The organism is Salmonella sp. 32020114201800008SM (assembly GCF_017572025.1).
Lineage (GTDB): Bacteria > Pseudomonadota > Gammaproteobacteria > Enterobacterales > Enterobacteriaceae > Salmonella > Salmonella enterica.
On sequence record NZ_JAGEQM010000009.1, the window covers coordinates 57672 to 109859 of the forward strand.

Annotated in this window: 53 protein-coding genes and 2 pseudogenes (1 of these 55 cut by a window edge); 25 read left to right on the forward strand and 30 right to left on the reverse strand. The window is 52.1% G+C overall.

What is annotated here, in order from left to right; translation table 11 throughout:
- Both glpX and fpr read left to right on the forward strand, forming a co-directional pair.
- Positions 1 to 287: the 3' end of a class II fructose-bisphosphatase gene (gene glpX / locus J4613_RS20240; protein WP_001250617.1), read on the forward strand. The gene continues 724 nt to the left of window position 1, outside the view; the window shows 287 of its 1011 coding nt (coding positions 725-1011); its start codon lies beyond the left edge, outside the window; the stop codon is at positions 285 to 287.
- A 96-nt stretch (positions 288 to 383) separates the two neighbouring features.
- Positions 384 to 1130: a ferredoxin--NADP(+) reductase gene (gene fpr / locus J4613_RS20245; RefSeq protein WP_000796303.1), complete on the forward strand. Its 747-nt coding sequence runs from the start codon at positions 384 to 386 to the stop codon at positions 1128 to 1130.
- Between the two features lie 106 nt (positions 1131 to 1236).
- Here fpr and J4613_RS20250 read toward each other — a convergent pair whose 3' ends face one another.
- The gene (locus J4613_RS20250) at positions 1237 to 1665 is read right to left on the reverse strand and encodes a DUF805 domain-containing protein (RefSeq protein ID WP_000155239.1); all 429 of its coding nucleotides are present in this window, start codon (positions 1663 to 1665) and stop codon (positions 1237 to 1239) included.
- Between the two features lie 100 nt (positions 1666 to 1765).
- On the opposite strand from J4613_RS20250, the gene J4613_RS20255 reads away from it, so the two are divergent.
- Together J4613_RS20255 and tpiA are read left to right on the forward strand one after the other, a co-directional pair.
- Positions 1766 to 2362: a YiiQ family protein gene (locus J4613_RS20255; protein ID WP_000802241.1), complete on the forward strand. Its 597-nt coding sequence runs from the start codon at positions 1766 to 1768 to the stop codon at positions 2360 to 2362.
- 112 nt (positions 2363 to 2474) lie between these two features.
- Positions 2475 to 3242 (forward strand): triose-phosphate isomerase, encoded by a 768-nt coding sequence (gene tpiA / locus J4613_RS20260; RefSeq protein WP_001216339.1) that lies wholly within the window; start codon positions 2475 to 2477, stop codon positions 3240 to 3242.
- A 91-nt stretch (positions 3243 to 3333) separates the two neighbouring features.
- Here the strand turns inward: tpiA and J4613_RS20265 are convergent, their stop codons facing one another.
- The 7 genes from J4613_RS20265 to lsrA all read right to left on the reverse strand — a co-directional run bounded on the left by J4613_RS20265 (position 3334) and on the right by lsrA (position 10006).
- Complete coding sequence (locus J4613_RS20265; protein ID WP_001088050.1) at positions 3334 to 4098, reverse strand: epimerase; 765 nt, start codon at positions 4096 to 4098, stop codon at positions 3334 to 3336.
- A 9-nt stretch (positions 4099 to 4107) separates the two neighbouring features.
- Positions 4108 to 4398: a (4S)-4-hydroxy-5-phosphonooxypentane-2,3-dione isomerase gene (lsrG, locus tag J4613_RS20270; RefSeq protein ID WP_001543603.1), complete on the reverse strand. Its 291-nt coding sequence runs from the start codon at positions 4396 to 4398 to the stop codon at positions 4108 to 4110.
- An 82-nt stretch (positions 4399 to 4480) separates the two neighbouring features.
- Complete coding sequence (gene lsrF / locus J4613_RS20275; protein WP_000774147.1) at positions 4481 to 5356, reverse strand: 3-hydroxy-5-phosphonooxypentane-2,4-dione thiolase; 876 nt, start codon at positions 5354 to 5356, stop codon at positions 4481 to 4483.
- Positions 5357 to 5384: 28 nt separating this feature from the next.
- Positions 5385 to 6407 carry an autoinducer 2 ABC transporter substrate-binding protein LsrB gene (gene lsrB / locus J4613_RS20280; protein ID WP_000090739.1) on the reverse strand — a complete coding sequence of 341 codons (1023 nt, stop codon included), beginning with the start codon at positions 6405 to 6407 and terminating at the stop codon, positions 5385 to 5387.
- Positions 6408 to 6435: 28 nt separating this feature from the next.
- On the reverse strand, positions 6436 to 7437 hold the full coding sequence (lsrD, locus tag J4613_RS20285; RefSeq protein WP_000981826.1) for an autoinducer 2 ABC transporter permease LsrD: 1002 nt from the start codon (positions 7435 to 7437) through the stop codon (positions 6436 to 6438).
- Positions 7434 to 8477, reverse strand: a complete 1044-nt coding sequence (gene lsrC / locus J4613_RS20290; protein WP_000911133.1) for an autoinducer 2 ABC transporter permease LsrC — start codon at positions 8475 to 8477, stop codon at positions 7434 to 7436. Before lsrC ends, lsrD begins: the two co-directional genes overlap by 4 nt.
- A complete protein-coding gene (gene lsrA / locus J4613_RS20295; RefSeq protein ID WP_001167251.1) occupies positions 8471 to 10006 on the reverse strand; it encodes an autoinducer 2 ABC transporter ATP-binding protein LsrA in 1536 nt (511 codons plus the stop codon). The genes lsrC and lsrA overlap by 7 nt, the downstream gene beginning before the upstream one ends.
- Before the next feature lie 255 nt (positions 10007 to 10261).
- On the opposite strand from lsrA, the gene lsrR reads away from it, so the two are divergent.
- The 3 genes from lsrR to J4613_RS20310 all read left to right on the forward strand — a co-directional run bounded on the left by lsrR (position 10262) and on the right by J4613_RS20310 (position 13264).
- Positions 10262 to 11221, forward strand: a complete 960-nt coding sequence (gene lsrR / locus J4613_RS20300; protein ID WP_001283049.1) for a transcriptional regulator LsrR — start codon at positions 10262 to 10264, stop codon at positions 11219 to 11221.
- A gap of 86 nt (positions 11222 to 11307) precedes the next feature.
- A complete protein-coding gene (gene lsrK, locus J4613_RS20305; protein ID WP_000113085.1) occupies positions 11308 to 12900 on the forward strand; it encodes an autoinducer-2 kinase in 1593 nt (530 codons plus the stop codon).
- A 13-nt stretch (positions 12901 to 12913) separates the two neighbouring features.
- Positions 12914 to 13264 (forward strand): cupin domain-containing protein, encoded by a 351-nt coding sequence (locus J4613_RS20310; RefSeq protein WP_111742524.1) that lies wholly within the window; start codon positions 12914 to 12916, stop codon positions 13262 to 13264.
- An 89-nt stretch (positions 13265 to 13353) separates the two neighbouring features.
- Here the strand turns inward: J4613_RS20310 and J4613_RS20315 are convergent.
- From J4613_RS20315 to cpxP, 11 genes and pseudogenes are all read right to left on the reverse strand, one after another.
- Positions 13354 to 13494, reverse strand: a pseudogene (locus J4613_RS20315) (CDP-diacylglycerol diphosphatase); the annotation flags it as partial.
- A gap of 45 nt (positions 13495 to 13539) precedes the next feature.
- Positions 13540 to 13665 (reverse strand): annotated as a pseudogene (locus J4613_RS22785) (hypothetical protein); the annotation flags it as partial.
- 97 nt (positions 13666 to 13762) lie between these two features.
- Positions 13763 to 14485: a GntR family transcriptional regulator gene (locus tag J4613_RS20320; protein WP_023193107.1), complete on the reverse strand. Its 723-nt coding sequence runs from the start codon at positions 14483 to 14485 to the stop codon at positions 13763 to 13765.
- 62 nt (positions 14486 to 14547) lie between these two features.
- A complete protein-coding gene (locus J4613_RS20325) occupies positions 14548 to 15588 on the reverse strand; it encodes an ADP-ribosylglycohydrolase family protein (protein ID WP_000557881.1) in 1041 nt (346 codons plus the stop codon).
- A 9-nt stretch (positions 15589 to 15597) separates the two neighbouring features.
- Positions 15598 to 16557 (reverse strand): aminoimidazole riboside kinase, encoded by a 960-nt coding sequence (locus J4613_RS20330; protein WP_111742525.1) that lies wholly within the window; start codon positions 16555 to 16557, stop codon positions 15598 to 15600.
- A 10-nt stretch (positions 16558 to 16567) separates the two neighbouring features.
- The gene (locus J4613_RS20335; RefSeq protein ID WP_000777314.1) at positions 16568 to 17902 is read right to left on the reverse strand and encodes an MFS transporter; all 1335 of its coding nucleotides are present in this window, start codon (positions 17900 to 17902) and stop codon (positions 16568 to 16570) included.
- Between the two features lie 263 nt (positions 17903 to 18165).
- Positions 18166 to 18921 (reverse strand): CDP-diacylglycerol diphosphatase, encoded by a 756-nt coding sequence (locus tag J4613_RS20340; RefSeq protein ID WP_000750762.1) that lies wholly within the window; start codon positions 18919 to 18921, stop codon positions 18166 to 18168.
- 100 nt (positions 18922 to 19021) lie between these two features.
- Entirely contained in the window at positions 19022 to 20011 is a 990-nt protein-coding gene (locus tag J4613_RS20345; RefSeq protein ID WP_000758711.1) for a sulfate ABC transporter substrate-binding protein, read from the reverse strand.
- Positions 20012 to 20214: 203 nt separating this feature from the next.
- Positions 20215 to 21177 carry a 6-phosphofructokinase gene (pfkA, locus tag J4613_RS20350; RefSeq protein ID WP_000591793.1) on the reverse strand — a complete coding sequence of 321 codons (963 nt, stop codon included), beginning with the start codon at positions 21175 to 21177 and terminating at the stop codon, positions 20215 to 20217.
- 184 nt (positions 21178 to 21361) lie between these two features.
- Positions 21362 to 22264 (reverse strand): CDF family cation-efflux transporter FieF, encoded by a 903-nt coding sequence (fieF, locus tag J4613_RS20355; protein WP_001077320.1) that lies wholly within the window; start codon positions 22262 to 22264, stop codon positions 21362 to 21364.
- A 147-nt stretch (positions 22265 to 22411) separates the two neighbouring features.
- Positions 22412 to 22912: a cell-envelope stress modulator CpxP gene (gene cpxP, locus J4613_RS20360; protein WP_001233463.1), complete on the reverse strand. Its 501-nt coding sequence runs from the start codon at positions 22910 to 22912 to the stop codon at positions 22412 to 22414.
- Positions 22913 to 23062: 150 nt separating this feature from the next.
- On the opposite strand from cpxP, the gene cpxR reads away from it, so the two are divergent.
- Positions 23063 to 23761, forward strand: a complete 699-nt coding sequence (cpxR, locus tag J4613_RS20365) for an envelope stress response regulator transcription factor CpxR (protein WP_001033731.1) — start codon at positions 23063 to 23065, stop codon at positions 23759 to 23761.
- Positions 23758 to 25131 carry an envelope stress sensor histidine kinase CpxA gene (gene cpxA, locus J4613_RS20370; RefSeq protein ID WP_000580402.1) on the forward strand — a complete coding sequence of 458 codons (1374 nt, stop codon included), beginning with the start codon at positions 23758 to 23760 and terminating at the stop codon, positions 25129 to 25131. Before cpxR ends, cpxA begins: the two co-directional genes overlap by 4 nt.
- Before the next feature lie 50 nt (positions 25132 to 25181).
- Here the strand turns inward: cpxA and J4613_RS20375 are convergent, their stop codons facing one another.
- From J4613_RS20375 to sodA, 3 genes are all read right to left on the reverse strand, one after another.
- Positions 25182 to 25577 carry a nuclear transport factor 2 family protein gene (locus tag J4613_RS20375; RefSeq protein WP_000133442.1) on the reverse strand — a complete coding sequence of 132 codons (396 nt, stop codon included), beginning with the start codon at positions 25575 to 25577 and terminating at the stop codon, positions 25182 to 25184.
- Positions 25578 to 25588: 11 nt separating this feature from the next.
- A complete protein-coding gene (yiiM, locus tag J4613_RS20380; RefSeq protein WP_000559229.1) occupies positions 25589 to 26278 on the reverse strand; it encodes a 6-hydroxyaminopurine reductase in 690 nt (229 codons plus the stop codon).
- A 69-nt stretch (positions 26279 to 26347) separates the two neighbouring features.
- Positions 26348 to 26968, reverse strand: a complete 621-nt coding sequence (gene sodA, locus J4613_RS20385) for a superoxide dismutase [Mn] (RefSeq protein ID WP_000122632.1) — start codon at positions 26966 to 26968, stop codon at positions 26348 to 26350.
- A 328-nt stretch (positions 26969 to 27296) separates the two neighbouring features.
- Here sodA and J4613_RS20390 point away from each other — a divergent pair, with 328 nt between their 5' ends.
- Genes J4613_RS20390 through J4613_RS20400 form a run of 3 tightly spaced genes read left to right on the forward strand, consistent with a single transcriptional unit; the run spans position 27297 to position 30114 of the window.
- On the forward strand, positions 27297 to 28280 hold the full coding sequence (locus tag J4613_RS20390; protein ID WP_000812816.1) for a TRAP transporter substrate-binding protein: 984 nt from the start codon (positions 27297 to 27299) through the stop codon (positions 28278 to 28280).
- Between the two features lie 18 nt (positions 28281 to 28298).
- Entirely contained in the window at positions 28299 to 28814 is a 516-nt protein-coding gene (locus J4613_RS20395) for a TRAP transporter small permease (protein WP_001091413.1), read from the forward strand.
- Complete coding sequence (locus J4613_RS20400; protein WP_111742526.1) at positions 28807 to 30114, forward strand: TRAP transporter large permease; 1308 nt, start codon at positions 28807 to 28809, stop codon at positions 30112 to 30114. Before J4613_RS20395 ends, J4613_RS20400 begins: the two co-directional genes overlap by 8 nt.
- 158 nt (positions 30115 to 30272) lie before the next feature.
- On the opposite strand, the gene J4613_RS20405 is transcribed toward J4613_RS20400, so the two are convergent.
- Positions 30273 to 30956, reverse strand: coding sequence for an oligogalacturonate-specific porin KdgM family protein (locus J4613_RS20405; RefSeq protein WP_000378721.1), 684 nt, complete (start codon positions 30954 to 30956; stop codon positions 30273 to 30275).
- 618 nt (positions 30957 to 31574) lie between these two features.
- On the opposite strand from J4613_RS20405, the gene rhaT reads away from it, so the two are divergent.
- Positions 31575 to 32609: an L-rhamnose/proton symporter RhaT gene (gene rhaT / locus J4613_RS20410; RefSeq protein WP_000063541.1), complete on the forward strand. Its 1035-nt coding sequence runs from the start codon at positions 31575 to 31577 to the stop codon at positions 32607 to 32609.
- Here rhaT and rhaR read toward each other — a convergent pair.
- Positions 32606 to 33454, reverse strand: coding sequence for an HTH-type transcriptional activator RhaR (rhaR, locus tag J4613_RS20415; protein WP_111742527.1), 849 nt, complete (start codon positions 33452 to 33454; stop codon positions 32606 to 32608). The genes rhaT and rhaR overlap by 4 nt on opposite strands.
- A gap of 152 nt (positions 33455 to 33606) precedes the next feature.
- Positions 33607 to 34443, reverse strand: coding sequence for an HTH-type transcriptional activator RhaS (rhaS, locus tag J4613_RS20420; RefSeq protein ID WP_000217112.1), 837 nt, complete (start codon positions 34441 to 34443; stop codon positions 33607 to 33609).
- 287 nt (positions 34444 to 34730) lie between these two features.
- Here rhaS and rhaB point away from each other — a divergent pair, with 287 nt between their 5' ends.
- The 5 genes from rhaB (at position 34731) to rhaM (ending at position 40012) form a co-directional block, all read left to right on the forward strand.
- Positions 34731 to 36200 carry a rhamnulokinase gene (gene rhaB / locus J4613_RS20425; RefSeq protein ID WP_020437536.1) on the forward strand — a complete coding sequence of 490 codons (1470 nt, stop codon included), beginning with the start codon at positions 34731 to 34733 and terminating at the stop codon, positions 36198 to 36200.
- The gene (rhaA, locus tag J4613_RS20430; protein WP_000211471.1) at positions 36197 to 37456 is read left to right on the forward strand and encodes an L-rhamnose isomerase; all 1260 of its coding nucleotides are present in this window, start codon (positions 36197 to 36199) and stop codon (positions 37454 to 37456) included. Before rhaB ends, rhaA begins: the two co-directional genes overlap by 4 nt.
- A 142-nt stretch (positions 37457 to 37598) precedes the next feature.
- Positions 37599 to 38426, forward strand: coding sequence for a rhamnulose-1-phosphate aldolase (gene rhaD, locus J4613_RS20435; protein WP_001179685.1), 828 nt, complete (start codon positions 37599 to 37601; stop codon positions 38424 to 38426).
- 126 nt (positions 38427 to 38552) lie between these two features.
- A complete protein-coding gene (gene fucO, locus J4613_RS20440) occupies positions 38553 to 39701 on the forward strand; it encodes a lactaldehyde reductase (protein WP_045900618.1) in 1149 nt (382 codons plus the stop codon).
- The gene (rhaM, locus tag J4613_RS20445) at positions 39698 to 40012 is read left to right on the forward strand and encodes an L-rhamnose mutarotase (RefSeq protein WP_000619478.1); all 315 of its coding nucleotides are present in this window, start codon (positions 39698 to 39700) and stop codon (positions 40010 to 40012) included. Before fucO ends, rhaM begins: the two co-directional genes overlap by 4 nt.
- Positions 40013 to 40100: 88 nt before the next feature.
- Here the strand turns inward: rhaM and J4613_RS20450 are convergent, their stop codons facing one another.
- Positions 40101 to 40649: an XRE family transcriptional regulator gene (locus tag J4613_RS20450; RefSeq protein ID WP_001517951.1), complete on the reverse strand. Its 549-nt coding sequence runs from the start codon at positions 40647 to 40649 to the stop codon at positions 40101 to 40103.
- A 100-nt stretch (positions 40650 to 40749) separates the two neighbouring features.
- Between J4613_RS20450 and J4613_RS20455 the strand changes: the two genes are divergently transcribed.
- Positions 40750 to 41409, forward strand: coding sequence for an AzlC family ABC transporter permease (locus J4613_RS20455; RefSeq protein WP_000683586.1), 660 nt, complete (start codon positions 40750 to 40752; stop codon positions 41407 to 41409).
- Positions 41409 to 41732, forward strand: coding sequence for an AzlD domain-containing protein (locus tag J4613_RS20460; RefSeq protein WP_000527677.1), 324 nt, complete (start codon positions 41409 to 41411; stop codon positions 41730 to 41732). Before J4613_RS20455 ends, J4613_RS20460 begins: the two co-directional genes overlap by 1 nt.
- A 354-nt stretch (positions 41733 to 42086) precedes the next feature.
- On the opposite strand, the gene J4613_RS20465 is transcribed toward J4613_RS20460, so the two are convergent.
- Positions 42087 to 43187 (reverse strand): YiiG family protein, encoded by a 1101-nt coding sequence (locus tag J4613_RS20465; RefSeq protein ID WP_000828038.1) that lies wholly within the window; start codon positions 43185 to 43187, stop codon positions 42087 to 42089.
- A gap of 182 nt (positions 43188 to 43369) precedes the next feature.
- On the opposite strand from J4613_RS20465, the gene J4613_RS20470 reads away from it, so the two are divergent.
- A complete protein-coding gene (locus J4613_RS20470; protein ID WP_000710966.1) occupies positions 43370 to 44401 on the forward strand; it encodes a YiiG family protein in 1032 nt (343 codons plus the stop codon).
- Positions 44402 to 44668: 267 nt separating this feature from the next.
- Here the strand turns inward: J4613_RS20470 and fdhD are convergent, their stop codons facing one another.
- A complete protein-coding gene (fdhD, locus tag J4613_RS20475) occupies positions 44669 to 45505 on the reverse strand; it encodes a formate dehydrogenase accessory sulfurtransferase FdhD (RefSeq protein WP_001059744.1) in 837 nt (278 codons plus the stop codon).
- A gap of 194 nt (positions 45506 to 45699) precedes the next feature.
- Between fdhD and fdnG the strand changes: the two genes are divergently transcribed.
- The 4 genes from fdnG to fdhE are packed head-to-tail and all read left to right on the forward strand — an operon-like array spanning position 45700 to position 51223.
- Positions 45700 to 48750 (forward strand): formate dehydrogenase-N subunit alpha, encoded by a 3051-nt coding sequence (gene fdnG, locus J4613_RS20480; RefSeq protein WP_077248424.1) that lies wholly within the window; start codon positions 45700 to 45702, stop codon positions 48748 to 48750.
- A 12-nt stretch (positions 48751 to 48762) separates the two neighbouring features.
- Positions 48763 to 49665 (forward strand): formate dehydrogenase subunit beta, encoded by a 903-nt coding sequence (gene fdxH / locus J4613_RS20485; protein WP_000331361.1) that lies wholly within the window; start codon positions 48763 to 48765, stop codon positions 49663 to 49665.
- Positions 49662 to 50297, forward strand: coding sequence for a formate dehydrogenase cytochrome b556 subunit (gene fdoI / locus J4613_RS20490; RefSeq protein ID WP_000829025.1), 636 nt, complete (start codon positions 49662 to 49664; stop codon positions 50295 to 50297). The genes fdxH and fdoI overlap by 4 nt, the downstream gene beginning before the upstream one ends.
- Positions 50294 to 51223 carry a formate dehydrogenase accessory protein FdhE gene (gene fdhE, locus J4613_RS20495; RefSeq protein WP_000027730.1) on the forward strand — a complete coding sequence of 310 codons (930 nt, stop codon included), beginning with the start codon at positions 50294 to 50296 and terminating at the stop codon, positions 51221 to 51223. The genes fdoI and fdhE overlap by 4 nt, the downstream gene beginning before the upstream one ends.
- Before the next feature lie 37 nt (positions 51224 to 51260).
- Here fdhE and J4613_RS20500 read toward each other — a convergent pair whose 3' ends face one another.
- Positions 51261 to 51635 (reverse strand): type II toxin-antitoxin system VapC family toxin, encoded by a 375-nt coding sequence (locus J4613_RS20500; RefSeq protein WP_000238494.1) that lies wholly within the window; start codon positions 51633 to 51635, stop codon positions 51261 to 51263.
- Complete coding sequence (locus tag J4613_RS20505; RefSeq protein ID WP_001523745.1) at positions 51635 to 51877, reverse strand: CopG family transcriptional regulator; 243 nt, start codon at positions 51875 to 51877, stop codon at positions 51635 to 51637. The genes J4613_RS20500 and J4613_RS20505 overlap by 1 nt, the downstream gene beginning before the upstream one ends.
- Positions 51878 to 52188 lie beyond the last annotated feature (311 nt).

The following is a 52188-nucleotide window of genomic DNA, read 5'->3' on the forward strand; positions in this document are numbered from 1 at the left end:
GCGAAGAAAACCGCCGCATTGGCGAACAGGAACTGGCGCGCTGCAAAGCAATGGGCATTGAAGCGGGCAAGGCGTTATGCCTGGGCGACATGGCGCGTAGCGATAACGTTATTTTCTCCGCGACCGGTATCACGAAAGGCGATCTGCTGGAAGGAATTAGCCGAAAAGGCCATATCGCCACGACGGAAACGCTGCTGATCCGCGGCAAATCACGCACCATCCGCCGTATTCAGTCGATCCACTATCTTGATCGTAAAGATCCGGATGTGCAGGCGCATATCCTCTAGCGCATTTGTTAGTTAGAGCCTTCCAGCCTCGCGGGGCTGGAAATCTTTCTCCTGACGAACGAAGATAAGGTTAGCGATTCAGAACAGGAGAAAACCATGGCCGATTGGGTAACAGGTAAAGTCACTAAGGTGCAAAACTGGACTGACGCACTGTTCAGCCTGACCGTTCACGCCCCCATTAATCCTTTTACTGCAGGCCAATTTACCAAACTCGGACTGGAGATCGATGGCGAGCGCGTTCAGCGCGCGTATTCCTATGTCAATGCGCCTGACAATCCGAATTTAGAGTTTTATCTGGTGACGGTGCCGCAAGGAAAGCTCAGCCCGCGGCTGGCGGCGCTAAAACCTGGCGATGAGGTGCAAGTGGTCAGCGACGCGTCGGGTTTCTTTGTACTGGATGAAGTGCCTGACTGCGAGACGCTATGGATGCTGGCGACCGGAACCGCTATTGGCCCGTATTTGTCTATTCTACAATATGGCCAGGATGTCGCACGCTTTAAAAATCTGGTCTTAGTCCACGCCGCACGCTTCGCCGCCGATTTAAGCTATCTGCCGCTAATGCTGGAACTGCAACAGCGTTATGAAGGCAAGCTGCGCATCCAAACGGTGGTCAGCCGGGAGAGCGTGCCAGGCTCGCTCACCGGACGCGTGCCAGCGCTCATTGAAAACGGCGAGCTGGAAAAAGCCGTTGGATTGCCGATGGATAAAGAGACCAGCCACGTTATGCTGTGCGGGAACCCGCAGATGGTGCGCGATACGCAGCAACTGCTGAAAGAGACCCGACAGATGACTAAACATCTGCGCCGCCGACCGGGGCATATGACGGCTGAACATTACTGGTGATGTTTTACCGAATGGCGGCTGGGGCTTATCCGGCCTGCAAATCATCACCAATCTGTAGGCCCGGTAAGCGTCAGCGCCACCGGGCAAATTACGGTTTACCGCCCGTTTACGGTTCTGCTTTAAACTTCACGCCCTGTGTCGCTTTCCCAAACTTATTTTCCCCCTGAACACCGACAAACGCGCCCAGATCGATAAGCATCATCACCAGGATCAGCGTCGGAATAAATCGCCCGACGACCCACTGCCACATCCCCGGCAGCATCACCCAGTTTCCGGCCAGCAGCATCCACGCCAGAATCATCAGCAACGCCCACGCGCCGGAGCGTCCCCGGTCATGCAGACGTTTGACCATGACGGCGGCGGTCGGCCACAGCAGGCACACCAGGCAAAATGCCGCCGTTTGGATATCAAGCAGATTTTTCCCCGCCAGCGAAAATAGCGCCAGCATCCCGGCAAACCAGAGGCCGATCCAAATCCAGAAATCACGGCGTCCGATACGCCCTTTAAATGAGAATAACCATTGCTGTATGGTCATGTAAGTTCCTTATATTTTGCCTTCCGCTACAGTTTACCCTTTTGACAAGCCCGACAGTTATCGTTTTAATCGTGAGCAGTCCTAACGAAAGGTAAGATTGATGAAGCCAGGATGTACTCTGTTTTTACTGTTGTTTTCTGCCCTCACCGCCAGCATAACGGCGCACGCGCAGCTCTCTTCATCGACTACGACAGCGCCCTATCTGCTGGCGGGCTCGCCAACCTTTGATCTTTCTATTAGCCAGTTTCGTGAGAACTTTAACCGCCAGAATCCCGATCTGCCGCTCAATGAATTTCGCGCCATTGAGAATAGCCGCGATAAGGCGAATCTGACCCGCGCCGCCAGTAAGATTAACGAAAATCTGTATGCCTCCACGGCGCTGGAGCGCGGTACGCTCAAAGTGAAAAGTATGCAGATTACCTGGCTGCCCATTCAGGGGCCGGAACAGAAAGCGGCGAAAGCGAAAGCGCTGGAATATATGGCCGCCATTATTCGTACTGTCGCCCCGTTGCTGACAAAAGAGCAAAGCCAGAAAAAACTGCAAAAGATGCTTATCGCCGGTAAAGGTAAACACTATTACGCCGAGACAGAAGGCGCGGTACGTTATGTTGTCGCAGATAACGGCGAAAAGGGGCTGACCTTCGCGGTTGAACCGATTAAGCTGGCGTTATCTGAAAATCTGGAAGGGGCGAATTGATGACAAAAAGCAAAGCCTTTCCGGGGATGAATCTCTATACTGTTTCACAGACCATGCTGCTCTGACGAGCGGCCATCTTCCTTAATTCGCTGACTAAGCGTGGAGAAATGAAATGCGACATCCTTTAGTGATGGGTAACTGGAAACTGAACGGCAGCCGCCACATGGTAAACGAACTGGTGGCTAACCTGCGTAAAGAACTGACGGGCGTAGCAGGCTGCGACGTGGCAATCGCTCCGCCGGAAATGTATATCGATCTGGCGAAACGCGCTGCTGCCGGCAGCCACATCATGCTGGGCGCGCAGAACGTTGATCTGAATCTGTCTGGCGCATTCACCGGTGAAACTTCGGCTGAAATGCTGAAGGATATCGGCGCGCAGTACATTATTATCGGCCACTCCGAGCGTCGTACTTATCACAAAGAATCTGACGAGCTGATCGCCAAAAAATTCGCCGTACTGAAAGAACAAGGTCTGACGCCGGTACTGTGCATCGGTGAAACCGAAGCGGAAAACGAAGCGGGCAAAACAGAAGAAGTGTGCGCACGCCAGATCGACGCGGTACTGAAAACGCAGGGCGCGGCAGCCTTTGAAGGCGCGGTTATCGCTTACGAACCCGTATGGGCGATCGGTACCGGTAAATCTGCAACTCCTGCGCAGGCGCAGGCAGTGCACAAATTCATCCGTGACCACATTGCTAAAGCTGACGCGAAAATCGCTGAACAGGTCATTATCCAGTACGGCGGTTCTGTTAATGCCTCCAACGCAGCCGAACTGTTCGCGCAGCCGGACATCGACGGCGCGCTGGTAGGCGGCGCTTCTCTGAAAGCTGACGCCTTCGCCGTGATCGTGAAAGCAGCAGAAGCTGCTAAACAGGCTTAATTGCCAATCAATGTCTGATGGCGCTGCGCTTATCAGGCCTACCAGCCGAGTGCTTATGTAGGCCTGATAAGGTAAAGCCGCCATCCGGCATTTATGCTGTGGAGGGTAAGAAAGTAGTATCCCCGGCAACCTTAAACATCGCCCTCCAGCTCCGCGTATTCTCAACCAGCCGATCATCACGAAATAACGCACTACCAGAAACAACACGATTGATGCCCTGTGCAATCAGCGAAGGCAATTGATCCTGCGTTAACGACCCATCAATAACGATAATTTTACCTTCGCGTTTATCACCAAGTAGACAGAGAAGCTGTGCCACGCGCTCATGCAAATCACTGGAGCGCATTTTACTGCCGTATCCAGGGTTCACTGCCAGTAGTTGAATAACCTCAACGTCGCTCAGAATAGGGATAATGACATCCAGAGGCGTTGCCGGGCATAAACTAATCCCCCGGATCACCGGCATTTCACCGCCAATAACGGGCACGGTCTGCTGACCAAGCCAGCTTAGCGTATGATGCAGATGAATATCGCCTTCTGCCTGAAGCGTGATGCAGTGTGCGCCCGCCTTCACGCAGGCTTGCGCCGCCGTCCATTGGTCCGCTACCATCAAATGAACATCTTTGATAAAAGTTTGCGGCAGTTGCCCAACTGCCCATGGCCCAACGGTAAACTGCGGGCAAAATTGACCATCCATCAAATCCAAATGCAACAGCGGCTGGTTTAACGCTTCCAACTGTTGCAGATAGCGATGCAACGCAATCCACTGCCCTGCCAGAATACCCACACTAAGCGGATATGACGCTAACAATGCCACACATGCTTCGCGCGTTAATCCGGCAAACTGGCTGTTCATGAGCACTCCTTAAGGCATCAAACCCATAAAAACTTTTTTTGTCCGCGGGCCGGTCATCAACGGTTCAAGCTGCTCCACGCAAGTTTTGTAGTGTGGCGTTGTCTTGTGAAAAGCGACGGCCTGTTCATCAACGTAGGCTTCATAAATATAAAATCGCGTAGGCACCTGCGGATCCTGCAGAACATCAAAACGCAAGTTACCCGGCTCTTTAATTGAGCCCAGATGATTCTGCCGAAAAACATCGATAAATTGTTCAACCTTGTCATCATGAACGTTAATTTCAACCAGCGTAACGTGCATCATTACCCCCCTGATTATTCCAAATAAAATAACAGTCATCCCCATCTCCTCGCATCGGTAAAAGATGGGGAAGCGATCTCATTTAACTTTTCTCACTCAAAAACAGCTCATAAGCACGCTCTGCTGTTTCGTTATGATGAACGACAGCATGTACCGCTTTAATCATGGCTACCGGATCTTCTGACTGGAATATATTACGCCCCATATCTACGCCAGAAGCCCCCTGGTCAATCGCCTGATAGCACATTTCCAATGCTTCACGTTCAGGCAGTTTTTTACCGCCGGCGATGACAATCGGCACCGGACAACCTGCCGCAATACGCTCAAAACCTTTATCGACATAATACGTTTTGATAATTTGCGCCCCCATTTCCGCAGCGATACGCGTTGCCAGTGAAAAATAACGCTGGTCGCGAGCCATATCTTTACCCACCCCGGTCACTGCCATTATTGGCATCCCGACGCGTAACCCGGCATCAATCAGTTGAATAATATTTTTAATCGACTGATGTTCATGCTCACTACCAATATAAACCTGTGCGGCAGCAGCACAGCTATTCAACCGCACAGCGTCATCCATCGCCACCGCAACCGCCTCATTGCTTAATTCAGTGAGAATAGAATTCGCCCCGGACGCGCGTAAAACGACTGGTTTATTGATTGCCGGAGGTACCACACTGCGTAATATGCCGCGAGTACACATTAAGACATCAGCATATTCAAAGAGCGGCGCAATATTGATATCAATACGCTCAAGTCCGGTTGTCGGCCCCTGGAAATATCCATGGTCAAAGGCCAGCATGACCGTTTTTCTGGTTTTGGGGTTAAAAATCCTCGCCAGTCTGGACTGCATTCCCCAATCCAGCGCGCCACAGCCTTTTAATGCGAACAAAGTGTTAGTTTGTGGTTTATCGGTGTGAAAATCTTTGCCATCTTTAATATCATCTAAATCAGCCATTCTTTACTCCGTCGATACATAACAGTTATCAGAAATCATATTTGTCGATATTGTCTTTGTTGAAAATGACACGCTCCGGCAATAACACAATGCCGTTACCTTTTGCCTCATAGTGATATCCCTGCTCACTATTAGGTGAAACGGTGACTTTGCCGATGCCGGGAATATCCAGTGAATCACCGACATTCATTGGCATATTTTTCAGCAACGCATTGGCGACATATACGGAAATTTTTCCCTGTTGGACGACATCCCACAGGCCAAACTCTTTAACAGTGCCGCGCTGAACATAAGGGCGCATTACATTCGGCGTACTAAAACCAACAATCGCGAGATTATTGCGTTTAAGGTTCTCCGCCGCCTGTGCCGCAGCAGGTAAAGCGTTAGCGTCAGGCGCGATGATGGCATCCAGATCGGGATACGCTTTGATGATACCTTCCGCCGTCTGGAGCGATTTCGTGGCATCGTTATAGCCAAACTGGGTAGTGACTATCTCCCACCCCGGATGTTCCTGGCTAATTTTGGCTTTAGCTTCTTTTACCCACTGGTTCTGGTCGGTCACCGTTGGGCTGGAATAGAAGAAAGCGACTTTCGCTTTCTCTTTGTCCACCTGATGAGCGGCCATCTCTACCAGCATGCTGCCGAGCTGTTTTGGCGTCCCTTGATTGATATAGTAAGAACGGCACTCCGGCTTGGTATCGGAATCCCAGGTTAATATTTTCACGCCTCTTTGCATTGCCCGCTTCAACGCCGGGCACAGGCCATCAGGCGAAACGGCAGAAACGATAATGGCGTCATACCCCTGATTGACAAAGTTATTCACCAGTTGAACCTGGCCTGAGACGCTGGGCTCTGTAGGGCCATCGTAAGTTACGTCAATGCCCAGCGCTTTTCCCGCTTCCTGCGCGCCATTGCCGCCGCTGGTAAAAAAGCCCACGCCAACCAGTTTGGGAATAAAAGCAATCCGCTCTGCCGCCTGCACGGTCATTACCGCAGATGCCAGACCAAACGCAGTGAGTAAGGCGATCATTTTAATGCTGTGTCTTGCCATTTTTTTCTCCATAAATTTCAAAAGGAAATCATGCCTGATGCGCATTGCGACGGCGTGAGTACCATTCAAGGATTTGGTGACGATGCAAACTGACGGAACGACCAACGACAACAACAATGAGAAGCGCACCGGACAATGCGCTGGAAATTTGATTCGGCACTCCGGCCATCTGTAGCCCCTGCTGTAAAAATCCCACCAGCAGCGCCGCCAACGCGGACCCCATAATCGACCCGGAGCCGCCATAAATATTGGCGCCTCCCAGCACAACCGCCGTAATGGCCGGCATCAGGAAAGAGGCGCCCAGATCCGAACGTGCGGAGCCAAAGTAAGAAACCAGTAATACGGCGGCGATCGCGGAGGCGCATCCGGTCATGGCATACACGGTATACAACGTGCGATTCACCGGGATCGCGCTGTACTGCGCGACACGGGCGCTCTGGCCAATCAGGAAAACGTTGCGTCCCATATGCGTACGATGCATGAGCAGCCAGAAAAACAGACAGCACACAAGAAAAAAAATAAGCGGCATGGGAATACCAAGAAATGAAATATTGGCAAAGTCAGTGAACGCTGTGGGAAATCCACCAATACCTTCATAACCCGTGGCGCCAGCCATACCAGATAACAATAATGCGCTACCACCAAATAAATACATGGTTCCCAGGGTAATCACCAACGGGTTTACGCCGGTATAAATAATAAGTCCGGCATTTATCAGCCCACATATTGCGCCGAGTAGTAGGGTAATAATAATCGCTAAAGGTAGCGGCATACCGAGCTGAAACAGCACACCCAGGGTAATCGCGCATAGCCCGATTGTAGAACCAAATGAAATATCCATACCACCGCTGACAATAACCATTGTTAGCGGCAAAGCGACAATACCGATACAAATAAAATCGCTAGTGCTAAAAAGTAAGACATTAATATCTAATAAACGTGGATTAATCAGACCGAAAGCCAGAATTTCAAAGATCAATAAGGCTGCCAGCGCAATTTCCCAGCTATAGCGTCGCCATGGATTCATCATGCCACCTCTTTGTTTTTATTCTGTTGTGCGTGCGTTTTTGCTTCCGCCTGTAGTGGAGTGGGTGGTGATATAAAACGGGCATATTTCTGGCGGCGCAGATTGCGTTGTAATGCGCAACGCAGCCGCCCATCGAATACCAGTACGCCCAACAATACCAGGCCAGCAATAAAATCGTTCCACCAGGCGGGGATGCGCAGCAGCACTAACACACTATCGATTTGCGTAAGAAAATAAGCGCCGAGAATAGCGCCGATGACCGTGCCTGACCCGCCTAACAGGCTAATTCCCCCCAATACGCAGGCCGCGATGGCTTTCATTTCCAGCCCCGTGCCGGTTTGATTGGGAATGAAACCAATCTGCGAGGCAAACACGATTCCAGCCAATGCCGCCATACCGCCATTAAGTGAAAATGCCATGATGCGTACCATCTCGGTACGGACACCCAATTGCCGGGCGCCCTGCAGGTTATCGCCGGTGGCGTAAAAATTGCGGCCAAAGGCGGTTTTCGCCAGGAGCCAGGCCATAAGCAGCGCTAACACCAGGGTAAACCAGCCGATTGCGGAAATTCCCAGAAACACCGGAGCAGAGAGTTGCTTTAAGCCTGCGGGTAATCCTTCAATCCATTTCCCCCCTGTCCATAGCAGCATGATCCCACGATACAAGCCCAGCGTTCCCAGCGTGGCGACAATGGCGGGTATCTTCAACCAGGCAACCAGTACGCCATTAAAAAATCCGGCGACAATTCCTAATATTAGTGTGGCCAGGCAGGCGACCGGCAGGCTATAGCCGGCGTTTAACATCACTCCCAGCAATACCGCGCACATGCCTGTCGTCGAGCCCACCGATACATCAATATTGCGGGTGAGCATTACCATCGTCGCGCCAATCGCCAACAGCATCAAAATTTGCGCGCTACTGAAAACCATTGTCAGCGTTTGCACGCTCAAATACTGGCTATCCAGCGCGCCAGGAAACACGAATAAACAGACTATTGCCAGCAGTGCCGTCGCTTCCCGGTTATTTTGGATGAATTTCAACATGTTGCCTCCGACGCACCATGTTCGCCAAACGCAACGTGCATGATGGTATCAACGTTAATTTCCTCGCCGCATAACGCAGGCCCCCCCAGTTCCCCCTGGTGCATGACATATACGCGATCGGCCATCTGCTCTATCTCTTCCAGATCGGAGGAAATAAACAGCACTGCGACATTTTGTTGCGCGATACTGCGCAACAGCTGATAAATATCGCTGCGGGCGGAGACATCGACACCGCGGGTCGGTTCATCGACAATCAGTAATTGCGGAGAGGCCTCCAGGCATTTGGCAATCAATACTTTTTGCTGGTTACCGCCGGATAAAGTACGCGCCGCCTGTTCGGCATTATTGAGTTTGATATTTAACGCGCGGTGGTAACGTTCAAGGGTGGCGTTATCCCGCTGGGGCTTTATCCAAAATCCTTTTTGGTTGTGGGTCAGCGAACAGACATTCCATGCCAGGGAAGCGTCAAGATACAGCCCGGATGACTGCCGATCTTCCGGCAAATAGACCAGGCCGAGCTGCAACCGCTGTTGGGTTGTCAGGGCGTTAATTTCTTCACCATTGAACAGCATCCGCCCCGCATTGACCGGTCTAATACCGTACAGCGTTTCAGCCAATTCTGTGCGTCCCGCGCCGACCAACCCGGCCAGACCAAGGATTTCGCCTGCCCGCACCTCAAGGTTGATATTCATAAAACCTTCGCCCGTCAGTGACTCCAGCGCTAATACCGTCGCGCCGCGTTCGTTCTGCGGGCGGCTGCCAGGCAATTCCAGCCACAACTTTTGACTCGCGGAAAGACTGACGCCCTGCGTTGCCGGGGTGATAGCTTGAATAATCTCGTCGGTAGAAAGGTCATGCGTTTTTCCGAATAATGCGATTTTACCGTCACGCATCACGCTAACGCAGTGAGCTAACTGTCTAATTTCTGGCAGCTTATGAGAAATAAATACAATTCCGACACCCTTTTTCAGCAACTCTTGCAGACGCGTAAATAACCGGTCAGTTTCGGCTGGCGTTAACGACGCCGTGGGCTCATCAAGAATTAAGATTCGCGAGTCGCGCATCAAGCCGCGCATAATTTCAACGATCTGGCGGTCTGCAACATCAAGCGTACCCGCAGCGCTCGCCGGATCGAGTTGGCATCCCATCGCCTTTAATAGCTGCTGCATTTTTTCCGTGGAGGCCTGACGTCCCTGCAAGCCAAACAAGATATTTTCCCGCACAGATAAACTCGGAAATAACAGAGGCTCCTGGGGAACCAGGTAAATGCCATACTGGTGCGCCTTCAGAGGCGTTAAATGACTGCAACGCACACCAGCAATATCGATAGTCCCTCCATCTGGCGGGACTATACCGGCAATAATCTTCATTAATGTTGATTTACCCGCACCATTGCCGCCAAGCAATGCGTGCACCTCTCCCGCATGCAGAGTAAAGTCAATTCCCTTTAGTACTTCGACGCCGGAATAACTTTTATAAATGTTCTGCACACAAATCAGAGGGGATGCAGTATTGTGACTGATTTGCATGTTGCCTCCGCTCCCTCAATGTTGACTGACGGGACTGAACAAATGTTTTTTGAAAAAGAAATTGTTCAAAACGGTAGTAGTTATTTGGTCAAAAAACTCTCATCCAGATCACGTTTTCTGAATAAATGAATTTTTAGATGATAAATGTTCAGATTTGACGCGTTTTTGTGGCGTTAATCACGGTTATTTCGGAGTGATAACTGAACAATTGTGTTAATGATTTAGAAATGTTCAAAGTAAAGCCAGGTTATGACAATGAGCGATAATACGTTGGTATCTGATTATGGAATGTGCGAAGAAGAGCAGGTGGCGCGTATTGCCTGGTTCTACTATCACGATGGATTGACGCAGAGTGAAATCAGCGAGCGTCTGGGGCTAACCCGGCTAAAGGTTTCTCGTCTGCTGGAGAAAGGGCATCAGTCCGGTATTATTCGCGTACAAATCAACTCCCGCTTCGAAGGGTGTCTTGAGTATGAAAATGCCTTGCGCAACCACTTCGCATTGCAGAATATCCGCGTGCTGCCGGCATTACCCGATGCCGATATTGGTCTGCGCTTAGGAATCGGCGCCGCCCATATGTTGATGGAGTCACTGCGGCCACAGCAACTGCTGGCCGTTGGCTTTGGCGAAGCCACGATGACCACATTAAAACGCCTCAGCGGATTTATCTCGGCGCAACAAATCCGACTGGTCACGTTATCCGGCGGCGTGGGGCCGTATATGACCGGAATAGGCCAGCTTGATGCCGCTTGTAGCGTAAGTATTATGCCCGCGCCGCTGCGCGCATCATCGCAGGAAATTGCCTGCACGCTGCGCAATGAAAATAGCGTGCGGGATGTGATGCTCACAGCGCAAGCTGCCGATGCCGCCATCGTGGGGATTGGGGCAATTAACCAGAAAGATCAAGCCAGTATCTTAAAATCCGGCTATATCACTCAGGGTGAACAACTCATGATTGGCCGCAAAGGCGCAGTAGGCGATATTCTGGGCTATTTTTTTGATGCTCATGGCGAAATTATTCCAGACATCAAAATCCATAACGAATTAATTGGCCTGAAGTTAAATTCACTTTCCACGATCCCAACCGTGATTGGCGTCGCCGGCGGCGAACAAAAAGCAGAAGCTATTATTGCCGCTATGCGCGGTAACTATATCAATGCGCTGGTTACCGATCAGAAAACCGCAGGGAAAATAATTCAACTTATTGAAAAATAACAAATAAAATAACACTTACCTCAATTCAATAAACAATAACTGACAGGATTTTATGTAACGATGTAAAAATAGCCGAGGATAAAAAAATGGCTCGACTCTGTACCCATACTGAATCAGGACATTACCTGATGGCTCTTGACGCCGGTACCGGTAGCGTCAGAGCAGTAATTTTTGATCTACAAGGAAAGCAAATAGCTGTCGGTCAAGCGGAATGGCAGCATCTGGCCGTGCCGGATGTGCCTGGTTCGATGGAGTTTGATCTTGCCAAAAACTGGCAACTGGCTTGCCAGTGTATCCGTCAGGCACTACAGAAAGCCGCCATCCCTGCAACGGCTATCGCTGCCGTATCGGCCTGCTCGATGCGTGAAGGCATTGTTATTTATGACAGTAACGGCGAACCCATTTGGGCCTGCGCTAATGTTGACGCCCGCGCGGCGCACGAAGTCAGTGAATTAAAAGAGCTGCACGATAACACCTTTGAGGAGGAAGTTTATCGTTGCTCCGGGCAAACGCTGGCGCTCAGCGCTATTCCGCGTCTGCTCTGGCTTGCCCACCATCGTCCGGATATTTATCATCGCGCGTCAACCGTCACTATGATCAGCGACTGGATGGCCTTTATGCTCAGCGGCGAACTGGCGGTCGATCCCTCCAACGCAGGCACGACGGGGTTATTGGATCTGGTGACCCGCAACTGGAAACGTAGTCTGTTACAGATGGCGGGCCTGCGTTCTGACATTCTCTCGCCGGTAAAAGAAACCGGGACGCTGCTCGGTCACATTTCACAGAAAGCGGCTGAACAGTGCGACCTGCAAGCGGGTACGCCGGTCATCGTTGGCGGCGGCGATGTGCAGTTAGGCTGTCTGGGGCTGGGCGTCGTACGCCCGGCGCAAACGGCCGTGCTGGGCGGAACCTTCTGGCAACAGGTCGTCAATCTTCCCGCGCCGGTCACCGACCCAAACATGAACGTTCGCATCAATCCTCATGTGATCCCCGGTATGGTACAAACCGAGTCTATCAGCTTTTTTACTGGGTTAACGATGCGTTGGTTCCGCGACGCCTTTTGCGCCGAGGAAAAACTAATCGCTGAAAGGTTAGGTATTGATGCGTATTCCCTGCTGGAAGATATGGCCAGCCGGGTGCCTCCCGGCGCGTACGGTGTGATGCCCATCTTCTCTGACGTTATGCGTTTTAAACGCTGGTACCATGCCGCGCCGTCGTTTATCAATCTGTCTATCGATCCTGAAAAGTGTAATAAAGCGACCCTATTTCGCGCGCTGGAAGAGAATGCCGCCATTGTTTCCGCCTGCAATTTACAGCAAATTGCCGCGTTTTCCGGCGTACAGGCCGACTCGCTGGTTTTTGCCGGCGGAGGATCTAAAGGCAAATTATGGAGCCAAATCCTTGCCGACGTTACGGGACTCACCGTTCACGTACCTGTCGTCAAAGAAGCTACCGCGCTAGGGTGCGCTATTGCCGCAGGCGTTGGCGTGGGTGTCTGGCCATCGCTGGCGGAAACGGGAGAAAAGCTAGTGCGCTGGGATCGGGAGCATAAACCTAATCCTGAAAATTTCGCTGTCTATCAGCAGGCCAGAGAAAAATGGCAGGCCGTTTATCAGGATCAACGCGCGCTGGTCGATGGTGGCTTAACGACATCCCTCTGGAAAGCGCCAGGCCTGTAACAGGAGAATAAGCATGCAAAAAACGAATGAGAAGAATCATGAATACCGCTTTGGCGATAATGGCCCTAAATACTTAATCCGTGGGCCGGGCTGCGATATGGGCGTCGTCATACTACAACCAAGGCAGTCATTCCCTAACCATCGCCATAATACCGCTTGTGAGATTTTTTATACCCTAAGCGGTGAAGTGTGCCTGTATCTGGAAGGAACACCTCATATCCTGCAAACTGGAGATGTTTTACAGTGCGAACCTGGGGAGGCGCATTATCTCATTAATAACGGTGATAAACCCTGGAAAGGCGTGTTTATTAAATCGCCGCATCTGGAAAATGACAGCCACCCCGCAGATCCACCGGCCTGGTAACGCCCGAGCCATCGCCAGATTTTGCCGGATAGCGCCACAAGAGCCTTGTCCGGCCTCCAAACGGCATTCGTTAATGCAATATCAAGCTGTCATTTGATGACCTGTTGGTTCAAGATATCACACTGATGATCCTGAATTTCCTCGGCAGAAGCGCGATTGAAGATCAGTAAATTACGCTCGGTCGCCAGCAGGACAAAAGAGCCATCGCTTTGGCGTATCACCGCCAGCGCGATACATAACAGCATCCCCGCCCACGCAGGAACTTTCCCTGGTCCCATCGCCACAGCAAAAAATAGCAGTGCGGTCATAAACTCCGGCAGTAGCGAAGTCGCCCACAGAAGGATAGTAATGCCAACCATGATGGAAGGGAGGAACAGAGGATGGGGCAACCAAAGCGACATATCTGTCTCCTGACGATTTTTTCAGCAAGAATACGACGGACAGTCAGGCAGGTAAACGCCAGATATAGTGGGGTTATCGCAGGATTAAGCGGACAGATCAGTGATAATGAATTTCACCAAAGTATTCAGACAGCACGTAATAGCGGCAATACTCAAAAGGGCTGTCCTTCCCGGCCTGAAACGTCTGTCTGGCGACGGATAACAGCGGTTTATTGGCGGCGATTTGCAATTTTTCGCACAGGTCAGCGGAAGGTAAAATCGCCTCAACTTTTTCTATCGCCGAGTCGCTTGTGACGTTTAATAACGAATAAAGCGACGTATGCTCCAGCGCCTGCGGTGTAAGTTGCAGATCGGGAAAGAAGCTAAGATCGAGATAGATCTTTTCATGGTTAAACGGACGGTTATTCAGGCAACGAATACGCGAAATATAGAGATAGTGATGCTGTGAGGGCAGGCTCAAGCCGTCTGCCTGAGCGTCGCGCGCGCGGCGCGGCGCGATTTCCAGAATACGGTTCTCAATCGCCACGCTGGCGTCCTGGAGATCGCGGGTAATACCGCGAAACGTGTGCCCGTAGCTCACGCCTTCCGGCACCGAGCACACCACAGAACCACTCCCGCGCTGCGACGAAATAATGCCCGCATTGATTAATTCGCTCCAGGCCTGTTTAACCACAATCAGCGAGACGTTGTAGGATCTGGCAATCTCTTTTTGCGTCGGCAGCTGGCTGCCTAAAGGCAGAGATCCATTTTGGATCTGCTGACAGATGATAAAAAATAGTTGCTTATAAAGCGGAGTAAAGCTCGTTTTATCAACCTGCAAGCTGCGCACCTCACGTCTTCGCCAGCAGGGGACGTTTTACCGTCCCCGGCAGGGTGAAGTCGCTACCCTGCGATTTGCCTGGCCAGTTCTGCCAAATCGAAATGATTCATACGATCCAAAGTCGTTAAATAATCGGCGGGAAAAGCCTCCACGCCATGGAATGCGCCGGAAATCGCCCCGACCATGGTGGCGACAGTATCAGTATCATTGCCGATATTAACGCCGGAGATAATAGCATCTACGGCAGAATTCGGACAACACGCGAACAGTCCAAAGGCCGCCGGCACCGCTTCACTCACGTGCAGCCCGGAGCCAATAATATCGGCAATATCCACTATCGCCGTTTCCCAATGGCGATGACGTTTACCGATATCTACGGCCAGCTCAATGCGTCGGGCAACGGAAGGACCTGCCACCATCATCGCCCCTTGCTCCTGCGCCAGCAGATAGCCCCTTTGCGCACCGTAAATACCGGCGGCAATAATGCTGTCTGCATTGGTCTGCGCTCTTAACGCCTCGCTGGTTGCCGCCGCCATCGCCGCTGCGCCGGACATCGCCAGCACGTTATTATGCGTAAAACGGCAAATCTGTAGCGCGCAGTCAATCGCCGCGTCAATATCACCCGGATGCAGCACCGCCGCTGGCCAAATCTTCATGGCGGCGCCGTTCGTTGCCTCCGCGTTACCCTTATTAATAATCTGTACCGACTGTTTTTCGCCTTCCAGCTCACCCTGTAAAGAGGCGCGGTTATCATTGAATATTGCCTTCATTGCCGCACGCGTCGTCGGGCCGGTAAAGTTGGCGTAGTACGGGTAATCCAGCCACTGCTGAAAAGCCTCGCGCATCGCCTCGTCGCTGACCTGGCGTTGATGGCGCAGCAGCGCGTCCATAATGTACTTCGCCTGAATAAAATCATCCGTGCACATCCCCGCTTCGTTGCAGCGGCCAAACGTGTCCGCTGGCGGTTTTTGAAAGGTCGTCACCCAGCCGCCAAAATAGTCTTTTATTTGCTGCTGGGTGCGTACTTCCGTCGCGGCTCCCATCGCGTCCGCGGCGGCGGCGCCCACCAGGCATCCCAGTATTTTGTTTTGATCAACGTGCATGATGACTCCTTATTTCACGGTCATGGCTTGTGCCAGCGAATGGCTGGAAAGAAAAGTGTTGAGTTGGTCAGGAAACGGTAAAGCGGTCATTGCGCCTTTTGCCGTCACCGCCATAGCGCCGCAGGCATTAGCATTGCTGATGGCCTCCGCCAGTAGGGTATGATTCCAGCAATTTGCGCGGGAAAGGGTGAACAACAGCCCGCCGACAAAAGCATCGCCGGCTCCCGTGGTATCGACAACATCGACGCGCAGTGCGGGGAAATGGAATTCCCCCTCGGCGGTAATCAACAGCGCGCCATCGGCCCCCAGCGAAATGATCGTAGTGTCACACCCAAGATCGCGCAGGTAATAACGCGCATCCTGCCAGTGACTGGCCCCGCTGAGCTGGCACAGCTCATCTGCCGAGACTTTGCAGATAGAAGCCAGTGCGGCGGACCGGGCGATCAGTTCAGGGATTTCATCAGTATTCCCCCACATTTTGCTGCGCAGATTGACGTCAAACAGTACGTAACCACCCGCTTCACGCATTCTTCTCGCTCCCTCAAGGCACGCCTCGCGAGCGGGCCTGTCGGTGAGGCCAATTGAGCTGAAGTAAAACCATTCGTGCTGCCTGAACGGCGGCAGGTCCTGCGGCGAGACGTAGGTATCGGCACCTGGATGCACCAGATAGGTAAAACTGCGCTCCCCATCAGCTGTCAGGTTGACGATCAGCACCGCGCTGGTCAGGTCCGCATCCAGCCTTAGAAACGTGACATCCACGCCGTTATCCTGAAAAACCTGGCGCAGGAAGCGGCCGGCGTCATCGTCACCAAGACAGCCAATAAAACCGCACTCTCCGCCCAGCCTGGCAACGCATACCCCCACGTTCGCCGACGCTCCGCCGGGGCATTTCAGATAGCTGTTCTGTTTTTCCGGCACCAGGTCAACGGAGGCATCGCCGATAACCCAAACCTTATTCATGGCCTTCATTTGCGCCTCCTTATGCCTGTTTCTGCGCCAGGGCGAGCTGAATATCTCGATAATATTCATTATTAATCAGATACTTTTTCATAAGCAGCCCAACCGCAAGGTGGAACAGAGCCGGAATGAGCGTCATCATCAGCGCAATACCGGTGAGCGAACGCGCGCTCTGTTCAACATCGGCCTGATAGCCAAAGTGGCTCAGCAGGAATCCGAGTATCCCGCCCGCGATCCCCATCCCAAACTTCTGGAAGAAGAGGATGCCGCCAAACGCCAACCCGGAAACGCGCAGACCGGTTTTCTTTTCGCCGTAATCCACCGCTTCGGCGATAGAGGACCAGAACACCGGCATTTGCATATCGCAGAAGAAATTAATAAGAAAATAGAACGCAAACGCCAGGATAAGATTTTCACGCCCGACGGAGAAATACATCAGCGCGCTCAGGATAAAGGTAATAATCTGGGTGTAGCGGAACATCTTAATTTTGTCCCAGAACTTGGTTATCCAGGTGGTAGCGATCATCGCTAAAATAGAGGCAACGACGCCGGTAGTCAGGAAGGGTGAAATCAGACTATCTCCGCCGTTCAGATAATACTTGGCGTAATAAGCGGCAACGGAACCGCGAATAACATAACCGCACATCAGCAGCAGAATAACAACGCCGAGAATAATCCACTGATCGTTGCGTAACAGATATTTAAACTGTTTCCCCACCGATAACGACGTAATTTCCGGCTCGCTGCGTTCACGCGTGGTAAGAAAACAGAAGATAAACAGCAGCGCACCCATCGCCCCCATCAGCCCCATCGAAAACTGGTAACCCAGCGCCTTGTTGCCCTGCCCCAGCCAGACGGCAAGCATCGGTACGACGATAGTCACCAGGAAAGCGGCAATCTTGGTCATCACAAAACGATAACCGTTGGCGCTTAACCGTTCGACGGGGTCGCTGGTAATCACGCCAATCATCGAAATATAGGGAATGGTGATCGCGGTATAGACCAGGGTCATAAGAATATAGGTGCCATAGGCCCATGCCAGTTTGGCCATATAAGCCATATCAGGCGTAATAAACATCAAATACACGGCGAAACCAAAAGGAATGGCAAACCACAGCAGCCACGGGCGGTAACGCCCCCAGCGCGTATTCAGTTTATCGGTCAGAACCCCCATGGCCGGATCGATAATGGCATCAATCATCCGCACAACCACAAACAGTACGCCAACATCAGCGGCGCTCAGGCCGTAGATATCGGTATAGAAATAGGCGAGGAGCAGCTGCATGGCGATAATCACAACGTTTATCGCCATATCTCCCGCGCCGAAGCCGATTTTTTCCACGATAGAAAGTTTCATGTTGATATTCCTTTACGCTTAACAGCGCAAATCTGGTGAACAATTAATGATGTCACTACATGAAATAAAAACGTTTTTATATAAGCCATCCACCAGACAATCTATGGAGGCTATGAAGAGAGTGTAACTAACCACCAAAAGATATAAAGGTATACCTTTATATCTTTTGATCGGTTTCACATATTTTTATAAACACGATCTTACCCCAGTTTTAAACCGGGATAAGAATCAATAAGATAATGAGCAGGGGGGTGTAACGAAAATCAGCGGGAAGACAAAATGGCGCAACTATGGTCCTGAATCTCTTCCGCCGATGCGCGATTAAGCGTCAGCAGGTTACGCTCGGTCGCCAGCAGGACAAAAGAGTCGTCGCTTTGGCGTACCACCGCCAGCGCATAGCGTCCCATATGATCGCGCGCTTCCGGCACCTCTTCCGCCAGCATCATAAACGGACTACGCTGCGCCAGTTCGCTCTCGGTTACCCGGCGCGCCAGGTATTCATGCCCCATCAGGCCACCCGGCAGCGGAAGCCAGCGAGTGCTGATGCGCGTGAGATCGTTATCCAGTTGTTCCCGAACGTCAGGACGGATGCAAGAAATATGGATATGCAAATGGTCCTGTGAACGACCAAGCCGCGAATTAATCGCCAGCGAGACCGCGCTATCCGGAATATCATGCCCGTATTTTTTACTCATATAGCCGCGAGCCTGCCAGGCCAGCCAGAAAAAGTTGGGCGTAGCGGGTTCCAGCAATAGCGGGCTTTCTGTACCGTTGATACGGTAGGTGGGCATCAATAAATATTGCAACGGACCGTGACGATCTTTAAAGACGACATAGCCAGCGCGAGGTTTGACTTCCGCGCACGGCGCTGGGTTTTGATGCTGTAACTGATCGGGCAGGCATTGTTCAAGCACGATTTCCCGTAATGCATCAGGGTTGCCGGAAAATTTCCAGTAACCGACGCCCGCCGCGGCGACAATCACTATCACCGCCAGTAAAAAGTAGCCTGTTTTTTTCATGATATGCGTTCCCTGTGACCCATAGACGGGGAAGAGTAACGCAAAATTGTGGCAAAGAAAAAACCCGGTAACATAATACGTTACCGGGTTTATAAACGGTTTAGCGTTTGCTGATTTGGTCGAACGTACCGCCATTAGCGAAGTGATCTTTTTGCGCCTTCGCCCAGCCGCCAAACACCTCGTCAATGGTGAACAGCTTCAGCTTCGGAAACGCATCGTCGTATTTTTTCGCCACGTCAGCATCGCGCGGACGGTAGAAGTTTTTCGCTGCTATCTCCTGCCCTTCCGGCGAGTAGAGATACTTCAGGTAGGCTTCCGCTACCGCTTTGGTGTCTTTCTTTTCCACCACTTTGTCGACCACGGAAACGGTCGGCTCTGCGAGAATAGATTCACTCGGGGTCACTATCTCGAATTTATCTTTACCCAGTTCATTCGTCGCCAGTAGCGCTTCGTTTTCCCAGGCAATCAGCACATCACCGATACCGCGTTCAACGAAAGTATTGGTTGAGCCGCGCGCGCCGGAGTCCAGCACTTCAACGTTTTTAAACAGGGCTTTGACAAAGTCCTGCGCTTTGGCCTGATCGTTATTGTTGTGGTGCAGGGCGTAGCCCCATGCCGCCAGATAGTTCCAGCGGGCGCCGCCAGAGCTTTTCGGGTTTGGCGTAATCACCGACACACCGGGTTTAATCAGATCGTTCCAGTCATGAATTTGTTTTGGATTGCCTTTACGGACCAGGAAAACGATGGTGGAGGTGTAAGGTGCTGAGTTATCCGGCAGACGCTTAATCCAGTTTTTATCGATACGACCACGTTCAGCAATAGCGTCCACATCGTAAGCCAGCGCCAGCGTCACGACATCGGCTTCAATGCCGTTAATGACGGAAGTCGCCTGTTTACCCGAACCGCCGTGCGATTGGCGGATCACGACGTTGTCGCCGGTTTCCTGCTTCCAGTGCGCGCTAAACGCTTTGTTGTACTGCTCGTACAGCTCACGCGTTGGATCGTACGATACGTTAAGTAACTGAATATCCTTTGCCAGAATGCTGGTTGACGCCAGCAATAATGTGAACCCCACGCCCCACTTTTTCATCGCCCGACTCGCTTATGTTGTGTTGTGATGAGCAAAGCGTGCCAGAAAGAGATCCAAACATTAAAGAATAAAAAAAGATTGGCTATAACTTCGAGGAATAAATCTGAGGGATTGCCGGATGGCGGCTAGCGCCTAATCCGGCCTACACGTTTCTGCAACCTGTAGGCCTGATAAGCGTAGCGCCATCAGGCGCGCAAAAACAATCAGTACAGTTTTTTCGCGCACTCCATCCAGTCGCTTTTGAACGGACGCTTCATGTTTTCAATCGCATCGATGATGTCATGATGAACAAGCTGCTCGTTCTGGATACCGACACAACGACCGCCATGGCCTTCCAGCAGCAGGTCAATAGCATACGCGCCCATACGGGAAGCCAGAATGCGATCGTAAGGTACCGGGGAACCACCGCGCTGAATGTGGCCGAGCACCGTCGCACGCGTTTCACGGCCCGTTTCTTTTTCAATAAAGTGCGCCAGCTCGTCAACATCACACATATGTTCGGTGATAGCGACGATAGCGTGTTTTTTCCCTTTCGCGATCCCGGCTTTGATTTCCGCCACCAGATCCTCGCGATTAAATTCAACTTCCGGCACCACGATAAACTCACAGCCGCCAGCAATAGCCGCCGCCAACGTCAGGTCGCCGCAATAACGGCCCATCACCTCAACGATAGAGATACGCTGGTGAGAAGAGGAGGTGTCACGCAGACGGTCAATCGCTTCCACTACAGTGCCGAGAGCAGTGAAGTAGCCGATAGTGTAGTCGGTGCCTTTGATGTCGTTATCGATAGTGCCTGGCAGACCGATGCACGGGAAGCCCATTTCAGTCAGACGTTTTGCACCCATATAAGAACCGTCGCCGCCAATAACTACCAGCGCATCGATACCGCGTTTTTTCAGGTTTTCGATCGCGACAGCGCGAATATTTTCGTCACGGAATTCCGGGAAACGGGCAGAACCGAGGAAAGTACCGCCACGGTTGATCATGTCAGATACGCTGTAACGGTCAAGCTGCACCATACGATCTTCATACAGGCCCAGATAGCCGTCATAAATGCCCATGACTTCCAGCCCTTCCGTCAACGCTGCGCGCACAACACCGCGGATTGCCGCGTTCATGCCCGGCGCATCACCGCCGCTTGTCAACACACCGATTTTCTTAATCATGACTACCTCTGAACTTTGGAATGCAAAATGAAATCTATTGCCGGAAGCCGATTTCGCACTTCGAAACGATCCAACGAATATACAGATAGTATAACAATCCCTTCCTGCTGAATTGATTCAGGTCAGGCCAAATGGCGGTAATTTATACACAAAATGCTGGCCTGGCTCACTTTTTAACAATCAATTATACAAGCTCGAACTTCCTGCCTTCCCTGGGAACGACTGAACAGGGATCCTGATGAATAATGACATCTGAACCCGGAAAACGCTGTAAAATCGCCTGCTCTACCTGGTCAGCCACAAAATGCGCCTGAACGAGCGGCAGATTATCTTCCATTTCCAAATGAATCTGAATAAAGCGAGTCGGCCCTGACTGCCGCGTGCGGAGATCGTGCGCGCCGCTGACTCCCGGCCATGACGTCACGATATCAATAATTTCCTGTCGTTCCGCATCGGGCAGCGCGCGATCCAATAATGACTGCACCGCCTCATACCCCATACGTAACGCGCTATACAAAATATAGATGCCGATACCTAACGCAAACAGGGCATCCGCACGATGCCAACCGTACCAGGATAACCCAAGCGCGATAAGAATCGCTCCGTTCATCATAACATCAGACTGATAATGAAGCATATCCGCCCGTACCGCCTGACTTTGGGTCTTGCGTACCACCCAGCGCTGAAACGTGACCAGTATAATAGTGCATATCAGAGCGATGACGGTAACGCCAATCCCCACGCCGGGGTCGTTCATTGGCGTCGGCTTAATCAGATTCTGGATACTGGTCAAAAACAGAAACAACGCCGAACCGGAAATAAACATACTTTGCGCCAGCGCCGCCAGCGACTCCGCTTTACCGTGCCCAAACGTGTGTTCATCATCTGCGGGTTGCAGCGAATAACGCACGACCAACAAATTCGTCAATGACGCGGCAATATCCACCAGCGAGTCCACCAACGCCGCCAGAATACTCACCGATCCCGTATACCACCACGCAAAAATTTTGATCAAAAGTAACGCTGATGCCATCGCCGTTGCCGCGATAGCCGCCCGGCTAACCAGCCGTCCATAGGTTTGATTCATAAATACTCCCGCTATCTTCTGCCGGTAGTATAACGGATGGTTTAAAACAGTAAGCTAATAACAGAATGACAAACTGGAGATAAAAAAAACCCCCACATCATGTGGGGGAAGACAGGGATGGTGTCTATGGCAAGGAAAACAGGGTTGTTACTGGGAACGTGAGTTGCTACTACTCAATAATTTCAACGATGAACTTTTTTGCCATTGCGCCACGTCGCGCAGTTGCTCCATTCGTTGCTGATGCTTTTCATTCAAAACCGCTTGCTGCTCCGGCGTTAACAGGCGATACATCTGGTTACGCACGCGGGCCATTTCGACCTGGCGGGCGACCTGCTCTTGCGCCATTTTTTCTGCCTGAGCGCGCACAGCGCTTTCATCAAATTTTTCTGCGGTGACAAGCCGATGCATTGTCTCCATTTCGCTAACATTAACAGGAGGCTGTTCGTGCCTTGCCTGTTGCATAAGATCTCGCATCTGCTGACGCTGATGTTCGGTTAAACTTATGCCGTCAAACATATGATTTTGCGCGCTACGCTGCGTGGCCCCGTCACCGGGGTGCCAGTTATCGCTTGTAACAACTTCAGCTGCGTGGCTTAAAAAACTGAATGCCAGCGTTGAGGCCATAACAGCAGCGGTAACTTTGCGCATCGCTTGCTCCCAAAATCTTTTCTGTCGCGATTCAACGAGAGACAGTTTACGATTCGGGCTGCAAACATGCGTCAGGGGGTGTAAAACAACGTAAAGTCATGGATTAGCGACGCCTGATGACGTAATTTCTGCCTCGGAGGTACGTAAACAATGAATAAAATCCTGTTAGTTGATGATGACCGAGAGCTGACTTCCCTGTTAAAAGAGCTCCTCGAAATGGAAGGTTTTAATGTCCTGGTGGCCCACGACGGCGAGCAGGCGCTTGAGCTTTTGGATGACAGCATCGATTTACTTTTGCTTGACGTCATGATGCCGAAGAAAAACGGTATCGATACGTTGAAAGCGCTTCGCCAGACACACCAGACGCCTGTCATTATGCTGACCGCGCGCGGCAGCGAGCTGGATCGCGTTCTCGGCCTTGAGCTGGGCGCGGACGACTATTTACCCAAACCATTTAACGACCGCGAGCTGGTAGCGCGCATCAGGGCTATTTTGCGCCGTTCCCACTGGAGCGAACAGCAGCAGAGCAGCGACAACGGCTCGCCGACGCTGGAAGTTGATGCGCTAAGCCTTAATCCGGGCCGCCAGGAAGCCAGTTTCGATGGCCAAACGCTGGAGCTGACCGGTACGGAGTTCACCCTGCTCTATTTGCTGGCGCAACACCTCGGCCAGGTGGTTTCCCGTGAACATTTAAGCCAGGAAGTGCTGGGTAAGCGCCTGACGCCGTTCGATCGCGCTATTGATATGCATATTTCTAACCTGCGCCGCAAACTGCCGGAACGCAAAGACGGTCACCCGTGGTTTAAAACATTGCGTGGTCGCGGCTATCTGATGGTTTCCGCTTCATGATAGGAAGTTTAACCGCGCGCATCTTCGCCATCTTCTGGTTGACGCTGGCGCTGGTGCTAATGCTGGTACTGATGTTGCCCAAGCTCGATTCACGCCAGATGACCGAGCTGCTGGACAGCGAACAGCGCCAGGGATTGATGATAGAGCAACATGTAGAAGCTGAACTTGCGAACGATCCGCCCAACGACCTGATGTGGTGGCGTCGCCTGTTCCGCGCGATCGATAAGTGGGCGCCGCCTGGACAGCGGTTATTACTGGTGACCTCTGAAGGACGCGTGATCGGCGCTGAACGCAGCGAAATGCAGATCATTCGTAACTTCATTGGTCAGGCGGATAACGCCGATCATCCGCAGAAGAAAAAATATGGCCGCGTAGAGATGGTGGGGCCGTTCTCCGTTCGTGACGGAGAGGATAATTACCAGCTTTACCTGATTCGACCGGCCAGCAGTTCGCAATCCGATTTTATTAATCTGCTGTTTGACCGCCCGCTCCTGTTGCTCATTGTCACGATGCTGGTCAGTTCGCCGCTCTTGCTATGGCTGGCATGGAGTCTGGCGAAACCGGCGCGTAAGTTGAAAAACGCGGCTGATGAAGTGGCGCAAGGCAACCTGCGTCAGCATCCGGAGCTGGAGGCGGGTCCGCAGGAGTTCCTCGCCGCTGGCGCCAGTTTTAACCAGATGGTGACGGCGCTGGAACGGATGATGACCTCGCAGCAGCGTTTGCTGTCAGACATCTCCCATGAGCTGCGAACGCCCCTTACGCGCCTGCAACTGGGTACCGCGCTGCTGCGTCGTCGTGGCGGCGAAAGCAAAGAGCTGGAGCGTATTGAAACCGAAGCGCAGCGTCTGGACAGCATGATCAATGACCTGCTGGTGATGTCGCGTAACCAACAGAAAAATGCGCTGGTCAGCGAAACGATGAAAGCCAATCAGCTATGGGGCGAAGTGCTGGATAACGCCGCCTTTGAAGCCGAACAGATGGGCAAGTCGTTAACGGTAAATTATCCGCCGGGGCCGTGGCCGCTCTATGGCAACCCAAACGCGCTGGAAAGCGCGCTGGAAAATATAGTTCGTAATGCGCTGCGCTATTCACATACGAAGATTGAAGTCGGCTTCTCGGTGGATAAAGACGGTATTACGATCACGGTCGATGACGACGGGCCGGGCGTCAGCCCTGAAGACCGCGAGCAGATCTTCCGTCCGTTCTATCGCACTGATGAGGCGCGCGACCGCGAGTCTGGCGGCACCGGGCTGGGGCTGGCGATTGTCGAAAGCGCCATGCAGCAGCACCGCGGCTGGGTGAAGGCTGACGATAGCCCGCTCGGCGGGTTGCGGCTTACGCTGTGGCTACCGCTGTACAAGCGAACCTAAAAACCATCGGCCTGCGAATGCAGGCCGATTTTTTATCTCGCCGTCGAGATTTACCGGGAGATTTCCGGCGCCAGAATCCACTCGGCGCTGTCATTCCACACGTCCATCCGGGTAATTTTGCCATCGCGCACTTCGAAGCGGTCGATAAAGCGGTTATCGGCAAACGGGCGACCGTCGGGCCATTCGCCATACAACGTACCGTTGGAATAAATCACAACGTAATCATCATGCTGCACCGCATCAAACTCGCCCAGCGCCTTCTTCACCCACTTGTAGCGAGCGCCGTTAAACTGCGCGATATCTGCCGCGCCCGCCATCGCCCGGCCTCCGGTGAAGGTAATTTTCACCTCCGGGTGCATATACGTTGCGGCGCGTTCAGCATCGGGAATCATCGAGGCCACCAAAAATTCTTTTACGATCGCCACCGCATTTTCAGCTTCAGTCATAATCCTTCCTTTCATTTTGGCGGAGTTTTATCCCCCCACAGTCGTCTGGCGCTATCTTCAATTTTGCCGCTCAAACGACGCTTTTGCATGGTGCGGCTCCAGCTCGCCGACAGCCCAGCGGCGCTCAACAGCCGGTGATATTGTTCGTCATCAAACGGCATAGACCAGGCGATAACACCCGCTTCATGAACCGAGACATCGCTCAGACGCGACGCCAGTTCCAGCGGCGCATCGCTGGAGACCTTACCTGGCGCAATGACCCGATACAGCCAGCCGGTTTTTCCGCTGTTCTGCATAAGGAGGGCCATGTCGCTGATGGCAAAGTGGAAATTAAGTTTAAAGCATGGAGAGCGCGGCTGAGTGACCTGGATCAACGCCTCGCCCCAGCGGTAGATGTCGCCAATAAACACGTTGTGTTCGGTCATTCCGTTCGTCGACAGATTCTCGCCAAACGCCGGGGCGCAAAACAGCGTCGCCTGCTCGGGGAACTGGCGAATCCAATCAGCATAGTGTTCGCGGGGATAATGGCATAGCGCGCGATCGGGGCCGCCGTGGATTTTCTTTTCGGCCTGCTGATCGCCTGCCAGACCCAGCTCGGTCAGCATGAGTTCGCCGTCGATTTGCACCTTGGCGATAGCGCTCGGGCGGCTGCCGTCATAGTCACGAATTTTGCCAATAAACACGTCAACCGGATAATGCATCTGCTGCTCCTTACGCGGATACAAAAAAAGCGAGTCATCAGACTCGCTTCTACAGACGTGCAATGCAAATTATTTTTTAGCGGCGAAACGCGCTGCTGCTTCGTCCCAGTTCACCACGTTCCAGAACTCTTTGATGTAGTCCGGGCGGCGGTTCTGGAATTTCAGGTAGTAAGCGTGTTCCCACACGTCCAGGCCCAGGATCGGGAAGCCGGAAGCGCCGGAAATGGCTTCACCCATCAGCGGGGAATCCTGGTTTGCGGTAGAAACCACAGCCAGTTTGTCGCCTTTCAGCACCAGCCACGCCCAGCCGGAGCCGAAACGGGTTGCTGCTGCTTTTTCGAATTCAGCTTTGAAGTTGTCAACGGAACCGAAGTCACGCTCGATAGCCGCTTTCAGATCGCCCTGCAGAGTGGTGCCTTTTTTCAGCCCTTTCCAGAACAGGCTGTGGTTAGCGTGGCCGCCCGCGTTGTTACGCAGCACGGTTTTTTTGTCCGCTGGCACCTGATCCAGTTTAGTAATCAGTTCTTCAACCGGCAGGTCAGCAAACTCAGGCAGGTTTTCCAGCGCCGCGTTAGCGTTGTTGACATAGGTTTGATGGTGTTTGGTGTGGTGAATCTCCATCGTCTGCTTATCGAAGTGCGGTTCCAGTGCATCATAAGCGTACGGCAGGGATGGCAGTGTATAACTCATAATCATCTCCATTATTGTCGAGCGGCACAGTGTTAACGCCGCGTAAGCAGTTGGTTCATTATAGTTAATTAAATGATATTGAAAATGATTATCAATACCGTACTTTTTCCAGGGTTATAAACGTTACGGCATCCGCTGAAAAAAATCGTTTTTTACGCCTCCAACCGAAACCGCCTGTTGATGAATTCCTGGAAATCATGAAATGTGAAACAGGGTTTCAAAATCTTTCTTTTGGTGCCAATTTTTGTCAGCGGTGGCAAAATCAAGAAGGTTATAATTTCACCATGCAATTACATTCCCGGTAAATTATTACAATTGCGAGGGAATTATGAAGCAACCTGGTTTTATACGTCTGGCTACGTTGGCCTTACTCTCCACACTCTCTTTCTTCTCCCACGGCGAAACCATTTTGCGCCTGGCCTACGCTGAAAATAGCCAGCCGGTAAAAGATGCGTTGCACTTCCTGGGGCAGCAAGTTGAAGAGAAAACGGGCGGCGATATCAAAGTACAGTACTTCCCGGACGGACAGCTTGGCGGAGAGCGCGAACTGGTGGAGTTGACGCAGGTCGGCGTCGTCGACATCACTAAAGTGTCGTCCGGGCTGATGGAGAGTTTTTCGCCTGAGTACGGCGTGTTCTCACTTCCCTACCTGTTTGCCACCGTCGATGAATACTACCGCGTAATGGATAACCCACAGGTGATGGAGCCTGTTTATCAGTCCACCGCCGCGCAGGGGTTTGTCGGCGTAGGCTGGTATGATTCCGGCGCGCGTAATTTTTATATGAGCAAAGCGCCGGTTAAACGCATTGAGGATTTACGCGGGAAGAAGATCCGCGTCATGCAGAGTGAGACGGCGATCCAAACTCTCAAACTGCTGGGCGCTTCGCCCATCGCCATGAGCCAGGCGGAGGTCTATACCTCGTTACAACAAGGCATTCTCGACGGCGCGGAAAACAATGAGTTCGCTCTCACCATCGCCCGCCACGGCGAAGTCGCCCGTTATTACACCTACGATATGCACACCCGCATTCCCGATATCCTGCTAATGAGTACCCTCACGCTGGAAAAGCTGACGCCGGAACAGCAGCGCATCGTCGAAGCCGCCATCAAGGCGTCGATCGAATTTGAGAAAGCCGCATGGGACAAGGAAATAGAGAAAACCAGGCTGGCGGCGGTAAAAGATTTCAACGTTGAATTCTACGAGATCGACAAAAAACCCTTCCAGAAGGCAGTACAGCCTATTTACGACGGCCTGAAAAACAAACCGCGGCTTTACGGGCTGTATCAACGTATCCAGACAGCAAAAAATTAATCTAATCAGGAAATTAAGATGAACACATTCAGAAAAGGACTTGATTTATTGCTGGGCGCTATCTGTTGCCTGGTGCTGGCGATAATGGTTGGCATCGCCTGCTGGCAGGTGGTGAGCCGCTACATTCTGGGCGTTCCCAGCACCCTTACCGAAGAGATGCTGCGATTTCTCCTGGTGTGGGTATCAATGCTGGGCATGGCTTTTGTCGCCGGTCAGAAACAGCATATCAGCCTGACTCTCTTACTGGATAAGGTGTCGCCGACGATTCGTGGCTGGTGGGATATTATTCTGCAGGTCATTTTTATCGCGTTTTCCATTTGGGTATTGATTATCGGCGGCTTAAAGATTTCTGCGATTTCTATGCTGCAAATCTCCCCTGCGCTGGGCATTCCGATGGGGAAAATTTATTACGCGCTCCCCTGCGCAGGCGTACTGATCATCCTCTATGGGCTGCTGAATATCGTTGACGCCCTGAAAGCTATCCATTCCGCCACGGATACCACTGAGCACACTCTGGAGAAATCACATGATTGACCCTATTTTTGCGTCCTGTACGCTAATTGCCGTCTTTGTTGTTTTACTGGCCATGGGCGCGCCTATTGGGATCTGCATCGTTATCGCCTCTTTCAGCACCATGATGCTGGTACTGCCTTTCGATATTTCGATGTTCGCCACCGCGCAAAAAATGTTCTCCAGCCTGGACAGTTTTGCCTTGCTGGCCGTGCCGTTCTTCGTTTTGTCCGGGGTGATCATGAATAGCGGGGGAATTGCCGCCCGGCTGGTCAATTTTGCCAAACTGTTTACTGGCAAACTGCCCGGCTCGCTCTCTTATACCAACATCGTCGGCAATATGATGTTCGGTGCAATTTCCGGATCGGCGATTGCCGCCTCAACCTCCATCGGCGGCGTGATGGTGCCGATGAGCGCGCGCGAAGGTTACGATCGCGGCTTTGCGGCCGCGGTGAATATCGCCTCCGCGCCGACGGGAATGTTAATTCCGCCCACCACGGCTTTTATCCTTTATGCGCTGGCAAGCGGGGGAACATCGATTGCCGCTCTGTTCGCCGGCGGTCTGGTCGCGGGAGTGCTGTGGGGCGTTGGCTGTATGCTGGTCACGCTGGTGGTCGCTAAGCGTCGAAATTATCGGGTTTTCTTCACCGTCCAAAAAGGCATGGCGCTAAAAGTTGCCGTTGAGGCCATTCCCAGCCTGCTGCTGATCGTGATTATCGTCGGCGGCATTGTGCAGGGGATTTTCACCGCCATTGAAGCCTCCGCGATTGCCGTGGTGTATACATTATTGTTGACGATGGTGTTTTACCTCACGCTGAAAATTAAGGATTTGCCTTCGATTTTGCTCCAGACAGTGGTAATGACCGGGGTCATCATGTTCCTGCTGGCAACCTCTTCGGCGATGTCCTTCTCGATGTCGATCACCAATATTCCTGCGGCGCTGAGCGATATGATCCTCGGTATTTCCGCCAATAAACTGGTTATCCTGTTAGTCATTACCGTCTTTTTGTTGATTATCGGCGCATTTATGGATATCGGTCCGGCCATTCTGATTTTTACCCCGATTCTGCTGCCGATCATGGCTAAACTGGGCGTCGATCCGGTGCATTTCGGCATTATCATGATCTATAACCTGGCGATTGGCACCATTACGCCGCCAGTTGGCAGTGGTTTATATGTCGGGGCGAGCGTCGGTAAGGTCAAAGTTGAGGAAGTGATTAAACCGTTGCTGCCTTTTTACGGCGCGATTATCGGCGTTCTGTTATTAATTACCTACATTCCGGAAATCACACTGTTCTTACCCCGTCTACTGGGCATCATGTAAGCGCATAGTTTCCTGCACATCTCGTTGGCCGGATGGCGATTCGCGTCTTATCCGGCCAACGCACGATAATAATTATCCGCAGGTCATCACCAGGTAAAAAAAACCGGCTACCTATAAAGTAGCCGGAAAAGGGAATAAATAATAAACAGGGATAATGATTAGAATGTGTAGCCTATACCCACGCGGAAACGGGTTTGTCTTTCATCGCTGTTGCTATTGACGGAAACATTACCTACCTCAACGAATGGCGACCATTGATCAATAATATAGGCAGTTCTGAAGTTATATTCATAGTTATCTTTGCCGCCATCGTAAAGATCATATTTATCAGCTTTCTTATAAATTCCTTCGATTGTCCAGTCAAAGTTGTTCCATTTATAACCCGCCCAGACATCCATACGATTGATGGTATCATCATCACGGATATCAGAAGAACGGCGTACATATTCAAAACGATAGCGCGCACCAACCCACCAGCTTTCATTTAATGTCCACGTCGCGCGGAAGTAAGGCTTATAGGTAGAGTAACCGTTGCCTGTTTCCAGCACGAAACCCGGTTGCCAGGCGACATCACCGGTTTTAAATTGGTAGCTTATCGTATATTCGTTACCCTGTGTTTCCAGGTCATTAAACGCTTTATTGGTGTCATCCCCGCCTGATTTTGAGATAGCTTCTATCGCAAAACCAACACCATTCGCAAACCGATGAGAAATATACGCACGGTCATAGTTAGCTTTACTGTCATCAAGATATTCATGACGAACATCGACATATACTGCATGCGCATTTGTTACAACAAGAGGTAATAGTAAGAAAAGAGATTTTCTCATAACAGAATCCATTTAATTTAAAATTAAAACGTTGTTTCATGTCAGACCATTACAACCATAATACGCAATGTGAATGGCGACAATATAGACAAAGATCTTTAATTTAAAATTGGGATAATGTTCAAAAAGCAAAATAAAATAAATGAAATTTATATTCGTCATATAAAATAAAAATCAAAACACCATCAACAACACTAATATAGGAATTTCCTTATACTTATATTTCATTGATTCCTAACATTAATTTCAATATATTTAAATTGTAAATACAAATAAAACAACCAAATAATTACTGTATAACTACCCTTTTATCAAACGGTAAGTCAGACCATTCCCATTATGTGATCTCACGCAGCGTTTTCTTTGTATTGTTGCCAGCTAAGTCGTTTCGTGTCGTTATGATGAAGGTATTTTAGAAAACAAATATTACCCACTGATTTAAATAACATCCAGACGGTCACGATGCGCTCCGACTTTTTTAAAACGTGAAGTTAATCACTTCATTAACGTGCTGATTGCCAGAATACACCCAACGGCGGCAATCGTTATAAGGTTACCAGGCTGCGTAATTTTTAAACTCATGCAAACGGAAGGGGTATCCCGTCCATAAAAAATAATGAGGAACATGTCATGAGTAACGCGATTACGATGGGTATTTTCTGGCATCTGATAGGGGCGGCCAGTGCAGCCTGCTTCTATGCCCCGTTCAAGCAAGTGAAACAGTGGTCATGGGAAACCATGTGGTCAGTGGGCGGCATCGTCTCCTGGCTTATTCTGCCGTGGACAATTAGCGCTCTGTTACTGCCTGATTTCTGGGCCTATTATGGGCAGTTTAACCTCTCCACCCTTTTACCGGTTTTTCTGTTCGGCGCCATGTGGGGCATCGGCAATATTAATTACGGTCTGACCATGCGTTATCTCGGGATGTCGATGGGTATCGGCATCGCTATCGGCATTACGCTTATCGTCGGCACGCTGATGACGCCTATCATCAACGGTAACTTCGATGTGTTAATCCATACCGAAGGGGGACGCATGACGCTACTTGGCGTTTTTGTCGCGCTGATCGGCGTCGGGATTGTGACGCGCGCCGGACAGTTAAAAGAACGCAAAATGGGCATTAAAGCGGAGGAGTTCAATCTGAAGAAAGGGCTTCTGCTGGCAGTGATGTGCGGTATTTTCTCGGCGGGGATGTCTTTTGCCATGAACGCCGCGAAACCGATGCATGAAGCTGCTGCCGCGCTTGGCGTTGACCCGCTCTATGTCGCGCTGCCGAGTTACGTGGTGATTATGGGCGGCGGCGCGCTGGTGAACCTCGGTTTCTGTTTTATCCGCCTGGCAAAAGTGCAAAATCTGTCGATAAAAGCCGACTTCTCGCTGGCAAGGCCATTGATTATCAGCAATATTCTGCTGTCCGCGCTTGGCGGTCTGATGTGGTATTTGCAGTTCTTTTTCTATGCCTGGGGTCACGCGCGCATTCCCGCGCAATATGACTACATGAGCTGGATGCTGCACATGAGCTTCTATGTGCTGTGCGGGGGGCTTGTCGGTTTGGTGCTAAAAGAGTGGAAAAATGCTGGCCGCCGTCCCGTTGCTGTATTAAGCCTCGGCTGCGTGGTAATTATTATCGCGGCGAATATTGTCGGTTTAGGCATGGCCAGTTAATCGCTTTGATTACTGAGATGACGCCATTGGCTCGGCGTCATCCCGGTTTCCCGCGTGAACACCACTGAAAAATAATTACTATCTTCAAAACCGCACTGCATCGAAATCTCGCTAATCATCAGCGGGCTATGCTGAAGCAGATACTGCGCGTGGCAAATACGGACCTGGCGTAAATATTGATTAATCGTCATCCCGGTTTGGGCGCGAAACTGCTGCCGCAGCACCCGTTCGCTGCATTGTTCCTGCTGGCAAAACGCATCCAGCGCAAAGGGACACTCAAGGCTATTAGCCAAAGCGGTAATTAATTTATCCAACAGGGTTTCTCGGGAGGTTGCCGGAAGATCGTCGGTCGCGTAGCGATGCCGTTTTAACGTCATCACCAGTTGACCAAACAGCAATTCCGCCATCTCATTCGCCAGCGGATCGCGTCCATTACTCTCATGTTCAAGATGGTTAATGACCTGCCGCGCCTGATTCATTCCCATACTGCCCAGCCGCCAGTGAGGATGCCACTGCGCTCCCTGAAAGCCGGGAATCATCGCCTGCCAGTTTACATTGAGTTTCAAACGCTCCGGGCAGTAAATGATATTTTGCAGCACCAGATCGTTAACGGAAGTATAGGAGTGTTTGTCTTCAGCACGAATGTAAAACAGATCGCCGCGGGTAATTCTGTATGGGCGCTCATTAAGAACGTGTAGGCCATTGCCCCGCCAGACCATCACCAGTTCACAAAACTCATGCGTATGTTCCGCAAAAACATCCTGTGGATAGCGATCGGCAACCGTAACGGCCTGCTGCTCATCAGTAAAAAAATCTTTTTTCAAAAGGATTAACTGATTTGCCACCGCAGCACCTCATGTTGAATGCTTGCCGGATGGCGCTACGCTTATTCTGTCTACCGCTCGCCGCCGTAGGCCAGGTAAGGCGCAGCCGCCATCCGGTATTAAAGGGTATAATTATCAGCATATTGGCGACGAAAACGTTGATAGCGTTCGCGTTACTGGATTATCGCATCGCGTCCCTGACGGATATCCCGCGGCGACCAGTTAAATTCTCGGCGAAACAGAGTCGAAAAGTGGTTACTGTCGCCAAAACCGCAGCGGTACGCGATTTCTGTCACGCTATGATCGCTATGGCGCAATAAATGCCGGGCTTTGATCAAACGCAGGCGATTAAGGTAACGTTGCGGCGTCAGCCCGGTATGCTGTTTAAGCTGACGATGCAGCGTACGTAGCGACAGCGAAAACTGTTCAGCTACCGCCTCCCAGCAGACCTCCTCCGCAAAATGGTCTTCCAGCCATGCCATCAGTTGGTTGAGTTTGGCGTCGTTATTGGTCGCGCCTTCCATCAGGCTACTGCGGCGTAACAACACCAGTAGTTGCATAAACAAAATTTCGCGATTCGCCACGGCAGGCGCATCCATGCCGTCTCCGGCGCGCTCCATCAGACCGACCAACTGGCGCACCTGCTGCAACACACTCTGATTCACCCGCCAGTGAGAAGGATAGTAACCATCCTGCTCCTGCGGCAGCAATTGATCCAACCCCGCCAGGAACTGGAAGGCGTCCGGTGAACGCCACAGTACATTCGTCAGGCATAGGTTGTCGGTATGTTCATATAAATGCCGGTCGTGATCGCGAACAAAACACACGGTACCGCCGCTGATGGTATACGGCTGCCCGTTGAATACATGAATGCCCGTACCGTGTTCCACAATCACGATTTCATGAAAATCATGATGATGTTCAGGGAAAGCGGCTTGCGGCAGACGAGGTTCAATCGCCACGGGCGCTTTACCTGATGGAAAAAAATCCACGCTATGCAGTACGGTCATGGTTGCTTCCTCCTGAATTCAACATGTCCGAATAGTAATTAAGGGTTATCGGCCTCACCTTAAATTTTTGACGCTAAAGCGCGCAAACATGGTCTTTTTTTCAAGAAAAGGCGGGAAAAAGCGGGAAATGCGGACGACATCACACCGGCCTATTAGTAGAAACTGTGAACGCTATCACGTTCATCTTTGCCTTGTTGCCAGCGGCTCATTTTCCTGTCAGTAACGAGAAGGTAGGTCTTTGAGGGCTTTTTTAGACTGTGCGCAATGACTCTAAGAAGGACCTGATTATGACTTTTCGCCATTGTGTCGCGGTTGATCTCGGCGCATCCAGCGGGCGCGTGATGCTGGCGCGTTACGACAGCAAACACCGCACCCTGACGCTACGTGAAATTCACCGTTTTGTGAACTGCCTACAAAAAACAGACGGGTTTGACACCTGGGACATCGACAGTCTGGAAAAGGATATCCGTCTTGGTCTGAAGAAAGTCTGCAATGAAGGCATTCTTATCGACAGCATCGGCATCGACACCTGGGGCGTCGATTATGTCCTGCTGGATAAACAAGGTCAGCGTGTCGGCCTGCCGGTCTCCTACCGCGATAACCGTACCACGGGCATCATGCCGCAAGCGCTGGTCCAGATCGGCAAAAGCGAAATCTATCGCCGCAGCGGGATTCAGTTTCTGCCGTTTAACACCATCTATCAGCTACGCGCGCTGACGAAACAACAGCCTGAGTTAACGGCGCAGGTCGCTCATGCGCTGCTGATGCCCGATTATTTCAGCTACCGCCTGACCGGTGAAATGAACTGGGAATACACCAACGCCACGACCACCCAGTTGGTCAATATCAATACCGATGACTGGGACGATACCCTGCTGGCGTGGACTGGCGCGAAAAAGAGCTGGTTCGGTCGCCCCTCGCACCCTGGCAATGTTATCGGCGACTGGATTTGCCCGCAGGGCAACCGTATTCCGGTGGTAGCCGTCGCCAGCCACGATACCGCCAGCGCCGTTATTGCCTCTCCGCTGGCAAATAAACATAGCGCTTACCTGTCTTCAGGCACCTGGTCATTGATGGGTTTTGAAAGCAAAATGCCCTACACCACTGATGAGGCGCTGGCCGCCAATATCACCAACGAAGGCGGCGCGGAAGGGCGTTATCGGGTACTGAAAAACATTATGGGTTTGTGGCTGCTCCAGCGCGTGCTGAAAGAACGGCGCATTACCGATCTGCCTGCGCTTATCGCCCAAACAGAAGCGCTGCCGGCCTGCCGTTTCCTGATTAACCCGAATGACGATCGCTTTATCAATCCTGACGATATGCGCGCTGAAATCCAGGCCGCCTGTCGCGAGACCGACCAGCCCGTTCCCGTCAGCGATGCCGAACTGGCGCGCTGCATTTTCGACAGTCTGGCGCTGTTGTATGCCGACATTCTGCACGAACTGGCAAATCTGCGCGGCGAAAAATTTACCCAACTGCATATTGTCGGCGGCGGATGCCAAAACGCGCTACTCAACCAGTTGTGCGCCGATGCATGTGGTATTCGCGTGATGGCCGGGCCGGTTGAAGCCTCCACCCTTGGCAATATTGGTATTCAGCTTATGACCCTCGACGAATTAAACAACATCGATGACTTCCGTCAGGTCGTCAGCGCTAACTACGACCTGACAACCTATATCCCTAATCCTGATAGTGAAATTGCCCGCCACGTTGCGCAGTTTCAACCCAAACGACAGACAAAGGAGCTTTGCGCATGACCACTCAACTGGAACAAGCCTGGGAACTGGCAAAACAACGTTTCGCCGCAGTAGGTATTGATGTCGAGGAGGCGCTGCGCCAGCTCGATCGCCTGCCGGTTTCCATGCACTGCTGGCAGGGCGACGATGTTGCCGGATTCGAGAACCCGGAAGGTTCGTTGACGGGCGGAATTCAGTCGACCGGCAACTATCCGGGCAAAGCGCGTAACGCCACCGAACTGCGCGCCGATCTGGAACAGGCGCTGCGTCTGATCCCAGGCCCCAAACGGCTGAACCTGCACGCCATTTATCTTGAGTCGGATACGCCGGTTGCTCGCGACCAGATCAAACCGGAGCATTTTAAAAACTGGGTGGAGTGGGCGAAAGCGAACCGGCTGGGGCTGGATTTCAACCCCACCTGTTTTTCTCATCCACTGAGCGCTGACGGTTTTACCCTCTCTCATCCAGACGCGAAAATTCGCCAGTTCTGGATCGATCACTGCAAAGCCAGCCGCCGCGTCTCGGCATACTTTGGTGAGCAGCTCGGTACGCCGTCGGTGATGAACATCTGGATTCCGGACGGCATGAAAGACATTACCGTCGACCGTTTAGCCCCGCGCCAGCGCCTGCTGGAAGCGCTGGATGAGGTCATTAGCGAGAAATTCGACCCGGCGCACCACATCGACGCCGTTGAGAGCAAACTGTTTGGCATCGGCGCGGAAAGCTACACCGTCGGCTCCAATGAGTTCTACATGGGCTACGCCACCAGCCGTCAGACCGCGCTGTGTCTGGATGCGGGCCACTTCCATCCCACCGAAGTGATTTCCGACAAAATTTCCGCCGCCATGCTCTACGTACCACGGCTGCTGCTGCACGTCAGCCGCCCGGTACGCTGGGATAGCGACCACGTGGTGCTCCTGGACGATGAAACCCAGGCAATTGCCAGCGAGATCGTCCGTCATAACCTGTTCGACCGTGTGCATATCGGCCTGGATTTCTTCGACGCCTCTATCAACCGTGTCGCCGCGTGGGTTATCGGTACCCGCAACATGAAAAAAGCGCTGCTGCGCGCTCTGCTGGAACCCACAGATCAACTTCGTCAGCTTGAGGCCAGCGGAGATTACACCGCGCGTCTGGCGCTGCTGGAAGAGCAAAAATCTCTGCCGTGGCAGGCCGTCTGGGAAATGTATTGCCAGCGTCACGACACGCCGGCTGGCAGCCAGTGGCTGGAAAGCGTTCGCGCCTACGAAAAAGAGATCCTGAGCAAACGTAGCTGACAGCGACACCTGATCTGTAGGCCGGATAAGACGCCCGCGTCGCCATCCGGCAATAAATGAAACACGATTGCCGGATGGCGCTGCGCTTATCCGGCCTACGTAAGACCCGAATAACCTTCGGGCAATGAATGGGAACACGAACATGCAAAATATTACCGATTCCTGGTTTGTCCAGGGCATGATTAAAGCCACGTCTGATGCGTGGCTGAAAGGGTGGGACGAACGTAATGGCGGTAACCTGACGCTGCGTCTGGATGAAGCCGATATCGCACCGTTTGCAGCTAATTTCCACGAAAAACCGCGCTACATCGCGCTAAGTCAACCCATGCCGCTGCTGGCGAACACGCCGTTTATCGTTACCGGTTCCGGCAAATTCTTCCGCAACGTCCAGCTCGATCCGGCAGCCAATTTAGGCGTGGTCAAAATCGACAGCGACGGCGCAGGCTACCACATTCTGTGGGGCTTAACCCACGACGCGGTACCCACCTCTGAACTCCCGGCGCATTTCCTCTCCCACTGCGAACGCATCAAAGCCACCCACGGCAAAGACCGCGTCATTATGCATTGCCATGCGACTAACCTGATCGCCCTCACCTACGTACTGGAAAACAACACTGCGCTGATCACCCGCAAACTGTGGGAAGGCAGCACCGAATGTCTGGTGGTATTCCCGGACGGTGTCGGCATTCTGCCGTGGATGGTGCCAGGCACCGATGAAATCGGCCAGGCTACCGCGCAAGAAATGCAGAAACATTCGCTGGTACTGTGGCCGTTCCACGGCGTGTTCGGAAGCGGACCTACGCTGGATGAAACCTTCGGTTTGATAGATACCGCAGAGAAATCCGCTGAGGTATTAGTCAAAATCTATTCGATGGGCGGTATGAAGCAGACCATCACGCGCGAAGAACTGGTCGCACTCGGCAAACGTTTTGGTGTGACACCGCTGGCCAGCGCCGTAGCGCTGTACTGATACCTCCCAACTCAACGCCGGATGCGGCTTTGCCTTATCTGGCCTACAGGACGGTGCGCATTTTACCGTAGGCCCGATAAGCGTAGCGCCATCGGGCAACAGGGAATTTTTTTAAGGAGAATAGTGATGAGCTTTATGTTGGCACTGCCAAAAATTAGCCTGCATGGCGCTGGAGCGATTGCCGATATGGTGAACCTCGTGGCGAATAAGCAATGGGGCAAAGCGCTGATCGTTACCGATGGTCAACTGGTAAAGCTGGGCCTGCTGGATAGCCTGTTTAGCGCACTGGATGAACATCAAATGTCTTACCACCTGTTTGATGAGGTGTTCCCAAATCCGACAGAAGAGCTGGTGCAGAAAGGTTTTGCGGCGTATCAGAGCGCAGAATGTGCCTACATTATCGCCTTCGGCGGCGGCAGCCCGATCGATACCGCAAAAGCGGTGAAAATTCTGACCGCCAACCCAGGTCCATCTACCGCCTACTCCGGCGTCGGCAAAGTGAAAAACGCCGGCGTACCGCTGGTAGCGATTAACACTACGGCAGGTACCGCGGCAGAGATGACCAGCAACGCGGTGATTATCGACTCTGCCCGTAAGGTCAAAGAGGTGATCATCGACCCGAATATCATCCCGGATATTGCCGTGGATGACGCCAGCGTCATGCTGGAAATCCCGGCGTCTGTGACCGCCGCAACCGGCATGGATGCCCTGACCCATGCGGTGGAAGCCTATGTCTCCGTTGGCGCGCATCCGCTCACCGACGCTAACGCGCTGGAAGCGATTCGCTTAATCAATGTGTGGCTACCGAAAGCGGTTGACGATGGCCATAACCTCGAAGCCCGTGAGCAAATGGCATTCGGCCAGTACCTGGCGGGTATGGCGTTCAACAGCGCCGGTTTGGGGCTGGTTCACGCGCTGGCGCACCAGCCGGGCGCAACCCACAATCTGCCGCACGGCGTCTGCAACGCTATCCTGCTGCCAATTGTCGAGAACTTTAACCGTCCGAACGCCGTCGCGCGTTTTGCCCGCATCGCACAGGCGATGGGCGTGGAGACGCGCGGTATGTCTGACGAAGTCGCAAGTCAGGAAGCGATTAACGCTATCCGTACGCTGAGCAAACGCGTCGGCATTCCAGAAGGTTTCAGCAAGCTGGGCGTCACAAAAGAAGATATCGAAGGCTGGCTGGATAAAGCCCTCGCCGACCCGTGCGCGCCGTGTAACCCGCGCACCGCCAGCCGCGATGAAGTTCGCGGGCTGTACCTGGAGGCGTTATGATCCGCAAAGCCTTTGTGATGCAGGTAAATGCCGACGCGCACGAGGAGTATCAGCGTCGTCATAACCCAATCTGGCCGGAGCTGGAAGCCGTATTAAAATCTCACGGCGCGCATCACTACGCGATTTATCTCGATCAGGAGCGCAATCTGCTGTTCGCCACCGTTGAGATTGAATCCGAGGAGCGCTGGAACGCCGTTGCCAGCACCGACGTTTGCCAGCGTTGGTGGAAACATATGCGTGACGTTATGCCCGCGAATCCGGATAACAGCCCGGTCAGCGCAGAGCTAAAAGAGGTGTTCTATCTGCAGTAAGTCGTGTGCCCGGTGGCGCAAGCTTACCGGGCCTACGGTTTTATTTTTTGTAGGCCGGATAAGGCGGTTACGCCGCCATCCGGCAATTTCAATTCTGCTCCGCTACCAGGATAGCCTGAGTATCCGGTTCCAGCGCTTTAAAGATATGCGCCTGGTCGCCGGGATAACAAATGTAATCGCCCTCCGCCAGCTCTTCCGGCGCCTCGGTTAAGCCGACGAGGGCTTTTCCCTGCGTAACAATAATATGTTCCACCGACCCCGGCGGATGCGGGTGAGAGATCCGGTCGGCCCCCGGCTGCGTCAACAGCAGATAGATATCACGCCGCGCGCCGGGCGGACATGCCGCCAGTAATATCGCCTGATAATGCGCCTGCTCCGCCACCACTTTGGTGCCTTCTCCGCGGCGAATCACCTGCGTTTTTTGTACCTGCGGCTCCAGCAGCCTGGCAAAGGGAATGTCGAGCGCGACGCATAGCGACCATAACGTCTCCAGGCTGGGGTTGCCGTTCCCTGCTTCCAGTTGTGAAAGCGTAGATTTAGCGATGCCTGCGCGCCGCGCAATCTCCGCCAGCGACAGTCCGGTTCGCTGGCGTTCGCGTACCAGACTTCTGGCAATGACGCTAATAGGTTGTGTCATAAAGCATCCAACGTTCACTATAACGAACGAAATGTTCGTCTTGTAAAGCAAATCTGTTCCGTTCATTATAATGAAAATTCATTCGATATGACTAAAGAAGATGAAACACTATTTTTCCTGTCTCAAGGGAGACACGATAAAAGCGATATTTTTAGTGTGCCTGGCCGTGGGCGTCGTCGGCATGTCCTATGGCTCACTGGCGATGGCCTACGGTTTCCCACTGTGGGTGCCGTTTGTTCTCTCTATTTTTGTGCTGGCGGGCGCGTCCGAATTTATGTTTATCGGCATTGTTGCCAGCGGCGGCAATCCGTTAGCGGCGGCGGCGGCAGGACTGCTGGTGAATGCGCGCCACGTGCCGTTTGGCGTAACGGTGCGCGATTTGGTTGGCACCCGCGCCGCCAGCTTTTTCGGCTGCCATATTATGAATGATGAAAGCGTGGTGTTCGGCCTGTCGCAAAAAACACCCGAACAGCGTAAAGCCGCCTACTGGCTATGCGGTCTGGGCGTCGCCCTATTCTGGCCGATTGGCACACTGATTGGCGCAGGTGTCGGCAAACTGCTCCCGGCCCCAGAAACCATCGGTCTGGATGCCGTATTCCCGGCAATCTTACTGGCGCTGGTGATCCCGGCGTTTAAAAACCGCACCACATTGATTCGTGGTTGCAGCGGCGCCGCGCTGTCGCTTGCCGCCGTTCCCTTTGTAGCTGCCGGATTGCCGGTGTTGCTTTCGCTGCTTGGCCTACTGGCGAGGAAAAAATAATGGGCAATATGACGCTATTTATTATCGGTATTGCTCTTTTGTCTGCGGGAACCTATTTGATGCGCCTCGGCGGCGCTAAACTTGGCAGCCGTCTGGCGCTGTCTGAGCGTTCACAGGCGCTGCTCTCGGATGCGGCAACGGTGCTGCTATTCTCCGTCGCGCTGGCGACCACCTTTTACGAAGGCGAACATTTTGCCGGAATGGCGCGCGTTCTTGGGGTTGGCTTCGCCGTATTTTTAGCCTGGCGTAAAATGCCGCTTATTGTGGTGATTATCGCCGCTGCAGTGGTGACCGCGTTATTACGAATGGCAGGTATTAATTAACGTCTTACAGAACAGTTGGACGTGACACCCTATAAGTGATGAAGGCTGAGCCGCCCTATGCTGAAGTAGCTCAGAATTTTCGCATCAGGGGGATAAATGCTTTCCATATAAATGCCGATCCTCAATGACACTACCAGTACCTTCCAGCGTGACGTCAACATCTTGTGATAGCTTCAGATTACTGGTTTTTCTAATAACTCTCTTTAGTTAATGTTTACGTCAGCTATTTTTACGGATATTGCCTGATGAAGAATACATGAACGAAAAAAGCGCCTGATCGGCGCTTTTTATTGGCGTTATAGCGTAATTTTATAGGCACTTGCGCCAGCCTGTGCGCAGTTAATGTGCCGTCACTCAACGCAGGCGGTTATAATCATCCACCATCTCGTTATAACTTCTCAACGACGCCGGATAAGAATCCGCAACCATCCATCCTGTTGCAGGGTCCTGCACCCGTTTCTTTTCAAAATCAGAATACTCAACATTGTCTCTGATGCGACGAATATATTTTTTAGCTTGTAGCTGATAATCAGCCGCAGAGCTGATGAAAGAAGAATTACGGCCATCAGTATTCACTTCTTTCAATTGCGCAATCATTGTTTCCAGTTCCGCGACTTTTTTCATCATCGCTTCGGCATCAAAGGTATCGGCAGAAATAACCTTGTTGATCTGCTTTGCCGAAATCATGACAGCCAGAGAATAATAGTTAAATGTTTTGCCTTCCGCTTCTTCTATTCTCTTCAACTGTGTCAATTGCCGCCTGTCATTTATTTCCTGAATAGCCTCATGATATTTTTCCGAGACGGGTTTAAAATCCTCGATATTCTTCAGTAATGTCTGATGCAGCGCCTTACCTTTAGCAAAGGCATCATCTTTATAGTTTTCCTGGGTATAATATTTTTCCATTTCGTTAATGGTATTACCCAGCGCGGCGGCGCTATCAATATAGCTAACGGCAACGCCATCAATAGGCTCAAGTAATGGCGTTAAGGCGGCCACCTGTTTCATCTCTTTCTGGCAATTCGTTATGTAAGACTCCGTAATACCATAAATGCCATAAACCAGGCTCTCTTTCCCTGTCGGACCTTTTTTAAAGTCTTTCACCCAATCCGCGTAACGCGCCAGACTGTGCTGAACGGGCAATTGAAGTTTATTAAAACAATCGATATAGACATCCATTTTTTCACTATAAACTTCTTCAGCGTCAACCTCCGGCTGAGCTGGCGTTTCTGGTTTCGCCGCCGGGGGCTGAGTTGCCGTTTCTGGCTTCGCTGCTGAGGGCTGCGCTGGACTTTCGTCAGATTGCGTTTCCGGCGTCTGAGAAGGCGCTGGCGTCGCAGGCTGACTGCTGGCGGCCGGCGTCGCCTCGGTTTTAACATTATTGTCATCACATCCTGTTGCGCCCAGGGTCATTAGCGCAATGATTATCGCTGAGGATAATAAATTCCTTTTCATTTAATTGCCTTTTGTATATTTACGTTGGGGTTCTCTTATTTTAACGAACACATTGATATTGATAATGTTAATTATAATGAAATATGCATTAAGTATTTTTTGTGTTGAATAAATCACATACCTGTTTTTTTTCATTAAAATGAATCTGTAAATTTCAATGATATTATTTATAGGTTATTCTAATGAAAAAGGATTTGTTATCATCAATTATTATCGCTATGCTGATGACTGCCGGGCTAAGCGCTTGTGATGAAAAAAAAGCGGACGAACAACCTGTAGCTCAGAGTGCGGACTCATCAGCGAGCAATACACAACCCACATCAGCGGAAAGCGCAGATGCGAACGATGTTCTTAACCAAAAGCTGAATGTTTACATTGATTGTTATAATAATCTCCAGGCAGATATTTACCGTGCTGTAAATCGTTATGCTAACACATTCGACGATTTCCGCACCGGCCCTACCGGTAAGGAAGACGATCCCTCTCCGCTGGTTCCTGTGTATCCTGCATTTATCCAGGACTGCCGGAAAGACATCAAGGCGGCGGCTGAATTAAAGCCGGCGTTTGCCTCTCTGGATAGTGCTGCTCTGGCATTTATTAATGCAGCTGGGCCACTAGCTGAAACAATCAATAGTATGAATAAATACTATGATCAAGATAACTTCAAGGATGATGCCTTTGCTGGCGCTAAAGCGTTCCATAAAACGTTTATAAAACAGTTCGATGAGTTTGATCCCATTGCGAAGAAATATATCGCCGAGATTACCATTATGAGTGGGCAGCATGCGGCTAATGAAATTAAGGCGACCGAGAAGAAAGAAGGTAAATCCATTAAGTACTATACGCTTTTGACGATGCAGGAAGCCGAGACGCTTAATGACGCTGTAGCTGATGATTCTTTTGATGTGGCGGCAGTAAGCAAACAGCTCGCTGATTTTGAAGAGCATACTCAGAAGCTAAACGAGAAGATCAACGTTGATATAGATAAACATCGTAGCTTCCCTGGTTTTATTTCTGAGCTGGAAAAATTCCAGGGCAAGGTGAAAAAACGCATTCGGCGCGTGCGCGATAACGTGGCGTATACCTCGCATGAGCAGGACTACCTCAATAGCGGCAGCGGCGATATGGTAGATGGTTCTTATGAGGCTGTGGTTAAAGCTTATAACGAACTCATCGATACCTATAATGGCTATCATCTTGAGCGTGAGTTCTAAGCTTTTCACGCTGCAAATCGCGTGCATATAACCGCTAAACTGAGCAAATAAGTCGTTAGCGACTGCCGAAAGAGCGCCCCAGGGGCGCTTTTTTCGTTCGAAGTATTACCGGGTAGCAAGCGCCTCGTGAATGGCTGGAATAAGCTGCGGCCCAGCATAAAAACGATTAAAACCTGTATGGCCTCGCCACTATACGTGATTCCGTTATCAAGAGAGGCTGTAAAATTGAGAAAATATATATTTTACGAAAATGTAGAGGGTACTATTTTAGTCTGCGATTAACCGCTGCGGATGGGTATAAATCGTCGCCCGACCCGGCTTACAGAACCCCACCAGCGTCAGATTGCAGCGTTCAGCCACCTCGACCGCCAGCGTCGTTGCGGCAGAGACGGCAAACAGAATTTCAACGCCGCACATCGCGGACTTCTGCACCATTTCGTAACTCGCGCGACTGGAAACCAGCGCCGCGCCTTGCCGCCATTCCTCACCTTCCGTAGCGCGGCGGCCGAGCAGTTTATCCAGCGCAACGTGGCGTCCGACATCTTCATGGCCCCCCGCCAGTTCACCCGACGGCATGACCCACGCCGCAGCGTGCGTACAACCCGTCAGCTTACCCGTCGGTTGAAAATCATTCAGATGTTTTAACGCGCGATCAAGGTTACCGAGATTAAACGTTTGGCTAAACGGCAGCGGTTGCACCGGCTTACCGATGTCATTGAGCTGTTCCACGCCACATACGCCGCAACCGGTACGTCCGGCCAGCGCGCGACGACGCGCTTTCAGCCCCATAAATCGACGGCTGGAAAGATCAATCTGCACTTCAAGTCCGTTACAGGACGGCACAACGTCCATGCCATAGATTTCACGCGGGCTGTCAATGATCCCTTCCGACAGAGAAAACCCCATTGCAAAATGCGTCAGATCTTTCGGAGAGGCCATCATAACGACATGCGAAATGCCGTTATACACCAGTGCCACTGGCACTTCCTCGGCAACATCATCAAGTTGGGGGGACTGCAAATCCTCGCGTTTCCAGAGAGTCAACTGGCGTGAGGTTGTGAAATCAGTCACATTTAGGACTTCTTCAGACAGTATATTGTTCACTTTCTTTTAACCATATAAGAACACACACACCAACATTATGGTATTCTGTTACAACTCCTCCCGGATGGAGGAAAATTTATCCAATTCTGAACCTTTGCGGGCCCGTCCGCAAAGAAAAATAACAACCACTCCCTGAGCGTTTCGGATAGAGAAATGTGAAAGAGAAGTGACAATGTCGAAACAAGGAGCAAACCATGCAGGTCAGCAGAAGGCAGTTCTTTAAGATCTGCGCTGGCGGTATGGCAGGCACCACGGCGGCGGCACTGGGCTTCGCGCCCGGCGTAGCGCTAGCGGAAACACGGCAATATAAACTGCTGCGCACCCGCGAAACCCGTAACACCTGCACCTACTGTTCCGTTGGCTGCGGGCTGTTGATGTACAGCCTCGGCGACGGTGCGAAAAACGCCAAAGCATCTATTTTCCATATCGAAGGGGACCCGGATCATCCGGTAAGCCGTGGCGCGCTGTGCCCGAAAGGGGCCGGTCTGGTGGACTTTATCCACTCTGAAAGCCGCCTGAAATTCCCGCAATACCGCGCGCCGGGTTCAGATAAGTGGCAACAGATCAGTTGGGAAGAAGCGTTTGACCGCATCGCTAAACTGATGAAGGAAGATCGCGACGCCAACTATCAGGCGCAGAACGCCGAAGGCGTTACCGTTAACCGCTGGCTCACCACCGGGATGCTGTGCGCTTCCGCATCCAGTAACGAGACGGGTTATTTAACGCAAAAATTCTCCCGCGCGCTGGGTATGCTCGCGGTCGACAACCAGGCGCGTGTCTGACACGGACCAACGGTAGCAAGTCTTGCTCCAACATTTGGTCGCGGTGCGATGACCAACCACTGGGTCGACATCAAGAACGCCAACCTCGTCGTGGTGATGGGCGGTAACGCCGCAGAAGCTCACCCGGTCGGGTTCCGCTGGGCGATGGAAGCCAAAATTCACAACGGCGCGAAGCTGATTGTGATCGATCCGCGCTTTACGCGTACCGCGTCGGTGGCCGATTTCTATGCGCCAATACGCTCTGGTACTGACATTGCCTTCTTGTCAGGCGTGATGCTGTATCTGCTGACCAACGAAAAATACAACCGTGAATACACCGAGGCCTATACCAATGCCAGCCTGATCGTGCGTGAAGATTTTGGCTTCGATGATGGTCTGTTCACCGGCTATGACGCCGACAAGCGGCAGTACGATAAAACCAGTTGGCACTATGAGCTGGACGAAAACGGTTTTGCCAAACGCGATACGACACTGCAACACCCGCGCTGTGTCTGGAATCTGTTGAAACAGCATGTCTCACGCTATACGCCGGACGTGGTAGAAAATATCTGCGGTACGCCGAAAGCGGACTTCCTGAAAGTGTGCGAGTACATTGCAGAAACCAGCGCAAAAGATAAAACCGCGTCGTTCCTGTACGCGCTGGGCTGGACGCAGCATTCCATCGGCGCGCAGAACATCCGTACTATGGCAATGATCCAGCTTCTGCTCGGTAACATGGGGATGGCGGGCGGCGGCGTTAACGCCCTGCGCGGTCACTCCAACATTCAGGGACTGACCGACTTAGGACTGCTGTCGCAAAGTCTGCCGGGCTACCTGACGCTGCCGAGCGAAAAACAGACCGACCTGCAAACCTATCTGGCTGCCAATACGCCGAAGCCATTGTTGAAGGATCAGGTCAACTACTGGGGCAACTATCCGAAATTCTTCGTCTCAATGATGAAGGCCTTCTTTGGTGATAAAGCGACAGCGGAAAATAGCTGGGGCTTCGACTGGCTACCGAAGTGGGACAAAGGCTACGACGTGTTGCAGTACTTCGAGATGATGAAACAGGGCAAGGTCAACGGCTATATCTGCCAGGGCTTTAACCCGGTGGCCTCATTCCCGAACAAAAACAAAGTGGTCGCGTCGCTTTCCAAACTGAAGTACCTGGTGACTATCGATCCGCTCAACACCGAAACGTCCACCTTCTGGCAAAACCACGGTGAGTCGAACGACGTTGATCCCGCAAAAATCCAGACCGAAGTGTTCCGTCTGCCTTCCACCTGTTTTGCCGAGGAAAATGGTTCCATCGTTAACTCCGGTCGCTGGTTACAGTGGCACTGGAAGGGCGCGGACGCCCCGGGAATTGCCATGACCGACGGCGAAATCCTCGCCGGTATCTTCTTACGCCTGCGTAAGATGTACTCTGAACAGGGCGGCGCCAACCCGGAACAGGTGCTGAATATGACCTGGAACTACACCAAACCATACGAACCCGCCTCTGAAGAAGTGGCGATGGAAAGTAATGGTAAAGCGCTGGCCGATCTTATCGACCCGGCAACCGGCGCGGTGGTAGTGAAGAAAGGTCAACAGCTCAGTTCGTTCGCGCAACTGCGTGATGACGGTACGACGTCCAGCGGCTGCTGGATTTTCGCCGGTAGCTGGACGCCGGAAGGCAACATGATGGCGCGTCGTGATAACGCCGACCCGTCTGGTCTCGGCAACACGCTGGGCTGGGCATGGGCATGGCCGCTTAACCGCCGCATCCTCTATAACCGCGCCTCCGCCGATCCGCAGGGTAATCCCTGGGACCCGAAACGTCAGCTACTGAAATGGGAAGGCGGAAAATGGGCCGGATGGGATATTCCGGACTACAGCGCCGCCGCGCCCGGCAGCGACGTCGGACCGTTTATCATGCAGCCGGAAGGGATGGGCCGCCTGTTTGCTATCGATAAGATGGCGGAAGGGCCGTTCCCGGAACACTACGAGCCGTTTGAAACGCCGCTGGGCACTAACCCGCTGCACCCGAACGTTATCTCTAACCCTGCCGCCCGTATCTTTAAAGACGATGCCGACGCGCTGGGTAAAGCGGATAAGTTCCCGTATGTCGGAACCACTTACCGTCTGACCGAGCACTTCCACTACTGGACCAAGCACGCGTTGCTTAACGCTATCGCCCAACCGGAACAGTTTGTGGAAATTGGCGAGAAGCTGGCGAATAAGCTCGGTATCGCGCATGGCGATACCGTGAAGGTCTCCTCGAACCGCGGCTATATCAAAGCCAAAGCGGTGGTGACCAAGCGTATTCGCACGCTGAAAGCGGACGGCAAGGATATCGATACCATCGGTATTCCTATTCACTGGGGCTACGAAGGCGTGGCGAAAAAAGGCTTTATCGCCAATACGTTAACGCCTTTCGTCGGCGATGCGAACACGCAAACGCCGGAGTTTAAATCCTTCCTTGTGAACGTGGAAAAGGTGTAACGGAGACGACCTATGGCTTATCAATCGCAAGACATCATTCGTCGTTCCGCCACTAACGGTTTCACCCCCGCGCCCCAGGCGCGGGACCACCAGGAAGAGGTGGCGAAACTCATCGACGTCACCACCTGTATCGGCTGTAAAGCGTGTCAGGTGGCGTGCTCCGAGTGGAACGACATCCGTGATGAAGTGGGCAATAACGTCGGGGTGTATGACAACCCGGCTGATTTGACCGCGAAATCCTGGACGGTGATGCGCTTCTCGGAAGTGGAACAGAACGACAAACTGGAGTGGCTGATCCGTAAGGATGGCTGTATGCACTGCGCCGATCCCGGCTGCCTGAAGGCCTGTCCGGCGGAAGGGGCGATCATTCAGTACGCTAACGGTATTGTCGACTTCCAGTCCGAGCAGTGTATCGGCTGCGGCTACTGTATCGCTGGCTGCCCGTTCAACGTGCCGCGCCTCAACCCGGAAGACAACCGCGTCTATAAATGTACGCTGTGCGTTGACCGCGTGACCGTGGGGCAAGAACCGGCCTGCGTGAAGACCTGTCCAACCGGCGCCATTCATTTTGGCTCGAAAGAGGATATGAAAACGCTGGCGGGCGAGCGGGTGGCGGAACTAAAAACCCGTGGTTATGACAACGCGGGTCTGTACGATCCGGCGGGCGTAGGCGGTACGCATGTCATGTACGTGCTGCATCATGCCGACAAGCCGAATCTGTATCACGGTCTGCCGGAGAACCCGGAAATCAGCGAAACCGTTAAGTTCTGGAAAGGCGTCTGGAAACCGCTCGCCGCGTTCGGTTTTGCCGCGACCTTTGCCGCCAGCGTCTTCCACTATGTCGGCGTCGGCCCGAACCGTGCGGAAGAGGAAGATGACAACCTGCATGAAGAGAAAGACGAGGTGCGCAAATGAAACGACGTGACACCATCGTGCGCTATACGGCGCCGGAACGCATCAACCACTGGATCGTCGCCTTCTGCTTCGTGCTGGCGGCGGTGAGCGGGCTGGGCTTTTTATTCCCATCCTTCAACTGGTTGATGCATATCCTGGGCACCCCACAACTGGCGCGAATTCTGCACCCGTTTGTGGGCGTGGTTATGTTTGCCTCGTTCATCATCATGTTTTTCCGTTATTGGCACCACAATCTAATCAATCGGGATGATATCTTTTGGGCGAAGAATATTCGTAAGATCGTCGTCAACGAGGAAGTGGGTGACACCGGGCGTTATAACTTCGGCCAGAAATGCGTATTCTGGGCGGCGATTATCTTCCTGGTGCTGCTGCTGGTGAGCGGGGTAATTATCTGGCGTCCGTACTTTGCGCCTGCTTTCTCAATCCCGGTGATCCGATTCGCGTTAATGTTGCATTCTTTTGCCGCAGTAGCGTTAATTGTGGTTATCATGGTGCATATCTACGCCGCCCTTTGGGTGAAAGGCACCATTACCGCGATGGTGGAAGGCTGGGTAACCCGGTCGTGGGCGAAGAAACATCACCCACGCTGGTACCGAGAAGTCCGCAAGACAACGGAAAAAGAAACTGAATGAGTATTCGCATAATCCCGCAAGATGAGCTGGGGTCGAGCGAGAAACGTACGGCGGATATGATTCCGCCGTTATTGTTCCCCCGACTCAAAAACGTCTACAACCGCCGCGCCGAACGTCTGCGCGAGCTGGCTGAAAATAACCCGCTGGGCGATTACCTGCGCTTTGCCGCGCTTATCGCGCACGCGCAGGAAGTGGTGCTGTACGACCATCCGCTGGAGATGGATCTGACCGCACGCATTAAAGAAGCGAACGACCAGGGCAAGCCGCCGCTGGATATCCACGTGCTGCCGCGTGATAAGCACTGGCAAAAACTGCTGCATTCGTTAATTGCCGAGCTAAAACCCGAGATGAGCGGCCCCGCGCTGGCGGTGATTGAGAACCTGGAGAAAGCCTCAGAGCAGGAGCTGGAGCAGATGGCCAGCGCGCTGTTTGCCTCAGATTTTGCCTCCGTCAGCAGCGATAAAGCCCCGTTTATCTGGGCCGCGCTCTCCCTTTACTGGGCGCAAATGGCCAGCTTGATTCCAGGCAAAGCCCGCGCGGAATACGGTGAAGCGCGCCAGTATTGCCCGGTGTGCGGTTCGATGCCGGTCTCCAGCATGGTGCAAATCGGCACCACGCAGGGGCTGCGTTATCTGCACTGTAACCTGTGCGAAACCGAATGGCACGTCGTGCGCGTAAAATGCAGTAACTGCGAACAGAGCCGCGACTTACACTACTGGTCGCTGGAAAATGAGCAGGCTGCGGTGAAAGCCGAAAGCTGCGGCGATTGCGGGACTTACCTGAAGATTCTCTATCAGGAAAAAGACCCGAAAGTGGAAGCAGTGGCCGACGACCTCGCCTCGCTGGTGCTGGACGCGCGCATGGAACAGGAAGGGTTCGCCCGCAGTTCCATCAACCCGTTCCTGTTCCCGGGGGAAGGGGAATAGGTTTTTTACTCAGACCGGGCGAAGTTTGCCGTCCGGTCTACAAGTGATACGGCGTGATCACTCCCGGAATATCGGCAAAGTCTTTTGTATTACGCGTCACAAGCTCACAACGATGGACTTGTGCAGTGGCCAGAATGATCGCATCCGGGAGTTTCATGCCATACTCCTGCCTGACAATGACGCTTCGCTCCGCGATTTCCTGTGTTACGCCAATAATATTGAACGCACTTAATGCAATGCGCGTGCGGTTTTCCTGATGATATTTCTTAGCACCCACCATCACTTCCATCCATGTGATAAGGCTAATCGCATTTTGTGGCGGATACGCTTCCAGCGCATGTTTCGCTTCAATTCGACCGCTAAACAGGTCGATGAGGATATTGGTATCAAAAAGCGCAGACCCTTTGACCATTACCATTCCTCACGAAGTTTACGTTGGTATTCAACGCCATCTTCCTCACAGCCTTGCCAGAGCCCCAATGCTTTCGAAATTGTGGTCTCAGCCCGATCCTGTCTTTCCAGATACTGCTCAACGGCCTCCCGCAAGAGTTCTGCACGAGGTAGGTTGCGTTGCACCTTGAGATCGTCAAGCCGTTTAATCACATCGTCTGATAAATCGAGTAAAATTCTGCCCATATCCATCCCAGCCATCATACTCACATATACCTCCAGTATATCATTCGCGCTTATTTTTCAAACAACATACACCTGAGACTGACGAGAAAATAGTTATTACGCGAACGATTTTTATTTTTGCGAGCCGCTTTCCAGAATCGTACGCAGCCCAATTTTCCCATTTTCATTCGTACCAAATCGAGTTATAAAACTGTATATCCATGGGTCTTCCCCTGTTGTGGTGGTTGAGTGCATGATAATGCAATAATTTTCATCACCAGAGGCAACCATCATGGATGAGAAATCCCTCTATGCCCACATTCTCAACCTGTCCGCCCCGTGGCAGGTTG

Excerpts from the sequence above, each read along its gene's own strand:
- fpr (WP_000796303.1), top strand. The coding sequence starts at position 384 with ATGGCCGATTGGGTAACAGGTAAAGTCACTAAGGTGCAAAACTGGACT.
- J4613_RS20250 (WP_000155239.1), bottom strand. The coding sequence starts at position 1,665 with ATGACCATACAGCAATGGTTATTCTCATTTAAAGGGCGTATCGGACGC.
- J4613_RS20255 (WP_000802241.1), top strand. The coding sequence starts at position 1,766 with ATGAAGCCAGGATGTACTCTGTTTTTACTGTTGTTTTCTGCCCTCACC.
- tpiA (WP_001216339.1), top strand. The coding sequence starts at position 2,475 with ATGCGACATCCTTTAGTGATGGGTAACTGGAAACTGAACGGCAGCCGC.
- J4613_RS20265 (WP_001088050.1), bottom strand. The coding sequence starts at position 4,098 with ATGAACAGCCAGTTTGCCGGATTAACGCGCGAAGCATGTGTGGCATTG.
- lsrG (WP_001543603.1), bottom strand. The coding sequence starts at position 4,398 with ATGCACGTTACGCTGGTTGAAATTAACGTTCATGATGACAAGGTTGAA.
- lsrF (WP_000774147.1), bottom strand. The coding sequence starts at position 5,356 with ATGGCTGATTTAGATGATATTAAAGATGGCAAAGATTTTCACACCGAT.
- lsrB (WP_000090739.1), bottom strand. The coding sequence starts at position 6,407 with ATGGCAAGACACAGCATTAAAATGATCGCCTTACTCACTGCGTTTGGT.
- lsrD (WP_000981826.1), bottom strand. The coding sequence starts at position 7,437 with ATGATGAATCCATGGCGACGCTATAGCTGGGAAATTGCGCTGGCAGCC.
- lsrC (WP_000911133.1), bottom strand. The coding sequence starts at position 8,477 with ATGTTGAAATTCATCCAAAATAACCGGGAAGCGACGGCACTGCTGGCA.
- lsrA (WP_001167251.1), bottom strand. The coding sequence starts at position 10,006 with ATGCAAATCAGTCACAATACTGCATCCCCTCTGATTTGTGTGCAGAAC.
- lsrR (WP_001283049.1), top strand. The coding sequence starts at position 10,262 with ATGAGCGATAATACGTTGGTATCTGATTATGGAATGTGCGAAGAAGAG.
- lsrK (WP_000113085.1), top strand. The coding sequence starts at position 11,308 with ATGGCTCGACTCTGTACCCATACTGAATCAGGACATTACCTGATGGCT.
- J4613_RS20310 (WP_111742524.1), top strand. The coding sequence starts at position 12,914 with ATGCAAAAAACGAATGAGAAGAATCATGAATACCGCTTTGGCGATAAT.
- J4613_RS20325 (WP_000557881.1), bottom strand. The coding sequence starts at position 15,588 with ATGCACGTTGATCAAAACAAAATACTGGGATGCCTGGTGGGCGCCGCC.
- J4613_RS20330 (WP_111742525.1), bottom strand. The coding sequence starts at position 16,557 with ATGAAGGCCATGAATAAGGTTTGGGTTATCGGCGATGCCTCCGTTGAC.
- J4613_RS20335 (WP_000777314.1), bottom strand. The coding sequence starts at position 17,902 with ATGAAACTTTCTATCGTGGAAAAAATCGGCTTCGGCGCGGGAGATATG.
- J4613_RS20340 (WP_000750762.1), bottom strand. The coding sequence starts at position 18,921 with ATGAAAAAAACAGGCTACTTTTTACTGGCGGTGATAGTGATTGTCGCC.
- J4613_RS20345 (WP_000758711.1), bottom strand. The coding sequence starts at position 20,011 with ATGAAAAAGTGGGGCGTGGGGTTCACATTATTGCTGGCGTCAACCAGC.
- pfkA (WP_000591793.1), bottom strand. The coding sequence starts at position 21,177 with ATGATTAAGAAAATCGGTGTGTTGACAAGCGGCGGTGATGCGCCGGGC.
- fieF (WP_001077320.1), bottom strand. The coding sequence starts at position 22,264 with ATGAATCAAACCTATGGACGGCTGGTTAGCCGGGCGGCTATCGCGGCA.
- cpxP (WP_001233463.1), bottom strand. The coding sequence starts at position 22,912 with ATGCGCAAAGTTACCGCTGCTGTTATGGCCTCAACGCTGGCATTCAGT.
- cpxR (WP_001033731.1), top strand. The coding sequence starts at position 23,063 with ATGAATAAAATCCTGTTAGTTGATGATGACCGAGAGCTGACTTCCCTG.
- cpxA (WP_000580402.1), top strand. The coding sequence starts at position 23,758 with ATGATAGGAAGTTTAACCGCGCGCATCTTCGCCATCTTCTGGTTGACG.
- J4613_RS20375 (WP_000133442.1), bottom strand. The coding sequence starts at position 25,577 with ATGACTGAAGCTGAAAATGCGGTGGCGATCGTAAAAGAATTTTTGGTG.
- yiiM (WP_000559229.1), bottom strand. The coding sequence starts at position 26,278 with ATGCATTATCCGGTTGACGTGTTTATTGGCAAAATTCGTGACTATGAC.
- sodA (WP_000122632.1), bottom strand. The coding sequence starts at position 26,968 with ATGAGTTATACACTGCCATCCCTGCCGTACGCTTATGATGCACTGGAA.
- J4613_RS20390 (WP_000812816.1), top strand. The coding sequence starts at position 27,297 with ATGAAGCAACCTGGTTTTATACGTCTGGCTACGTTGGCCTTACTCTCC.
- J4613_RS20395 (WP_001091413.1), top strand. The coding sequence starts at position 28,299 with ATGAACACATTCAGAAAAGGACTTGATTTATTGCTGGGCGCTATCTGT.
- J4613_RS20400 (WP_111742526.1), top strand. The coding sequence starts at position 28,807 with ATGATTGACCCTATTTTTGCGTCCTGTACGCTAATTGCCGTCTTTGTT.
- J4613_RS20405 (WP_000378721.1), bottom strand. The coding sequence starts at position 30,956 with ATGGATTCTGTTATGAGAAAATCTCTTTTCTTACTATTACCTCTTGTT.
- rhaT (WP_000063541.1), top strand. The coding sequence starts at position 31,575 with ATGAGTAACGCGATTACGATGGGTATTTTCTGGCATCTGATAGGGGCG.
- rhaS (WP_000217112.1), bottom strand. The coding sequence starts at position 34,443 with ATGACCGTACTGCATAGCGTGGATTTTTTTCCATCAGGTAAAGCGCCC.
- rhaB (WP_020437536.1), top strand. The coding sequence starts at position 34,731 with ATGACTTTTCGCCATTGTGTCGCGGTTGATCTCGGCGCATCCAGCGGG.
- rhaA (WP_000211471.1), top strand. The coding sequence starts at position 36,197 with ATGACCACTCAACTGGAACAAGCCTGGGAACTGGCAAAACAACGTTTC.
- rhaD (WP_001179685.1), top strand. The coding sequence starts at position 37,599 with ATGCAAAATATTACCGATTCCTGGTTTGTCCAGGGCATGATTAAAGCC.
- fucO (WP_045900618.1), top strand. The coding sequence starts at position 38,553 with ATGAGCTTTATGTTGGCACTGCCAAAAATTAGCCTGCATGGCGCTGGA.
- rhaM (WP_000619478.1), top strand. The coding sequence starts at position 39,698 with ATGATCCGCAAAGCCTTTGTGATGCAGGTAAATGCCGACGCGCACGAG.
- J4613_RS20450 (WP_001517951.1), bottom strand. The coding sequence starts at position 40,649 with ATGACACAACCTATTAGCGTCATTGCCAGAAGTCTGGTACGCGAACGC.
- J4613_RS20455 (WP_000683586.1), top strand. The coding sequence starts at position 40,750 with ATGAAACACTATTTTTCCTGTCTCAAGGGAGACACGATAAAAGCGATA.
- J4613_RS20460 (WP_000527677.1), top strand. The coding sequence starts at position 41,409 with ATGGGCAATATGACGCTATTTATTATCGGTATTGCTCTTTTGTCTGCG.
- J4613_RS20465 (WP_000828038.1), bottom strand. The coding sequence starts at position 43,187 with ATGAAAAGGAATTTATTATCCTCAGCGATAATCATTGCGCTAATGACC.
- J4613_RS20470 (WP_000710966.1), top strand. The coding sequence starts at position 43,370 with ATGAAAAAGGATTTGTTATCATCAATTATTATCGCTATGCTGATGACT.
- fdxH (WP_000331361.1), top strand. The coding sequence starts at position 48,763 with ATGGCTTATCAATCGCAAGACATCATTCGTCGTTCCGCCACTAACGGT.
- fdoI (WP_000829025.1), top strand. The coding sequence starts at position 49,662 with ATGAAACGACGTGACACCATCGTGCGCTATACGGCGCCGGAACGCATC.
- fdhE (WP_000027730.1), top strand. The coding sequence starts at position 50,294 with ATGAGTATTCGCATAATCCCGCAAGATGAGCTGGGGTCGAGCGAGAAA.
- J4613_RS20500 (WP_000238494.1), bottom strand. The coding sequence starts at position 51,635 with ATGGTCAAAGGGTCTGCGCTTTTTGATACCAATATCCTCATCGACCTG.
- J4613_RS20505 (WP_001523745.1), bottom strand. The coding sequence starts at position 51,877 with ATGATGGCTGGGATGGATATGGGCAGAATTTTACTCGATTTATCAGAC.